Raw genomic sequence first — 55,776 nt, 5'->3', positions numbered from 1 at the left:
CTGGCTTTCGAGGTTCAGCCATGCGGGAAGTCTCCGAGCGAGACGAGACGAAGAGATCGGGCGGCGGGCGGGCGTCTCGGAAAGCCCGCCGTTCGGGTCCGGTTCCCTAGCCAGCCCTTCGGTCATTATACACCTCCGGCAGCGCGCCGCTTGACCCCGCACGGACGCGGGCGTAATCTGGAGTCCTCTCTTAAGCACAAGCGGCCCCAGCCCCGCGCCCGTCAGTCGTGGTTTTTTTATGCCCGCAACGGGTGTATTGCGTCTCACCCCTCTATGGGGGATGAGGAGCAGGGAATATATTGAATACCTGCCCCGGCTCCTTGTGCGCCGAGAGTGAGTCCCCCGCCACTCAATTTGACGGCGGTTCTCTCTGAAGCATAAGGAACCATCATGATCTCTAGCAGCACTCTGATTCCCGTTCCCTTCCGTGGCGCTACCCTGTTCGTCGTCAACCACGAAGGCCAGCCCTTCACCCCCATGAAGCCTATCGTTGAAGGAATGGGGTTGGCTTGGCAAACCCAGCACCGGAAACTCCAAACCAATATCAAACGCTGGGGTATCACCGAAATGGTGATACCTTCCGATGGCGGCGAGCAGGCCGCTACCTGCCTCCCGCTCCGCAAGCTCCCCGGCTGGCTGATGACGATCCACCCCAACAAGGTCAAGCCGGAAATCCGCGAAACGGTCGTCGCCTATCAAAACGAGTGCGATGACGTATTGTGGAAGTACTGGACCGAAGGCGCGGCCCATAACCTCCGCTTCCGCCCCGACAAGACCCGCAAGGCGTTGCCCGGCGGCCTGACCGTCGAGCAGCAAGACGCCGTGAAAGCCCTCATCAAGTCCCGCGTCGATATTTTGGCGCACCGCCATCAGGCCAAGGCGGCGATCACCTGTTGGAGCGCCATCAAAAGCAAGTTCGGCGTGAGCTACAAAGAGGTGCCGGCCGAGTGCTTTGGCGAGGTGCTGTCCCTGGTCGCCCGCTTGCCGCTGGAAGGCGAGCTTTTGAAAGCCGAACGCGGCCCCTACGCTTTCCCCGCCTCGTTCTGGCAAACCGCCCCGCACGAGCGCATCGGCTTTCTGACCTGGCAAGACCTAGTGAACGCGGAAGCCCGCCCCTTGCCCGCGCTCCTGAACCGGCTGACCGACGACGGCAACGACGTGGAAGGGGCGCGCGTCGAATATCTGGCGATGCGGCACATCATGGAGCTGCAACACCTGATCCTCTCGAACGTCGCCCGCGACGTGATGAGCTACCCGAATCGCGGCCTGACCTTCACGCTCCGCTGATCCCCACCCCGCGCCAAGGACGGCGCTTTTCCGTTTTTCAAGCCGCTGAATAGCGGTCCGCCACGCCTCGCGGTCATGCTCCGGCAATGGCCTTCAAAACCCCCTCGCCCGCATCTGCCCGCGCCCGCTGCGTCGCCCTCGACGGAGCCGCGTCCGAGTGGATCGAGCTGATCCCCGCCGGCCCGGACGTGACCGGCGCGGACGGCCGCGCCTGGGTCAACGACGCGCCGGACGCCATCGTCGCGACCTTCGACGAGCGCCACGTCCCGCTGGTCATCGACTGGGAACACGCCACCGAACACCGCGCCCCCAACGGTCTTGACGCGCCCGCCGCCGGCTGGATCGACCGCGTGGAGAACCGGGGCGGCGCGATTTGGGGCCACGCCGACTGGACCGAAAAAGCCGCCGCGCAGATCGCGGCCCGGCAATACCGGTTTCTCTCGCCGGTGTTCCTGTTCGACAAGCAGTCCCGCCGCATCGTCGCGCTCACCTCGGCCGGCCTCACCAACACCCCCAACCTCACCTTGACCGCCCTCAACCGGGAGGAACCCTCCGTGTCGCTATCGCCCGCAATTCTGGCGGCGCTCGGCTTGCCGGCCACCACCACCGACGAAACCGCCGTGGTGACCGCCATCCAAGCGCTGCGAACCGACCTCGCCACCGCGCGCAACCGCGCCGAAACGCCGCCGCTGGATAAGTTTATCCCGCGCGCCGACTACGACGCCGCGCTGGCGCGCGCCAGCAACGCCGAACAGAAGCTTTCGGCCATCGAAACCGAGCGGCGCGACGCCCAGATCAATGAACTGATCGAGCAAGCCTTGAAGGATTCCAAGATCAGCCCCGCCACCAAGGACTACCACACCGCCATGTGCAAAACCGAGGGCGGGATTGAGGCGTTCAAGGACTTTCTCACCAAAGCGTCCCCGTTGTTAGGCCAGAAATCGGCGCTGGACACGAAAAAGCCGGAAGGGACGGGCGCGGCGCTGGGCGAGGCGGAACAAGCGATATGTCGCGCATTGGGCCTGACGCCAGAGCAATACCGTAAATCCAGCGCAGAGGAGTCTGCCTAAGTGGCCGCGTTAACCCAAGATCGCAACACCTTGCGGCGCGATGCCGTGCAGTTTGAATTTCCGGTCGCGGCCAATACGGTGCTGTACGCCGGAAGTATTGGTTGCATCAACAGCTCCGGCTTGGCTGTGCCGGGTGCGGCGACCGCCACGCTAAAGGCCATCGGCCGGATTGAGGAGCGGGCGGATAACACCGGCGGAGCCGCGGGCGCGATCCGCGCGAAGTTCCGACGGGGCTGTTACTGCTTCGCCAACAGCAGCGCCGCCGACCTGATCGCAGTCGCCGACATCGGCGCGACGTGCTACGTCGTCGATGATCAAACCGTCGCCAAAACCAACGACAGCGGCGCGCGCCCTGTCGCGGGAATCATCCGCGACGTAGAACCCAAAGGCGTTTGGGTGGAGTTTTAAAAAATGATTATCAACCGGCAAAACCTAGCCTTTCTGAACATGGGCTTCAAAGCCACCTTCCAGGGCGCTTTCGATACCGCGCCCAGCGTCTGGAACCAGATCGCGATGGAAGTCCCCTCGACCGGCAAGCAAGAAGTCTATGGCTGGCTTGGCAGCACCACCCGCTTTCGCGAGTGGATCGGCGACCGACAGGTGCAAAACTTCTCCGCCAGCGATTGGACGATCAAAAACAAAAAGTTTGAAAACACCATCGGCGTCAAGCGCGAAGACATCGAGGATGACGCCTACGGCCTCTATCGCCCCGTCTTTTCGCAGCCTGGGCATCGACGCCAAAACGCATCCCGACGAGTTGCTGTTCGATCTCTTAAAAAACGGGTTTACCGGCCTTTGCTATGACGGCCAGTATTTCTTCGATGTCGATCATCCGGTGATCGCCGCCGATGGCTCCACCGCCAGCATTTCCAACTTTGGCGGCGGAGCGGGGACCGCGTGGTATTTGTTCGATATATCCAAAGCGGTCAAGCCCATCATCCTGCAAAAGCGCCAAGACTATCGGTTCGTCGCGCTCAATCAGGATACGGACGATAACGCCTTTTGGCGGGATGAGTACATCTACGGCGCGGATGCGCGGCTCAACGTCGGCTATGCGCTCTGGCGGTTGGCCTACGCCAGCAAGCAGGCTCTGGACGTCGCCAGCTACGGCGCCGCGCGCGCGGCCATGATGAGCTTTACCGGCGACGGTGGGCGACCCCTCAACGTCACGCCCAATCTGCTTGTTGTCCCGCCCAGCCTGGAAGCGACGGCGCGGCAACTGCTCAACGCCGAGATCGTCGGCAACAACACCAATATTTACCGCAACACCGCCCAATTGCTGGTGACGCCATGGCTCAACTAATCCGCATTACCGCTAAGCGGCACGGGTTCCGGCGGGCGGGCATGGCTCATCCGACCACACCCACCGAGCATCCGGGCGACCGTTTCACCGCCGAACAGCTCCGGACGTTGAAGGAAGAGCCGATGCTGGTGGTGGAGCTTTTGCCCGATCCGGAACCGAAACCGCCGGGCGGCAAAAAGAGCAAGAACGCGCCATCGGGCAAGAATACAAGCGCCGGCGATCCCTCCGGCGATCCCGGACGGCCAAACGCGCCTGACACTGAAGGGGAAGTAACCGGCGAAACTGGTGAAACCCATGACCTTGCCGACGTAACCGCCTCTCGATCGGGAGAGGGGGTGGGCGAGGCCAACGCGCCGTGATGGCTTGGTTTGTTTGGGTCCAACGCTGGCTGTGCCGGGAGGCAACGCCCCCCGTCCGGCTGCGCTGGACCTTGTTAGTCCCACCCTTCCATTTCCCAACCCGAGGATTTTCCATGAGTACTGTATTGCCCGTTTCTCATTTTCTGCCCGCGTCCGTGCAACCCTTGGACGCCAAGGGCAACCCCGCCGCCGTCGACGGCGTTGCCGTTTGGGAGGCGAGCGATCCCGCCCTGGTGACGCTGGAGGTCGCCATCGACGGCATGAGCGCCAATATCGTCCCGACCGGCGCGCTCGGGCATGTCCAAATCCGCGTGCGGGCCGACGCCCGGATAGGGCCGGACGTGCGCGAGATCAGCGGTTTGCTGGAGATTGATCTGGTCGCGGCCGAAGCTGTCAGCCTGAGCGTCAGCGCCGACGAGCCGATGGAAATCGTGGCCGAGCCTCAGCCGGCCCCTTAAAAACGCGCCATGGCCTACGCCACCCAAGCCGACATCGAGGCCCGCTATCCGGGCGAACTGGCGCAAGCCGGCCCGCGCGATCCGGCCGGGAACCTCGATCCGGCCGCCATTGCTTTGGCGTGCGAGGAGGCGTCGGCCAAGGCGGACGGTTACCTGCGGGTCTCGCCGGCCGGTTTCACCGTGCCGCTCGCGCCTCCCGCACCGGTTTGGCTGACGGATCTGGTGGTCGACATCGCGCTCTATCAAGCGACGCCGACCGCCATCGCCAGTCAGGACGATTTCAAGGACCGCCGCAGGCGCTACGAGGACGCGCTGGCCGCCTTGGCGGGCATCGCCGGCGGCAAGTTGTTACCGCAGACGCCCCCCGCGAATCCGGCGGGCGTACTGCTCGTTTACACGACCGGTAAACCTCGCTTGTTCGGACGGGGCGTCCTGTGAGCGGCGCGGCCATCGAAATCCGGCTCGAAGGTCTGCCCGCGCTAAACTCGCGCGTCAGCCGGCTGCTGGCCGGGCTGAAAAACCCGGAGCCGCTGCTGCGGGAGTTGGCCGCCGAAGGCGAAGCGCAGACGCGGCGGCGGATGGAATTCGAGAAGCGCGGCCCTGATGGAACGCCCTGGCCGGAATGGTCGCCGGGCTATGCCGCAACGCGACACGGCGGCCAATCGCTGTTGGACGCGACCGGCGCGCTCATCCAAAGCATCACTGCCTTCGCCGACCGCCAAACCGCCGGCTGGGGCACGAACGTCATTTACGCCGCCACCCATCAGTTCGGGCGGGGCGGGATTCCGGCCCGGCCTTTCCTGGGCGTGTCGGACGAGGACGAACGAGCGCTTCTGGACATCGCCGAACGCTGGATCGACCGGATGTTGGGGGCGTGACGTGAACCTTTCGGGCGCGCTCGCCACCGTCGCCGCCGGCCTGGCGGCCGAGTTCGCGCCGCTGCGGGTGGAAAGCCACGGCGGGCGCTTCACCGAACGCGAGATCGCCATGTTGCTCGGCAAGGCCCCCTGCATTTTGGCGGCGGCGCTCGGACTGTCCCGCGTGGCCTCGCGCGGCCGGGACCGCTGGGCGGCCGACCTGCGCCTCGGCGCGTATTGCCTGGGCGCGGACACGCCCGCCGAATCCCGAGCCGAACTGGCGATGGACCGGGCGATCCAGATCGTGGACCTGCTGCCTCACCAGCTCTGGGGGCGGACCGACCGCGATTGCCGCCCGCCGGAAATCGAGTCGATCACCGCCGACAACCTCTACACCGGCCACGTCAACAACCTGCGCGTCGCCCTGTGGGCGGTCGCCTGGACTCAAACCTTTTTCTTCGACCACGGAGTATCGCCATGACCGCCACCGTCGACGCCCGCGCCGCCCTACAGCTCAAAGGCGCGATTTACGAGGGAGACATCCTGATCCGCTTCAAGGACGCCAACGGTAACTTCGGCGCGCGGATCGGCCCGATATCCCCGGTCAAGCTCGCCATCAACCCCGGCGAGACCACCGTCAAGACCCGCACCCTCAAGCTGCGCAAGATGTGGGGCCAGCGCGCCGACCCGGTGACCACCGAAGCCGCCGAGCCCAAGGTGGCCTTCGAAACCGACGACGCCAACGCCGAGCTGATCCGCTTGGCGCTGCGCGGGACGGTGGAGGCCGTCAACGAAGCGGCGGCGGCCGACGTGACCGACGAGGCGGTGCCGGTGCCGCGCAAGGGCGACTGGCTCCAGCTCCCGCACCGCAATATCGCCGTCGCCGGCTTCTCGGGCAAGCACGCGGCCGGCGCGGTGCTGGTGGCCGGCACGGATTACGTGCTGCAAGACATCTGGCTGCAATACGGCTTGGTCTGGATTCCGGCGACCAGCACCATCGCACCCAACGAAGCGTGCAAGTGGAGCTACGACGCCGGCGCGGTGACGGGCACCAACCTGATCGGCAACACCGAGGCCCAAGTCACGCTGAACGTCGAAATGTTCGGGACCAATCGGGTGGATCAGTCCTCGATCCATCTGGTCATCCACGAGATCGCCGTAACCAGCGCCACCGAAACCGATTTCGCGGGCAGCGACTACTTCAAGCCGCAGTTTTCCGGGGTGATGAGCACGCCGAACGGCAAGGCGGGTCCGTATGAGATCGAAACGCTGACCTTCGCCGCGCCTTGAGCCCAAAAGAGTGGTCCAGCCCCAAGCAACCGCGCCCGCGCCGCGGCGGGAATCAACGCCCGCCCGTCGCCCCGTTTCAAATTGAAACGCCGCGCCCAAGGAGCCGTTTGAGAGTCGCGTTCGGCGGCCCCGATGGTCTGGCCCTCCATTTTTCCCCCAGACCGCCCCCCCCCCCCCCCCCCGGCCCCCCCCCCCCCCCCCCCCGCCCCCCGCCCCCCCGCGCCCCCCCGCCCCCCCCCCCCCCCCCCCCCCCCCCCCCCCCCCCCCCCCCCCCCCCCCCCCCCCCCCCCCCCCCCCCCCCCCCCCCCCCCCCCCCCCCCCCCCCCCCCCCCCCCCCCCCCCCCCCCCCCCCCCCCCCCCCCCCCCCCCCCCCCCCCCCCCCCCCCCCCCCCCCCCCCCCCCCCCCCCCCCCCCCCCCCCCCCCCCCCCCCCCCCCCCCCCCCCCCCCCCCCCCCGCCCCCCCCCCCCCCCCCACTCCGCCCCCCGAGTTTATAACATGGCGAATCGGAACGAACTGCTGCTCCAACTCATCATCAAGACCGTCGATCTCGCCACGAAGGATATCGAAGGCGTCAACGCCCATGTCAAGAAGCTCCAGGAGCTGCTGTCGGGCAACGAGTTCGCCCGCTCCGCCGAGGGCATGAAGGCGTTCGGCGAGGCGGCGGACGAGAGCACCAAACCGCTGGCGAAGGCGGTCAAGAACACTCTGGCGCTCAGCGCCGCAACAATGGGCATCGCCAGCTATATGGCCGGCAACGCTTACAAGGCCAGCAAGGATTGGGAGTCCGCGCTGGCCGATCTGGCCAAGGTGCTCAACGGCGACAAGGAAAAAGCCAAGGAGTACGGCGACCAACTGAACCAGCTCGCCACCCGCTACGCGCAAAGCGGCCAAGCGCTCGTCGCCTCGATGGCTTATTTCGTGCAGGCGGGTTACGACGCCAAAGAGGCGTTCGATCTAGTCGAGCAGAGCGTCAAGCTGATGATCGCCGGCGAGATAGAGGCCGGCGAAGCATCCGATTACCTCGTATCGATACTTAAAGGATTCAAGGCGCCGGCCGGCGAGGCGGCCTCGACCGTCGATCTGCTCAACGAAGTCAGCAACAAGTACGCCACCAACGTCAAGGAACTGGCTATCGGCATGGCGGGCATTTCCCCCATCGCCAAGCGGATGAACTTCTCGATGGCGGAAACGGCCGGTTTGCTGGTCCCCGTCATCGAAGTCTACCGCTCCGGCTCGGAGGCCGCCGACGCCCTCAAAACCGGATTGCAGCAGCTCACCGCCGACACCGCGCCGGTCAAGGAAGCTTTGGCGAGCATCGGCGTTTCGCAAACCGACCTCAACGGCAAATTGCGTTCGGGCAAGGACATCTTCCTGGATGTCGCCAAGGCCATGGTCGGATTGGACGATGCCACCAAGCAGTATGTCATCGGCCAACTGGTCGGCATCGAACAAGCCGGCCGCATGGCGCAAGTCTTCGATAACCTGAACAGCTATCTCGGCGTCACCGAAACGGCGGCGGCTAGCGCCGGATCGGCGATGAAGGAAATCGAGACGCGGCTCGATACTGCCGAGGCCAAGGGCAAGCGGGCCGAGGAATCGTTCCGGCAACTATCCGTCACGCTCGGCAACACCTTCAAGCCGCAGGTCGCGGGCGTCATCGGCGCGACCGGCGATTTGGCCGCCGCGTTCGATAAAGCGGTCAAGGCCGGCGACCTCGCGCCGCTTTTGAACGCGATCAAGCCGCAGATCGCCGCCGTCGAAAATTTGTTTTCCGCGATGGCCGCCAACCTGGACGACGCGCTGGCGGGCGTCGATTGGCGTCCGCTGACCGATGGCATTAAAGCGTTTTCCGGCGAGTTCGGGCAAGCGGTGGCCGCGCTCACCGAAGGCATGGACCTTTCAACGGTTGAGGGGCTGCGGAACCTGCTGCAAGCGCTCATCGGCCTGATGGGCAATTTCTCGCAGTACGTGGCGGGCGTGGTGGACGGCCTGGAGCCGCTCCTCGACAGTTTGAATGTTCTGTTTAAAACGGTTTCCGACAACAGCCCGACGCTCGCCAATCTGGCCGGACAAATCACCGGCCTCGCCGCGTCCGCCAATCAGGTGTTGCCTGCAATCTCCTCGCTGGGTGGCCTGATTTTCGGCGCGGTGGGGTCGGCGGTGGAACTCACGCTAAAAATCGGCTTGCTCGTCGGCGCGTTGCGGCTCCTCTCCGCCGCCGGCCTGCCAGTCGGCGCGATGCTGGGCGGCCTGCTCTCGCGGTTCCTGGCGCTCAATCCGGCCGTCGCCGGGCTGCTGTCGTCGCTCGCCGGCCTGCCGGGCTTGGTGGCGGGACTGGCCGGGGCGGCGGGCGGGCTGGGGTACGCGCTGGGAACCGTCATCAATAAAACAGTCGAATGGGCGAGCGGCGGGCGCAGCATCGGCACGATGCTCTACGATTTAATCGAGGGCGGCGGCGAGGCCGAACGCGCGATCACCCGGATCGCTTCGGCCGAGGAACTGGCCGCCGCCGCCGCAAAGCGAACCGCCGCTGAATTAAAGGCCAAGCAGGAAGCCGAGCAGCAGGCGGCGGCCGCCTCCGCCCTCAGCGCGAAAGTCCAAGAAGACAAAATTGCCCGCAACGCGCAAGAGGCTGAAACCGCCGAACGGCTCAAGGCAAAGTATGCCGAAATGGGGTTGGTCTGGGACCAACTGACCGGCGAAATCACCCATCAAAACGAATTGAGCGCCGCCCAAAAACGGGCCAACCTGGAACTCGCGCAGGCTCTCGACAAGGTGGGGGTCGAGGCGGGCGTCATGTCGGGCAGGATGACCGCCTCCGGCGAGGAGATGCTGAAATCCCTCAACGGCATCGCGGCCAACACCCAAGCCACCAGCAAGGAAATCAACGCCGCGATTCTGGCGATGATCCCAAAGCTAGAAACTCAAGCAGAACTTGACGCGCTGCGGAAGAAAATCGAGCAACTGGGCAAAGACGGAAAACTGACGGGCGAACAGGTCAGCGCCGCGTTCGCCATGATCGCGGATCGCTCTAGAAACCTCGGCCAAGACGCCGCTTTCGACGCCTTAATAAAGCGGTTGGCTGACGCCCGCGAAGAAACCGAGCGCGGGACTGAATCCATGGATCGCTGGCAAGAGAGGGCGCGCATCCAAACCCAAGCCGCCATCGAACTCGCCAGGGCGAGGGGAGACGAGGCCGAGGCGGCTAGAGAAGTCGCCAAAGCCACACAAGAAGAAGTTCAGTTCTCGCAAGAACGCTTGGAGCAGTTGCGGGCGCAGCGCGACGAGGTTGACGCCAACATCCAGAAACTTTATCAACAAGCGCAAGCCGACGGACAGGTTACCGACGCGGAACGCAAGGTGATCGAAGCGTTAATGGATAAATCCGATGCGCTCGGCGTGAGCATCGCTCACATTGAAAAATATTTACCGCTTCAGGAGCGTGAAGCCCGCCAAGCCGAGATCATGGCCGGCCCCATCGGGCAACTGATCCGGCTTTACGACCAAAAGGCCACCGCCGCCGGACGCGAGACCGAGGCGGTGGAGCGGTCCTACGACGCCAAGTTGCGCGATTTAGACATCGAGCAGAAGCAGGCGCAAGCTAAGGGCGACACCGCGCGCGCGGCCGAGCTGGGCGTCAAGATCGCGCAAGCCGAGATCGAGAAGGCGCAGGCTGTGGCGGACGCCAAAAAAGCGGAACTTCAAACAGAGATCGACCTCCTCGACGCCAAGCGTTTGGCGGTGCTGGTCTCCGAAAAAGACGCCAAGGCCAAAACCGAGGAACTGGCGGCCATCGACGCCAAAATCGCCAAGCTGCGCGACCTCCAGAGCGCCGAGCAGGCCCGCGCCGACAGCGCGAAAGCCGAGGCCGAAACCGCCAAGCGCAACGCCGAGACCCTGCAAGCCCAAGCCGCAGCGGCGGCGGATGCGGAGCGCGAAACCCGGCGAATGGCCACCGTGATCGGCTATGCCGCCCAGAACTTCGGCGAACTGAGCGAAAAGGGCCAAGCCGCGCTGAAGGCGATCAACACCGACCCGATGGCGCGTGCGACGAAGGACGCGGAAAGCTTAAACCGCGCCGTCGGTCAGTTGGCCCAAGGGCTCGATAGCGCAGCGGGCACCGAAATCCAATTCAACCGCAACCTGCAAGCCCTGGTCGAGACCGCCTCCGGTATCGGACCCGAGGCGGATCGAGCGCGGCGCGAGCTGGTGTTCATGGCCGAGCAGGGCGTACGTGGAATTGCTGGCATCACCCGCTCGGGCGAGGAAGCGGTCCGAACGCTCGACGACATCAAAAACACCGCCCTGGAAGCCAAGGACGCGCTTTCGGGGCTGGCCGACGACTACGAAAAGCAAATCCTCCAGATTCAGGGCGACAAGAAGACGCTCGAACAACTGGATTACGAGGACCAGTTGCGCAAGCTGGAAGAATTGCGCCAAAAGTCTGGTCAAGAAGGACAGCGCGAGTTCGAGGAGGCCAAGGCGCGGGCGGAGGAACTGCACCGGCTCAAGCTCCAGCAGATCGAGGCCGAGGAGAGGGCCAAACGCCGCCAGCAGATCGATCAAACCGCCCCGCCGCAGTCGGCCGGCGGATCCTCCCGCGCGCCGGCCAGCGGCGTGACCAACGTCACCAACCACTTTTATATCGACCCGGCGAAGCTCACGTCAGAGGAGTACGTCCGCCGCAACGTCATCCCCGTGCTCGACAAGGTATCGAGGCTAAGACAGTGACCAGCCCGCACCGCTTTTTATCGAACGACCGCAACGCGGCGGCGCTGGCTTCCATCGCGGCCAGCTCGATCCTGCCCGCCGAGGCGACGGCGTTTCCGCTGGCGCGATCCCGCCAAGGCATGGCACGGGCGGTTATCGAGGGCGGCTACACCGGCGCGGACGATACGGCCCTGGACATCGAGATCGTGACCGCCGACGGATCGGGGATGCTTTCCGCGCCAGTTTTCGCCGGCGCGGGCAACGGCGCGATCTCGGAGCTTTCGGGCGCCGGCGTCCCGGCCCAAACCTTCACGTTGCTGCTGGCCAGCACCGGCGTGCCGACCAAGCGCGCGGCGGTGGATTTCTACGGGGTCACATTGGTCGCAAAGACGGAGGGTGCGGCCGGCAACGGCATCGAAATCGCGGTTTCGACCGCCGCTATCAGCGCCGCGCCGACCGTTTACAGTTTCCTCGAAGAGGCCAAAACCGGCACCTCGGAGTTCAAGGGGCCGCAGTGGGATTTCGGCGGCTACCCGCTCACCGCCGACGGCGAGATCGACCCGCGCACCCCGCGCCTCCGATTCGGATCGGACCCACAGGTCTACCGGCAATACAAGACCTTCAAGGACAACGATTGGGCCTACGTTTTGGATCCGCCCATCGTGCGCGACCTGCCGGCCGAAACGCCCGTTTATGCGCTGACCGGCAGTTACGCGGTCACTGTCACTGCCGGCGCGACCATCGAGCCGTACCCCGGCATGGTTACGTTGTTCGACCTGCTCAACGCCATCAAGACCCGCTCGAACCTGGTCGACGTTCTGGGGGTGGTGGTAGAGGATAAAACGCCCGGCGGGATGGCTGCCGACGAGCTGCCGTTGCGCACCGACGCCTACGCACTGCCCGCCGCCTACGCCGGCAACGCCAAATTTCCGGGACTGGGGGCGGTCGATGCCCCGGCCGACGCGCCAACCGAAATCGTCACGATCACCTGCGCCGATACCGATACCCTCGGCGGCGAGCGCTGGGGGTGTCCGGCAGCGTCTCCGGCGCGATGCCGGACTGCGTGACCGGGACCGCGTACCAAAACCCGCGAGGCTACGGCTTCACCGTGCCGCGCGTGCTGCCGCCGCCGGCCGCCGCCGCCACGGGGCGGATCAAGGTCAAGGACATCAGCTTCGCTTACCGGCCGGACGGCGCGCCCGGCGTCGAACTGTGCGTCAAACCGCTGGTTGCCGGCGCGAAAGCCAAGGCCATGACGGTCGAGGTGGTCTACACCCGAAAACCCTCCGCCGATTGTCCCTGCGACGGGGCGCGAATCGACGGCAGACTCAACCCTAAATGCCTCGGCGTCGACGTCGAGGAAGGAGCCAGCATGGCCCTGGACCCACACCTGCAACAAGCGCTGGAAGCGCTCTATGCCTGGCGCGACGGCTTCATGCGCGCCAACACCGCCTTGCCGGCCGGATCGGGCAGCGTCCGCGCCTCGTTTTACGACATGGAGCTGTGCGATCAGATTACCTCCGCCTTCAGCGGAGCGATTCAGGACGCCTACGCGGTCGAAGCCGCCAGGACGGAATGGACCGCACGGCTGGCCCCAGATGCAAACGGACCTCGCCGCGCTCGCCGCGCTCGCCGCGGCGGGGGGACTCGCCACCGCGATGCTTGGGACCGAATATGCCGCCGGGTCGGTCTTCGTGCCCCCGCCGCACCTGTGGACCGGCCACAAATACCGCGTCGTCCAGTCCGCGCAGATCAACCCGAACACTACCACCACGGTCGGCGCGGCCACGCTGCACCAGTATCCGGCTTGGCCGGTGGACGGCTCCACGGTCAGTCTGGCTTGGAAAGACGCCGTGTCAGGGGGGTTTTTGGAATCATCGATCACCATCCAAGACTTCGGCCCGATCGAGGACGGCGATTTGGTCGTCAACACCGACATCGGCGCGATCCGCTCGTCCGTCAACCAGTTCGTCCGCCGCTACCAGGCCGCGATGGACTACGTGCGTGCCCTGGCGGGTCTCATCCCAAAAACTGACGCTGGCACAAAACAGGGAAGCGAGTGCTGGCAGCCGTGCGAAGGCGAGTTTGAGTGGCGGGTCAACGGGCGGGAGTACCTGCCCGCCTGCACCAACGCGCCGTATCAGTCGTGCGTGGAGGTTTTGGACGAGCGGGGCGAAACGCGGATCGTTTCGACCCAGGAATTTGGGTTCATCATCCGCTGCGCCTGCCCCGAACGGCTGTTGCCCGGCGACAAGTTCAGCTTCACTATCGAAAACGACGCCGCCCCACCCAAGACCTATCAGGCGGGCGACACGATCAAAATCCCGATTATCGCCGCCGCCCCGCTCGAGCTGGCCGGCGGCCAGGACGGCGACGACACCTTGACCTGGACGGTGCGCGGGTCGGCGGGCGCGAACTGGCCGACCTACGCCGCGCCCATCGGCTCGGAGCCGCTTTACGACCATGACGGCCTGAAATTTCGCGTCCGGCAAGGGGGGATTTCCTTCGCGCTCGGCGATCAATTTCAGTTCGCGGTGGCCGGCGGAACGTTCCGATGGCGGCGCGACAACGGTGCGTGGAGCGGCGATCTGGCCATCACCGACGATCCCATCCCCTGGCGGACGGGTTGAGCCTCACCTTCAAGCCCGGCCCCGCGCCCGCGTTCGCGGCGGGCGACGCTTGGGCGTTCGATGTGAAGCAGCCCCACGCCCCAAACTCGCCCGGTCGCCGGATCGCGGAGCGTGGCGCTGGACGGGCGAGGGCGCGGACTGGACGGCCGACTTTGCGGCGGACACGGCCATCGCGGCGGTGGCGATCTGGCACGATTGCCCGCCGGGCGCGGCCTTTACCGTTTCCGGGTTGAGCGATGTCGGGGCGGTGCTGTGGATGCGGTCAGCGACCTACCGGCGCGGCCTGGTCGTGCTGGTGTTGGAAGGCCAAGCGGCGGTGGCCGATTGCCGCCGGGTGCGGCTGAGTGTGGCCGCCGCACCGGAGGGCAGCCTCCGCTGGCTCTGGTGCGGCGTGCCGTGGTCACCGGTTTGGCCGCTGGCCAGCGTCACGCTGCGCGAAAGCTGGTTTATGCAACGCGGCCCGCAAACGGCGCGGATGATCGGGCGCGGCGCTGGCGGCGAGATTGCCTGGAGCGTCGAGGGCGACAACTGGCTCAACAGTCAGGACTGGACGGATTTGCTGGCGCTGCTGGAATATTTGAAAAGCCAGCACGATGAGCCCTTCATATTCGTTCCCAACTTCGAAGCGCCCGACGAGGCGCGGCTGACGCGGGTCGGCGCGGACGAAATCGACCTCAGCGACGCCGATGATTTTCAGTGCGACCGCCGTTTGCTGAGCGTGCGGATTCCGCTGGCGGCGGTGCCGCAATGATTAAAGGCCCATCACTCCTTATATACACCAATCCGCCGCTGCGGCTGCTGTCGCTCGGCGACAGCGCGCCCGGATTGAGCTATCCGCTCATCTCGGGGATCGGCGCGATCCGCCGGCCGGCGGACGGTTCGGAAACCGGAAACGCCGCCGTCGAGCTCGATAACGTCGACGGCCAAGCGACCCGCTTGTTTGCCGTTCCGCCGCTGCGCGCCGAATGCGCGCTGTACGGGCCAGACCGTGAAGAATGGTTTCGGGGATCGCTCGCGGGCGTATCGCTCGGCGATTCGGCCGCCTTGTCGTTGGAAGCCTGATCGTGCCGCTACCCCTCTCGGATGCCGTCCCGCTGCGATCGACCGCCGTTTGGCCGAAATTCGCCAAACCTGAACCGTTAAACGTGGTTTACGGACGCTGTACGGCGCCCGTGATTCAGGCGGATCAGAGCCGAAAATTTTGGTTGATCGCCGATCATCCCATCGGCGGCGTCGATGCGGTTTACCTCGACGGCAAGCCCGCGCAACCGTTCACCTTCCACAATACCACCGACGCCACCGGCCACTCGGTCGCCTTGTTAGAGCTGGCCGCGCCGCTTCCGGCCAACGCGGTCCTGACCGTCGCCGCGCGCGGGAAAATCCATCCCGACACCGGCGCGCTGATCGAGAATCCGGCGGACGTGCTGCTCGATATTCTCAAAATGGCGGGCTACGCGCTGGAGGAGGGGACCTCGCGGACTTTAGAACCGATTGCGCCGGGCTGCGCATCGCCGGGATGCTCTCGTCCGGACTGACGATCCGCGCTCAGATCGCCGAAATCGCCGAATCGGTCGGGATGTTGTGGTCGCTGGCCATGCCCGGCATCGCCCGGCGCTGGCCGCCAGATGAGGGGGGTGCGATTGCCGGACCCCTGCACGCGCGCTTCGAGGACTATCAGATCGGCGATGTCAGAGCGGACTGCCGCCACGACACCTTATATACCGCGCTCAAAATCGAATACGACTGGGATTGGTCCAAAAACAGCGCCAGGCGATCGGCCACCCTGCAAGCCGACAGCGCCGCGCTCTATGGCCGACGGGAAACCACGCTCGCGGCCAAATGGCTGACCGACGCCGCATCGGCCGTGGAGCGCGCGACCGCCTGGCTTGAAGCTTACGCCAGACCGCGTTGGACGCTCTCCATGACGGCCGATCTGGAGCCGCGCGTGCCGCCGGGCGGTTGGTTCGCGATCTGGCATCCGCTGTTGCCGGCGGTGGGAAAAATGCGCTCGCTCGATGCGGAATGGGATTTTAAAGCGCAAGTGCAGCGCCTGACCGCCGAGTGTTCCGTCGGACCGCTTCCGGCCGTCACGGTCACCGGCGTCGGCGGACTGTTCGAGCAACCGTCGAGCGGCCTGAGGGTCACTTACGCCGATGGCGTCGCGACCCTGGTAATCGCCGACCCGAACGATGCCCCGATACGCGATGCCGTCGTGACCCTCGGCAGCCAAAAGGGGAAGACCGACCGGACTGGAACCGTCCGCTTAAAAATTTCGCGCGGCACTTATCCGGTCACCGTCGAAGCGAACGGATTTTCGCCTGTGTCGATGGAGATCACGCTGTGAGGCGCTACGGCGATACGACCCCCGTTTTGACGGTTCCCGGCCAAGACGCCGGTCTGAAGCTCACGCTCCAGCCGGCCGTCGAACCGGCCCGGCCTTGCAGGCCCGCACCGGCCGGTCTGGCGTGGTTTTCCGATGCGAGCGCGGATTTCACAGAAATCAGCGAAGCGGCGTACTTGCTGCCAAACGAGCCTATCGGGCCGCTCCTTGCCCTCGCGCGCGTTCTCGGCGAGACCTGCGGCGACGTGAACTGGTCCACGGAGTGGACCCCGGCGGCGGGGACCGGCGGCGCGCCGGAAGCGGTGGGGGTCGGGGCGGATCTGCTGGTGTATCCCACCATCGGCGGCGGGCCGGGCCAGCTCTCGGTGTCGGCTGACTGCGGCGACCAATCCCTGGGGCCGATCCTGCTGACCTTGCTGGCGGCTCCGGGCGGCGGGGCCGATTGCTGCCCGGCTCCGGTGGCCGGAGCCGGGCAGATGGTATGGTCTCCCGGCCGGTTGGTCTATGTTTTTCCCATCGTCGGAAGCCACTTGAACGCCGAAACCGAAAGCGGCGGCATCGAAACCGTTTGGAGCGTCGATTACGTCGGCGACGATCCGGGCGGACTGGCTCTGGTCGGCTCGGTGCTGGCGGGAACGCTGGCGTTGGGAGATATCGACGATGGCGCCCACCAGACCGCTATCACCGTCACCGCCGCGCTGGCTTGGACGTGTCGGGACGGCCCGCACGACGCCGCGCTCACGTGGACGCTGGAGTTCAGCTATCACTGATGAACCGCGATCAAGCCCGGACAGCGGGCCGTCAATTGCTCGGTGACCGGATCGAGAAGGCGTTTAAAACCGTCGGCATCCATCAAACCGTGAAAGGCATCGAGCGGCTTACTGGCTGGGATTGCGGCTGCGCGAAAAGGACGGCGGCGCTGAATGCATGGGACAACAAGCGCCGATCTTGACCCCGCGAGGCGGCGCATGGGTTACAGGCGCGCGGCGTTGCGGCGCAAATCGGTATGACGCGATTCTGACAACCGCCGGTTAAGGGCTGTTACGGCGTGTCGTTTCCTGTCGGGTCGATCTGGCGCAAGAGCGCGCAACAGATTGATTTAATTATGGATGATGCTCACTAGATGCCTTCGGGAGGCAGAAGTCGCAGGTTCAAATCCTGTCACCCCGACCAAATTTCTCCGCTTTTAAAATCCCGGATCTAAAGTGACCCGAGGCCCGCCGCTCAGGCGAGTGCATCGAGCAAGCTGCCCAAGGCGTCATCGCTGGTCTGGATGAGCTTGGCGCCCGCCTGCACCTGATACAAAGCTTGCCGTTGTTCGAGCAAGGCGCGAGTCACATCCCCGGTAGGCGAGATGAGTTGAGAAGCCCCCGGCGACTGCTTGCCGGCCGCCTGACCCTCCCCATCGGATGCGGTCACCGCTTGCTGGGCGATGGCACGGGCGCTGCTATCCATCAGTTTCATGCCTGCTTGGATACTGCTAAAACCGGAATAAAGTACACTGCCGATCATCGTGCGCCCCCGGAAATTAGGAGAAATCAACGAGTAACCTCTGAAATGCCGCCAATATTCGGGCATTATAGGTACACGTTTAATATATCATAATATTTTTAATGTATCAATAATAAAATACTCGTCAATTTTTTAAGCCTGCACTGAGCCGATATGCCCACTACTGAAGTTCATCGAGCAGCCGATCGGTCAGCTCGATCATCTTTGCGATGGCCTCGGCAGGTGCTTCGATGGCGATATCGCCGACTTCCCAATACTCGACACGTGGCTCATAAGTAGGGAAATACGCCTTCAGCATCGGCTCATGTTCGTGGCGGCTCAAGGCGATAATCCGGTCCGCCGCGAGCAAATCGGCGGGATACACCGTCAGCGGCCGACGTGGCGTCTCATCCAGCCGGATTCCCAACGTTCGTAGCGCTTCAAGGGTATAGGGCGATAGCGGTCCCGGATTGCGAAACACGGTGATATCCGGGGCCAAGCCGCGTGAATCGGCCCGCCAGGATAAATCGCGCCGCTGTGCGTGATGATTGAAATACAGCTCGCAGAACCGGCTGCGGTAATAATTACCCGTACATAAAAATATAATTGATTTCAAAATCTTATTTTCTAACCTCGCCGAATTTCACCCTACCGGCTCCATCAGGGCCGGCCCCTGATTGGCGGGTCGATTGACTGCGGAACCCACCGGCCAAAGCCTCATGCGTTCGCCCGGATACGAACGCAACAGCGGCAACACGCGCGCCGCCTCGCGCCCGGTCGGATCCAACCAAGCATCATAATCCAAGGGGTCCAGAATCACCGGCATCCGGTCGTGAATCTCACTGATACGTTCGTTAGCCTGCGTTACCAGGATCGTGCAGGAGTCCACAGCCTCGTCATCTCGCGCCCAGTGCTCCCACAAGCCGGCAAACGCGAAAGGCGCTCCATCGGCCATCCCGATACAATACGGTTGCTTGCGATCTCCCACCTTCCGCCATTCATAGAACCCATCGGCGGGAATCAAGCAACGCCGCTGGCGGAACGCCTGCCGGTACGCCGGTTTTTCCGCCACGGTTTCCGCGCGGGCGTTGATGGTGCTGTACTTCAAGCGCGGTTCCCGCGCCCACGCCGGAATCAGACCCCAACGCAACCACGCCGGCTGTCGGCCGTTTTCGGTGGCGCGGATAGCCAGCACCGTTTGATTCGGCGCCACGTTATAGCGCGGCGCATAATCGGCCGGCAACATCAAGCCAAGCTGCTGGGTCAAAACTTCACCGGAGGCCGCCTGAATGAAACGACCACACATGATAAAGCCCTCCTCGTGATAATGCGTTGACACCTATTCTTCGACCGGCGTAGCGTGCGTCTGTCGTTATTTCTTCAACTCGCTGTCCCGGATACGCTCTCAATGAACCTGGAACGCTGTCTCTGGTGCGGTAACGACCCTCTGTACGTGCGCTACCACGATGAGGAATGGGGCGTTCCAGTCCACGACGACCGCAAACTGTTCGAAATGATCGTGCTGGACGGCGCGCAAGCGGGGTTGAGTTGGCTCACCATCCTGCGCAAACGGGAAAATTACCGCCGAGCGTTTGACCGTTTCGACCCGGAGCTGATCGCTCGCTACGACGAGCCGCGCGTCGCTCGGTTGCTCGCCGATTCCGGTATCGTGCGCAACCGCCTCAAGATCGAAGCGGCCATCAAGAATGCGCGAGCCTACTTGGCGCTGCGGGACCAGCACGGCGCGCTGAGTGACTTTCTCTGGCGCTACGTCGGCGGCGCGCCGCGCCAGAACACTTGGACTGCAATCGCGGAGGTTCCGACCAAGACGGCGGAAGCGGAGGCGATGAGTCGGGATTTGAAACGGCTGGGCTTCGCATTCGTCGGACCGACGATTTGCTACGCTTTCATGCAGGCCGCCGGCATGGTCAACGATCATCTCACCCACTGTTTTCGCCACCGCCAACTGGCACAACCGGGCATAGCGCCGCCCGCCGCCTGAACGCTACGGGTCGGCTGCTGCTCCGATCCGCCCTCACCTTTGCAGGAAATCGCGAATCGCCTGCCAATACTCGCGGTAGCCTCGGACATCGTTATGACCCGCATTCGCGATCATCACCAGATCCTTCGGACCACCCCAAACCTCGAACAGGCGTTGGGAATGCCGCCCGGCAATCACCTCATCGCGCCCGGCCACGATCATCCGCAGCGGCGTGGTGAGCTTCGGCGCCAGCGCGGCCGAATCGTAAAGATCGCCGAGGACCCACCGCACCGGCAAAAACGGATAAAGACCGCGCGCGACTTCGGTGATGCTGTCGAAGGGCGTGACCAGCAGCACGCCGCGCACGGGCCGCTGGCTAGCCAGATAGCTGGCGACCCCACTGCCCAGACTGCGGCCGACAACCACCACGCGACCGCCGTCGATGTTGGGCTGGCGGGTGAAATGGTCGTAAATCGTCAGTGCGTCGGCTAACAAGGCTCGCTGGCTAGGGTTGCCAGCGCTCAGCCCGTAGCCTCGGTAGTTGAGTAGGACCAAATCCCAACCGGTGAATACCGTGCCGAATTCCAGCATCCATGACACTTCCTCGGCGTTGCCGCCGAAGTAGAGCACAAGCGGTCGCGCCGGCCCGTCGCCGCCGGGAAGCTGCCAGCCGTGCAAGCGCACGCCATCGGCGGTCGGCACCGTCACTTCGATGGCTTGCGGATGACGGCTCAGGACGGCTTGTCCCTCGGATGGCCCGAGCGGTCGCGGAAAATAAACTAGCCTCTCACCAGCGGCCAGCAACGCCATCAACATTCCTCCAAGGATCAACCCAACGGTTGCGCCTACGGCCAACGCGCGCCGCATCACCGTAGCTCCGGCCCGCCAAATTCACGCGTTCGCTCAATCTCGACCGCGCTTGGCCGCTTTTTCCGCCGTCTTGGCGTTGAACTTGGCGGCGTCGATCACGCAGCGTTCGTGGGTACCCTGGCAGATCGGATCGACGCCATCATGCGCTTCGACCGCGAATTTAAGCTTTTTGCCGTCTCTCTCCACCAAGCGCACCTTCACCTTCACGGTGAAACCGGTCGGGGTAGCGGCCGTGTGACTGAGATCGACGTGCGTCCCCACCGTCTGTTCGCGCGGCCAATCCAGATGCGGACACAGCGCTTGAATGCACGCCCACTCGATCAAACCGACCATGAAGCCGGTTGCGAACACCTCGGGCATCGCCTGAAACTCCGGCGCTTCCGGGTAGAGATGGGGAACGGTTTTGGTCGGCGGCACCACGAATTCAAACTCACCGGTCAAACCGGGTTGCAAGCTTTCGCGCATGAGTCACGCTCCTCAAGGGTTGATATGAATCCCGGCACGGTCGCGGGCGGCGGAGGTAGGCCAAACCGCTGGGGATAACGCACCGCCAGCAGATACAGCCCTGCCGCCGGCGCGGTCACTCCGGCTTGAGTGCGATCGCGCTGCTCCAGCACTGCTCGCGCCCATTCCACCGGTCGGTCGCCCGCGCCAATCGCCATCAACACGCCGGCGATATTGCGCACCATGTGGTGCAAAAAGGCGTTGGCTTCAACCTCCAGTACGATACCCTCACCCTGCCGTCGCACCGTCAGCGCGCGGATTTCCCGAAACGGATGGCGGGCTTGGCACTCGGCGGCGCGGAACGAGCTGAAATCATGCTCGCCGAGCAAGCATTGTCCCGCGGCGTGCATTCGACCGGCATCGAGCGACCGGTGACACCAGGCCGCCCGGTGCCGCCCCAAGGCGGAACGATGCGGTTGGTTAAAAATCAGGTAGCGGTAACGGCGGGCCAGCGCGGAAAACCGGGCATGAAAATCCTCCGGCACCCCACACGCCCAACTCAGGCTGAGATCCAAAGGCAGATTGGCGTTGCCGCCCAACACCCAAGCCCGCATCGAGCGCACCGCCGCAGTATCGAAATGCACCACTTGGCCGATTCCGTGAACCCCGGCATCGGTCCGACCGGCGCAGACCAGCTTGATCGGATGATCGGCCACCTTGGCCAGCGCCTGTTCCAGACAACCCTGCAAGGTTCTTACCTCCGGTCGTTGCGCCTGCCAGCCCCGGAACGCCGACCCGTCGTATTCAACCCCCAGCGCTACGCGCATCTCCTGCCCCGCTGAAACGAAAGTCCCCCGACCGGGTAGGGCTCGGGGGATTTTCAAGCTCTCCGGCAAGCTCGCTACGCGCCTTTGCCGCCGGCGCCACCGTCCTGATACAAAGCCCGCGCCATGGATTTGTCGCGGTTGTAGATGTCGCCCCGGAAATTGGCCAAACCGTTCTCATCCACCCAAACCGTCCAGTACAGCAGATACACCGGCACCTGTTGGGGTAAGTTGACGATCCGTTGCTTGCCGCTGGTGGCGGCCGCTTTGATCGTCTGCCGGTTCCATTTCGGATCGTGCTTGAGAAGGTACTCGGCCAACTCCACCGGATTGGACAGTCGGATGCAACCAGAGCTGAAGGTACGTTGGTTCTGGCTGAACAATCCGCGCGTTGGGGTGTCGTGCAAGTAGACGTTATACGGATTCGGGAACATGAACTTGATCCCGCCCAGCGCATTGCGGGGACCGGCGTCCTGGCGGAACTGATAGTTGAAATTATTTTCGCTGACCGCTTTCCAATTGACCGCGCCCGGATTGATTTGCTGGCCGGCGCTGTTGTAAATGCGAATGTTCTGCCGCGCCAGAGCCTGGGGATTGCGCTTGAGCTGCGGCAATTTATCCTTTACGGCGATGGAGCGCGGCACATACCATTTCGGACTCATCACCAGATAGGCCATGTTGGCCGTGAAGGTCGGCGTCTGGCGCTCTTCCCGACCCACCACCACCTTGGCTTCCATCACCGGCTTGCCATCTTCAATCACGTTCATCTTGAAGTTGGGAATGTTGACCAGGATGTAGCGCGCGCCAAACTCGTCCGGCAGCCAGCGCCAGCGCTCCAGGTTCAGTTCGACCTGGCGGATTCGCTGGGCGACCGGCACGTTCAACGCCGTCAAGGTCGCCCCGTTGACCGTTCCGGTTTCTCCCAAGCCGTGCCGCTTCTGAAAGCGGCGCACCGCGTCGCTGACCGCCTTGTCGTAGGCCGGGGTTTTGCCGCCATCGCCTTCAGTCAAATCGCCGCTGGCCTGAAGGCGAACCCTCAGATTCCGCACCTGGTTCCCCTGAGAGCCCAGCCCCAACGCACCGCTGACGATAGGCCAACCGCCCGTTTGCTCGACCTTGCGGTAGCGCTGCAACACATCGCGCAATTGCGTGTAGCCCTTCCCTTTCGGCGTCAGATCGCGCAGTGAGTCGGTGATGCCGCCGCTGCTGGAAAGGGCGGTGTTCAATACTTGCGCAAGATCCCGAGAGCGCGGTTTGATCGCCCATTCGGGATCCAGCTTGCGGGGCGCGAACCGGCCGGAGAGCAGATGAGAGGCGTAGCTCAGATACGCGTCGGTAAACAGCAAATCAAATTCCGCCAAGCGCTTGGCGTCCGCCGCGCCACCGCCTTGCTGGAGCGCGGTCTCCAGCTTTTGCAAGGCGTTGCGGCCGTAATCCGAGGAGCGCAGGCCTTCGCTTTCAGCCTCGCCGAGCACCTTGAGCAGTTCGGCCGCCACCGGTAGCGGCCTGCCGTCCGCACCCAGCCAAGCCGTCTGATAGTTGCGTTGCGCGTAAAAGGGAATCAGATACTCCAGTTTGCGCAAGTCGCGGCTTTGCACCGTAACGTGAGTCGGCGGCGGCTCGGCGCGAACCTGCTGGCAAATCTGCAAAGCGACCCGGTTTTGCAATCCGCCGCCATCGCTCGGACACGGCGGCGGCGGCGGCGCGGCGACCGTTTCAGCCTGCGGCGCCTGCTCGGGCTTGATGGCGGGTTCCGGCTCCAGTTCGTCCTGTACCGAACTGACGCTTTGCTCCGCTTGCAGCGTGGCCACGGTGGTGGAAGCACCCGCCACCGCGGCGGGACCGGCGGCCGGTGTATTGACCACCGCAGGGCTGCCGGCGCCGGCGACCTGCGCCGACACCAACATGGAATCAAGCGCGCAAGCGCCTAATAGCGTGGAAACCAATATGGAAAAAACGATCCGTTTTGACATAAAGACGAACACCCTGAGGCTCTGAAACCGCTTATTCGATTGTATCAGCATACCAACAAAGTATCAAAAAAGCCACTAACTTGGGCGTCATAAAACAACAAATTACCCAGCGCTATTATAAGATTAGATCGGCCAAACAGCGAATAATTCAATGCTACCAATGTGATACTTCGCGCAATTCCAGCAGAATTTCGTTCAGGGGCGCACCGCTGCTGTCGACCACGCAAACCAGATTGGCGACACCGCACAGCGATTGGGTCACGCCGCGAATAATCCAGCCGTGCGGCGGCGTCCACCCTTTCATGCCGCTGAACATCGCCAGTTGATCGGCGTTGCCCTGAGCGATCCGCCGGTAATCGCGCGCGAATTGCGCCAGCCGGCCCATGTCGTTGTGGCTCATCAGGCCGTACCCTTCAATCAGGTAACCGTCATCGCGGAAATGGCAAACCACATTGACGCCGTCCAGAGCCAGCAACCGCCGGATCATGCTCATTGCACCGGCTCCTTTCTTTCCAGGATCGCAAACGCGGCTTCGTAATCGGCCGCTTCATTGGCCAACACCACTCCCATGAACGGCGGCAGACTGAATTTGCCGGCCTGCTTGTACTGCTCGCGCTGCAAGCCGCTCACCACCACCGACCAATCGAAGCCGATTAGAGTAAATTGCTGGACCGGATAAAAGCCCACCATGCCGGTGACTTTCTCCCAGCCGCGCGCCTGCATGGTGGCGATGCTCAGGTTGGCCGCGCACATGTGCGCCAGCAGATCGAGCGTGGATTCGTTGATCCGGTCCGCGTGAGCGATGCGGTGTTCCAGCATTTCGCCGCTGCCGCGAAATTCGAAGGCGGCCATCGCGCCTGGCAATTTCATCAAATCATCGAGTGTGGTCATGGACTGCATCTCCTGCTCCCTTTAATGGTCTTGAATCATTCAACTTCAGATCATATCGGAGGGGATGTTGGCCAACGCGTGGCACATGAATCCGACGAGATCGTTGATCGAGCCCTTGCTGTTCTCCAGCAGGCAAAAAACATTGGCCACCACGCAAACCGTGTATTCGGGGCCGTGCACCAGCCAACCGCGCGCCGGCAGCAGACCGCTAAGTGGTTGCAAGGCTTCCACCATGCTGGCTTCCATGTTGACGCTCATGGTGGTGGCGCGACACATGATGGAGGCCATGCGGGCGTGGTTTTCGCTCAACGCGCCTCGGTAGGAAAATCGGTCGCCCCGATAGGCGTATTCGCCGGCGGCAACGACGCCGGGCTTGGCCAGCAGATCGGTCACAATGCTCATCCGGTGCTATCCTCAACTAGTGGCTGGCTTATCATAAACGGAGTAGGTCGCCGAAAGTGTTCGAGCCGTGCGACCTCATTTTAAAAACATAGTCAAAGCATTCACCAAATGCATTGCTTACCGCAACGTATCGACGGACATTCTTTTACCACCCGTGGTTTTTCCCGCAACCCGTGACCTCCACCCAGCCCTCCTCGCCTGACGGAATGGCGGCTCTACCCATCGAAGCGGCGCTGCCGGCCATTATCGCCACCTTGAACGACAGTCCCGCCCTGGTGTTGCAAGCTCCACCGGGCGCGGGAAAAACCACCCGAGTCCCGTTGGCCTTGTTGCACGCACCGTGGTTGGCCGGCAAAAACATTTTGTTGCTGGAGCCACGGCGGCTGGCGGCGCGAGCGGCGGCGGCGCGCATGGCGACCTTACTGAGCGAACCCCTCGGCCAGACCGTCGGTTATCGCACGCGCTTCGACAGCCGGATGTCGCGGCAAACCCGCATCGAGGTGTTGACCGAAGGTATCCTGACTCGCCGCTTGCAGCGCGATCCGGACCTGGACGACGTGGGCTTGGTGATCTTCGATGAATTCCACGAGCGCAGCCTGCACGCCGATCTGGCGCTGGCGCTGTGCCTGGACAGCCAGCGTGGCCTGCGGGAAGACCTGCGCCTGCTGGTGATGTCGGCCACCCTAGACGGCGAAGCGGTCGCCCGGTTGCTGGGAAGCGCGCCGCCCATCACTAGCGAGGGGCGCGCCCATCCGGTGACGTTGCGCTATCTGCCGCGCGATCCCGACGGCCTCGACCTCAACGCCGTGGTTCGGGCCGTGCTGGACGCCTTGGCTCGGGAGTCGGGCGATGTGCTGGTTTTCCTGCCGGGCGGCGGCGAAATTCGCCAGACCCTACGCCGGCTACAAGCGGAATTCACCCCCCTTAGTCTATCTTTGCACCCGCTGTACGGTGATTTGCCCGATGCCGACCAACAGCGCGCGATCCAACCCGATCCGCACGGGCGGCGCAAGATCGTCCTGGCGACCTCAATCGCCGAAACCAGCCTGACCATTGAGGGAATCGGCGCGGTCGTCGATGCCGGCTGGACCCGCGCGCCGCGCTTCGATCCCCGCAGCGGCTTGACCCGCCTGGAAACCGCGCGGGTTTCGGCCGATGCCGCCGAGCAACGGGCCGGACGAGCCGGGCGGCTGGGACCGGGCGTCTGCTATCGGCTGTGGAGCGAGGCCACTCAAACCCGGTTACGACCGCGCCGGGTCGCGGAAATCCTGGAAGCCGATCTGGCCCCGCTAGCGCTCGAACTGGCGCAATGGGGGACGAATGATGCGCTGATGCTGGCTTGGCTCGATCCACCGCCACCCGGCGCGTTGGCCCAGGCGCGAGATCTGCTGACCGAGTTGGCTGCGCTGGATGCGCGGGGCTGCATCACGCCGGTCGGGCGGGAACTGGCCGCCTTACCGACCCATCCGCGACTGGCGCATTTGCTCTGGCGCGGCGTGGCGCTCGGCCTGGGAAAAACCGCCGCCGATCTGGCGGCCTTTTTGGAAGAGCGCGATCCGCTGCGCGGCGAGCATCCCTTTGGCAGCGATATCACGGTGCGGCTAGATGCTTTGAACGCCTTTCGCCAGCACGGTCGCGACGGGGCAAGCCGCTGGGGAGCCGACCCGTCCGCCTGCGCTCGTATCGAACAGGCGGCGCGGCGCTGGCGCCAGTTGCTGAAGCTGGTGGAGGACGATCCAACCGCGCCAGAACCGCTTGCGGTCGGCCTGTTGCTGGCGCTGGCGTATCCCGATCGGGTCGCGAAAAAACGCGACGGCGGCAACGGCCGTTACCGGTTGGCCAACGGCCGCGGCGCGCGGCTGGCGGCGGGCGATCCGCTCGGCAAGCATGATTGGCTGGTCGCGGCGCAGCTGGACGCCGGCACCAGCGAAGGTCGCATCTGGTTGGCCGCGCCGGTCGAACCGACCGATCTGGAAAAGCAGCTTGCCTCCCGCTTGCAAACCTTCGACGAGGTCTATTGGGACGACCGTCAGGCGGCGGTCAGCGCCTGTCGGGAACGGCGGTTGGGCGAGCTGGCGTTGGCCAGCGCGCCGTTGCGCGATCCCGCGCCCGAACGGCTGCGGCGGGCGATGCTGGCGGGCGTGCGCCAACTGGGGCTCGACAGCCTGCCGTGGACCGTCGAAGTGCGAGACTGGCAGGCACGGCTTCTGTCGCTGCGACACTGGTTTCCGCACGACGGCTGGCCCGACTTATCCGACGCATGGCTGAGCGAGCATCTGGCGGACTGGCTGGAACCCTGGCTGGACGGCATCACCCGGCGCGAGCACTTGCAGCGGCTGGATTTGGCGGCGGGGTTAGCTGGTCTGCTCGAACCGAACCAGCGGGCTCGACTGAACGCGCTGGCTCCGACCCACCTGCCAGTGCCCAGCGGCTCCCGAATCCGGCTGCGCTACCAGCCGGGCGAACCGCCGGTGCTAGCGGTGAAGTTGCAGGAGCTGTTCGGGCTGGCCGACACGCCTCGCGTCGCCGAAGGTCGGGTTCCGGCGACTCTGCATCTCCTATCGCCGGCTCAGCGACCGATTCAGGTCACTCAGGACTTGCGCGGTTTCTGGGAGCGCACCTATCCCGAAGTGAAGAAGGAGCTGAAAGGCCGCTATCCCAAACACCCTTGGCCGGACGACCCCTGGACGGCGGTCCCGACCCGACGCGCGCGACCGTTCAAGGGATCTGCTCGGTAAACTGCCCCGGAGCCAGGATGGTGATGCACCCCGGAAGACCGAGAGTACATGCCAGCACGGAGGTGTTGTTCAACGCCGGCAGGTTGCCCAGCATGACCGTCGGCGCTCCCGTTAGCCACGGCGCGGGCGTCAGCGGCGTGCACGGAACCGGCGTCGGCACCCCGAAAGCCGCCGCGGTCGCCGCCACGAAAGCCGGATTGGTCGGCGATATGCACATCCCGAAAGGCATGATGTTGACCATCGGCTTGTTGTCCATGATATTAGCCGCCGGCTGGCTGCCGGTCATCGTCCGGTTTTGCGGTAATACGACCAGCGTACTGATCCCCGGCGGCACAGCGAACATGCATTTCAACACGGCGCCGTTACAAACGTGCATGGACATCACTCACCTCCGCGCATTGACTGCCAGAATACCTCGGCAAACTATAGAGCACAGCGGCTTCGAGCACCGGAGATCCACGCCATGTATCTCGCCCTCAAACACCTGCACATCACCGCCGTCGTTTTGAGTTTCGGCCTGTTCGCACTGCGTGGGCTCTGGATGCTGGTCGACTCGCCGCAACGACAACGGCGTTGGGTTCGAATCGTACCTCACGCGATCGACACCGTGCTGCTGGCGAGCGCTCTCGGGCTGGTCGCGATCCTTCACCAATATCCGTTCGTGCAGGGCTGGCTGACCGCCAAGGTTTTGGGATTGATCGCCTACATCATGCTGGGCAGCATCGCCCTGAAGCGCGGCGCCACCAAAGCCGTTCGCGCCACGGCCTTGGTCGCCGCCTCGCTCGTCTTTGGCTATATCGTCAGCGTCGCCTTGACACGCTCGCCGCTGGGCGTTGGGTCGTGGTGATGAGGCGCTCAGTCCCGAGGCCAGCTCCGGTAGCGTTTTTCAAACTCGGCAGCCATGTGTTCCCCTTCGGCTAATTGTTGCGGGGTCAGGCGCCCGGCGAGCCGGTCGCGGTTCGAGCGCGCCTTGAGATTTTGATGCTTCGCCGCCAGCGCGCACCACGCATAGGCAGCCACCAGATCCTGAGGCATCCCCCGCCCGCTGGCATACAGGATGCTGAGGTTGTTCTGCGCCATGGTATGCCCCTGGTAGGCGGCCAGCCGGTACCAGTACGCGGCGGCCACATCGCTTTGCACCACTCCGGTGCCATCTTCATACAGCACGCCCAGATTGAACTGGGCTTCAATCTGATCCTGGATCGCCGCCTGCCGGTACCAGCGCGCGGCTTCCTCCATGTTTCGCTCGACCCCTAGCCCATTGGCGAACAGCACCGCCAAGTTGAACTGGGCCTTGGCGTGGCCCTGTTCGGCGGCCCGCTCGTACCAACGGGCCGCCTGCCGGTAATCTCGTTCCACGCCCAGGCCGCCGTCATACAAGACGCCCAGATTGAATTGCGCCTCAGTCTGACCCTGTTCGGCCGGTAGCCGCCATTCCGTCAGCGCGGTCAGATAGTCCCCTCTGGCAAAGGCCAGCATCCCCGCCAGATAATCCGCCCGGCCCGACGGCGCCACACCGAGCAACAGCAAAAAGACCAGCGCCTTGAACCACATCGGCAACGGAAATCCCCGGTTTCGGAAGCGATACCCGTCAAGAAAAACCAAGCAAGGCGGCTTTAAGAAAAGGCGGTCCGGCCAGCAGCGCCGGCCGGGCCGCTACCGCGCCTTGAATCAGTCCTTGAACAGCAAGCCCAACGCATTCTCCCGCGCCAAGCGATTGGTTTGCGCGAAACAGTCCCCTCCCCAGTCGGCCAGCGCGCGCCCGTCTTCCATCATGCGATAACCGACAAAGCTCAATACCGCAAACTGACTGTCGGCGAATTCGCTCGCGCTTTGCGCATCGGTCGTCATCAGCGCGATCTTAGTCTGCGCCAATCCTAAATCCACATAAGCTCTCAGGCTATCCAGGCGTAGCTCGACCCACTTCTCAAACTGCCCGACCAGCGCTTGATTGGTTCGCACCAGCGCGGCGACGAGCGGTTTCATCGGTTCAAAACTCGTGCTAGGCATGTCGTTCATGCTGTCCTCCCGCTATCGTGATCATGTGGAAAACCCAGACATTATACTCCCAATCAGGCCGATGCTGCATCGCCACAAAATCTCTCAATAACCATTATTTATTTGTACCGAATCGATATAATGACCGCAGGTTCGACCGGTGTGATGCAACGCCTCGCACCGCCCGCTTCGCACAACACAGGAATAACTACAATGCCTATCGGTACGACCATCACTGAATTCATTATCGAAGAACAACGGTTGATCAAGGGCGTTTCCGGCGACTTCACCGCGCTGGTCAACGATGTCGTCATCGCCTGCAAGGCCATTTCCAGCGCCGTGCGCTACGGCAGCCTGGTCGGGGTGTTGGGCACCGCCGACACCGACAACATTCAAGGCGAAACCCAGAAAAAACTGGATGTCATTTCCAACAATCTCTTCATCAAACGCAATGAATGGGCCGGTCACGTCGCCGCCTTGGCGTCGGAAGAAATGAGCGACGTCTATCACCTGCCCCCTCAATATCCACGCGGGAAGTATCTGCTGGTCTTCGATCCATTGGACGGCTCCTCCAACACTGACGTCAACGGCGCGGTCGGCACCATCTTTTCCATCCTTCGCCGTTCCAAGGACGCTCAAGGCGAACCCAACGAGGATGATTTTCTACAGCCCGGCGACCGCCAGGTGTGCGCCGGTTACGCATTGTACGGACCCTCGTCGATGATGGTGCTGACCACCGGACACGGCGTCAACGGTTTCACGCTGGACCAGCGCATCGGCGAATACATCCTGACCAATCCCAACATGAAGATTCCCGAGCAAACCAAGGATTTCTCGATCAACGCGGCTTATACCCGCTTCTGGGATCCGCCGGTGCGCCGTTATATCGACGAATGTCTGGCCGGCAAGGAAGGCCCCCGCGGCAAGGACTTCAACATGCGCTGGGCCGGGGCGATGATCGCCGATGTCCACCGGGTTCTGTGTCAGGGTGGCGTGTTCCTGTATCCGACCGACCGCAAGCTGCGGGCCAAGAACCAAGAGGGCAAGCTGCGCCTGATGTATGAGGCCAATCCGATGAGCTTCATCGTGGAACAAGCCGGTGGCTCGGCCTCCACCGGCACCCAGCGCATTATGGAATTGCAGCCCACCAGCCTGCACCAGCGCTGCCCGGTCATCTTGGGTTCCAAGAATGAAGTCGAGCGAATCGTGTCTTATCATCTCGAAGCGCAGTAAGCTCACTTTCATACTGTTTCGTTTTCGCTGCTAATAGACCCCCAACGCTTTTAAGACTTGAACTAAACACTATCAGCCGATCAGGCGCGATGCGCGGGATGTGTATTCTTGTCGCATCGCCTTTTTCCTAACCCGCCGTCGCAACCCCGCAATCCGCCGGCGCGTCCAACACATGCGAGCAAAACCAACGCCTTAGCGCCATCCGTTGGTCTTGGTTCTACTGATCCATAGAAATCAAATACTTGTTGAATTAACTTAGGCTCACGAGTTACTATTCTTTAGAATTTCACTGCTACACCCGTGAGAAGATTCTCCATGGAATTGAAACCTGTCCGTAACGAACCGCTCGCCGCCAAAATTCAGCGCATCGATGATTTGGCCGAAAAGCTGGTTTACATCAAATGGAGTCGCGAGTTTTTCGTGCTGTTACAGCGCGCGACCCAGGAATTGCTCGCCCTGGCCCGGCCGCGGCCCGAGTACCAAAAGCTCGTCTTGTTGGCCGCGCGACTTGAAGAACAGATCGGTGAGTGCCTCGACAAGGGTGAGTTGCCCAAGGGCGCGCAACGAGAACGGTTGATCGCCGTGGTCGATGCGCTCTGCCGGTCGCTACCGGCGATCGAGGGCGACGCTCCGGCGCAGAACGCCGAACCGGGTCCCAACCAGCTGGCTGAAGGCTTCACCACCCCCTTATTTTCCAAGTGGGAAAAAGAAGAGGAATGGCTGCCGTTGACGGGCAACACGCAAACGGCGGCTTTGGAGGCCACCGTTTGGTTGATGGCGCCCGAATCCATGAGCGAACTGGCGCGCAAGCTCGAACAACGCGGCGGCTTTCAGGTCCGGCTGTGCGCCGGCCTGGCCGAAGTCCGGCAGATGCTGGCCGAATCCCAGCAACCCCTCGCGTTGGTCATCGACCTGGATTTCTCGACCGACAACCAAGCCATCCTGCAACAAATCAGCGCCCTGCGACAACTGCTGCCCTCGGATGCGCCGATCCTGTTCCTGGCCGACCGCGGCGATATCACCGCCCGGCTTGAAGCGGTGGAGGCGGGCGGGTCTGGCTATTTCATCAAGCCGGTGGACGTGCCGATGCTGGTGGAAACGCTGGACGAACGGCTCCTGGGCCGGTCCAGCCACCGCATTCTGATCGTCGATGACACCCTGCCGTCCGCCCGCGAGATGGCCCGCTGGCTGGAAAGCCGTAACATGGTGACCCAAGTGCTGGCTCAGCCGCTGCAAATCCTGCAAGCGCTGCGCAACTTCCATCCCAGCTTGTTGGTCATGAGCCTCGATTTGAAGGAAACCGACGGCTTGATGCTGGCGCAAGCCACCCAGCAACACGAGCAGTTTCGGGAAACGCCCCTGATTCTGCTGTCGGCGCAACCCGACATCGCCCAGCGTTTGACCGTCGCCGGTTTGAGCGGCGAAGTGTTGCTCGGCAAGCCTTTGAACCAGGAACTGTTGTTCGCGGCCGTCACCAAACGGCTGCGTCAGGGGCGCGGCCTGTATCGCAAGTTCAGCCAGCTCAGCAATCGGGATACCGTGAGCGGCTTGTACAACCGCCCGTATTTTCTCACTCGCTTGGATCGCGTTCTGGTCGCCACCACCGCCAACACCCAACCGGTGGCGGTCATGCTCGTGACCTTGAACAACCTGCGCGCCATCGAGAGCCTGGACGCGGCGGCGGCCGACGAGATCATCGAACACGCGGCCAAGCGCCTGCAAGCCACCTTGGGCATCGATCCGATCGCGGCCCGGTTCGGCGATGCCATCTTCACGGTGCTGTTGGGCTTTACCAGTCAGGAAGCGCTGATCGCCAGCGCCCGCGCCGTGCAAGCGAGCCTGGAAACCGATCCTTACCGGCTTCACAACGGCGACTTTCAACTGCGCATCAGCATCGGCATCAGCATCGCCGATCCGGCCAAACCGGAGGCCGCCCTGCTGATCCAGCAAGCCGACCTGGCCTGCGGGATGGCGCGGGACAGCAAGGATACCCGCATCCACGTTCACCACACCCACGCCACCGATCAGGAGGCGGACAACCCGCGCCAGCGCAAGCTGTTGGAAGAAGTTCGCGAGGCCGTGCAGCAGCAGCGGATGAACCTGCTGTTTCAGCCCATCGTCAGCCTGCGCGGCGACACCACGGAACGCTACGAAGTCCTGCTGCGGATGCGCAACCGCGACGGCTGGGAGCTGCTGCCGGAAACCATTTTCGGCTTGGTCAAGCGCCACCGTATCGGCATGGTGCTCGACCGCTGGGTCATCGCCCATTCGATTCGCTTGTTGCGCGACCGCCGGGCGCACGGGCGCGCGGCGATCCTGTTCATCAACATCTCTCCCACGATCCTGCAAGATGAGGAGCTGTTCAACTGGCTGCAAAGCGGTTTGCTCAAAACCGAGGTTCCGGCCTCCAGCCTGGTGTTCGAACTGGCCGAAACCACCGCCGAGGTCAACCGACAGACGCTGCTGCCGTTTCTGCGGCGTCTCAAGGAGCTGGGGTGCGGCCTTTCCCTGGATCACTTCAGCGGTCACGAACGGGCGCAAGCGCTCGTGCAGGCGTTAAAGATCGATTACGTGAAGCTGGACGGCCGCTACGCGCAGGATTTGCACAACGACAAAGCCCGCCAGCAAGAGCTGGCCGCGTTGGCTCGCAAGCTCGCCACCCAAGGCGTGACCACCATCCTTACCGGCATTGAGGACAACACCACGCTGCCGGTGTTGTGGTCATGCGGCATCGATTACGTCCAGGGCTTCCTGTTGCAGCGACCCCATACCGACATGAGCTTCGATTTCGAGCGGGTCGTGCTGTAAGCGGTGATGCGCGTCGACCCGGCCACGGGCTTGCTGGACGCGGCCCGGTTTCTGCCTTCGCCCAACTGCGACGACCGACCGGAGGGCGCAGCGGTCGAGTTGCTCGTCGTTCACGGGATCAGTCTGCCGCCCGGCGTCTTCGGCGGCCCCTGGATCGACGCCTTGTTCGCCAACGCGCTCGATCCGGCCGCTCATCCCTATTTTCAGACCATCGCGGACTTGCGGGTATCGACGCATCTGCTGATCCGTCGCACCGGCGAGTTGGTGCAATACGTCCCGTTCCACCGCCGGGCCTGGCACGCGGGCGAGTCGTCCTACGCCGGCCGCGGCCGCTGCAACGATTTCAGCGTCGGCATCGAATTGGAAGGGACCGACGACCTCCCCTACGAAGACCGCCAATACCGTCGGTTGGCGGCGGTGATTGCGGCGCTGCGGCTGGCCTATCCCACCCTTCAGCCGGATCGCTTGGCGGGGCATTCCGACATCGCGCCGGGCCGCAAGACCGATCCGGGTCCCGCGTTTGACTGGAACCGCCTGCATCGGCTGTTGGGCGAGAACACCGTCAGTTGATGGCGGCCGAATCGTAGCGGTGGTGGTCAGCCCAGTCGGAGTTGCTATCCGCCAAATCGGGCTGTTCTGGCGCCGACGGCTCTGGAGTAACGGGGTCGGTCGAGACGGGTACGGACTCCGGCTTCATTTCGCTGGCCAATAAAGCGGCGACCTGGTCCGCCCACAGCACCACCAATTCGGCCGCGGGTCGGTCCTCGCACAGATGGCAGCCCTGACCCGCCCACAACGCCATGAAATCGGTCTTGCCCCGCTCGGCGGCGACTTGACCCAGTTCCTGGGTGAGAAACCATTGCAGCGGAAAGCCCGGTAGCTCATGCTCGTGCGCCCGCAGTTCGCTGACCAGCCGGTTGCGCAGCACCCGCCCGCAGCGACCGGTGAAAACCCGGCTCAAGGTCGTGGCGATCTCGTTACCTTGGCTCAACAACGCCTTATAGGCGGGATGGGCGCCACTTTCCGGGCAGGCCAGAAAGGCGGTCCCCATTTGCACGCCGACGGCGCCCAGCATCCGCGCGGCGGCGATGCCACGTCCGTCCATGATGCCGCCGGCCGCGATGATGGGAACTCGGACGTGCTTGGCCAACAACGGCACCAAGGACAAGGTGCCGACCAACCCTTGCTCGGGCTGGCCGATGAATGTTCCGCGATGGCCGCCCGCCTCGGCGCCTTGGGCGACGATGAAATCCACGCCGCTTTCTTCCAGGACGATCGCCTCCAGCAGATGGGTTGCGGTGCCCAGAATCGCGAGGCCGGCATCCCGCGCCAGATCCAGGCAAGCGGCGTCCGGCACACCGAAAATCAAGCTCAACGCCGGAATCTTCTCTTCCAGCACGACCTCCAGTTGTCCGAGGAAATCCGGTGGATTGGGCGGCGCGGCCGTTTCCACAGGCAATCCCAGTTCGGCGCGATACGGGGCCAACAACTGGCGGGCGCGGGCGATGCGCTTCTCATCGACTCTAGCCGGCGGGCTAGCGGCCAAACTGACCGCGAACGGCCGGTCGGTCAGCGCCCGTACCTCGGCGATAGCCTTCCGCAATTGCTCCGGTTGCAGACAGCTGCCCGACAGCGCCCCGAGGCCGCCAGCCTCAGACACCGCCGCCGCCAGCCGCGGCGTGCCAGGACCGCCGGTCATGGGCGCTTGGAGGATCGGATAACGAATATCGAGGCGCTCGGTCAGCGCGGTGTTCGGCCAGTTCATGTTGGTTTGGAACTCGATAGTGGCAGTATTGCTGCGGAATAAACGGCTGAAAAGGTCGAGCGCGTGGCGCGCTCTTTAGTTGCTCCAACGGCGGGAGGCATTACGGAATGGGTTGGATCGCGGCGGCGGCCGACAGTACTTTTTTGAGGGTAGCAGGCTTCTCCCATCCAGCGCAACCCAACGGCCGATGCCCGCGCTGGCCTTGATCAGAGACGCTCAAGCCGCGCGCTCAGCGAACGTCCGGCGCGCGGAAGGATGGGCCATTTGACCATCCGGCTCTTCAGCCGCTTCAGTCCGGCTCAAAATCGCCATTGAAGGCCGCAGCGAACGTCCCAGCGTCCGCTGGCTTTCCGACCGCCTCCCCCAGCAGCCGACGCACGATAAACCCCGCCAGCATGATGCCGAATAGAGCGGGCAGGTAGGAGATCGTGCCGTTCACCGCGCGCGGCCGCCCCAGCGCCTCACCCGCAACGGGTTGATGGCCTAAAGGCCGCCGGCGCGGTTCGTCGCTGTAGATCACCGGGTAGTCGAGCGTCGCGCCCGCTTGCCGCAGGCGGCGGCGCAGCTCGCGCGCCAGCGGACAAACCTGGGTCTGTTCCAATCGCGCCAGCCGCACTCGGCTTACCTCCAAACAATTGCCCGCACCGAGGGCCGAAATCACTGGCACGCCCTGATGCTGGCACGCCGCCACCAGCGCCGCCTTGCAAGCGATGCTGTCGATACAGTCGGCGACGAAATCGTAGCGTCCCACCCTAACCAACCCCTCGGCGGCCTCCGGCCGCAAAAACTCAGCGATCAGCTTCAGCTCCAGAGTGGGGTCGATATCCCGCAAGCGGGCCGCCATCAATTCGACTTTCGGCTGGCCGAGGGTGGAATGCAAGGCCAGCAACTGCCGGTTGAGATTGGATGGCGCTACGGCGTCGTAATCCAGCAAGCTCAAGTGACCGATACCAGCGCGGCCCAAGGCTTCGGCCGCATGACCGCCGACCCCGCCCAAGCCGGCGACCAGCACGCGGGCGGCCCGCAGCCGTTCCAACCCCTCGACCCCGATCAGAATTTCAGTGCGGGCGTGCGGGTGAGCCATCGACGATTCCGAACAACCGGCGGGCGTTGGCGCTGGTGGCGGCGGCGATTTTCACCGGATCGACTCCGCGCAGTTCGGCCACGCACGCCAGCACCTCGGTTAAAAAAGCCGGTTCGTTGCGCGCGCCGCGATGGCCGCTCGGTGGCTGGTCGGGCGCATCGGTTTCCAGCATGAAGCCATCCAGCGGCAGGTAGCGGATCAAACCGCGCAGTCGGTTGGCGCGCGGATAGGTCAGCGGTCCGCCGAAGCCGAGCAGGATGCCCAGATCCAGCAAGCGGCGAGCCTGTTCCCGGCTACCGGAAAAACTGTGCACCACGCCGCGCACCCCCGGAAAACGCCGGATGAATTTGATGACCTGGTCGACCGCGTGGCGGGCGTGGATGATCGCCGGCAAATCATGGCGCCGCGCCAGCCGCAACTGATCGCTAAAGTAATCGGCCTGACGGGCGGGATCGAGGTCGGGCAGGTAATAGTCCAGACCGCACTCACCCACCGCTATCGGACGCTCTCGCGCCAGCCAGTCGGCCAGATCGTCGAGATGCTCCTGACGGTGTTCCGCGAGATAAGCGGGGTGCAGACCGTAGCTGGCGTATACCTCGGGATAACAGGCCGCGACGGTCTTGAGCTTCGGCCACAATCGAGCGCTGACCGCCGCCAACACTTGCGCGTTCACGCCGGCGGCGCGCGCCCGTTCGAAGGCCTCGGCGCGGTCGGGATCGAAACGGACATCGTCGAAATGATTGTGGCTGTCGATCAACGCCAGCATCGGTCGCACGCTCAGGCGATCACGATGTGCACGTTGGCGGCGCGCCCGAAGATCGAGGACGGCGTGATCCCGAACATATTGCGAAAGGCCCGGCTGAAATGCGAGGAATCGGCGAAACCCGCGCTCAAGGCCGCATCGGTCAAGGTCTCTCCCCGGACGATTCGGGCCGCCACCTCTCGCATCCGCCGCCACTGCCGGAAGCGCCGGATCGGCACGCCAACTTCGTCCTTGAACAAATGTACCAAGCGCGTGGGCGACAGACTCACGCAATCGGCGAGCTCGCTCAAGGATTGGCTGCGGTTCAAATCCTCTTTCATCAGCTCGATGACCCGCTGAATTCGGCTGTCCAACGGCTGGTGTTGGCCGGGGTCCGGTGCCGGAACCCAGCAATCGAGCACGCCACGGATCGTAGCGGCATCTGGCTGTTGGCGCCAGACCTCGTCCAGCGCGGCCAACACGGTGGCTTCCTCCTTCAAACCGTACAGGCATTGCCATTCGCCATCCGACATTGCGTCCTTGAGGGCCACATAATCGTCGCTTTCCGGCTCGACGAACAGGATCGCCAAGATGGCCCCGCCCACTCGAATTTCATGAAGGCAGCCTGGAGGCACCAGCACGCTGCGGCCTTCGCGCCAAAGATTGCCCTCACTTTCCAGAACCTGAAACGGCCGGTCGATCCCCACGCACAAGGCGGCGGCGCCCAGCCGATGTTCGGCGATGTCCGGCAGGTATCCCATGAAAAAAGCGCGATGCTGCCAAATATAAAGCTTGCTCAAGGGTTTGCCTTCTGAATACGCTTACTGGAGCACGAACCATCAAATGAACAGCAGAATTTTTAAAGTGTAGTGCGCGCGCGCGCGCCTGACCAGTTTATCCGCCAGGCTTCGCGCGACTAGTGGGACCGTTTGCGGTGATTTTCTAGCGGCGCCTTAGTCTTACGCACCGAGAGGTCGTTGAAGATGGCGATGTAATGGCTGATCTGATTTTCGGTGTCGCGCAACGCGGTGATCCTCAACCACTCGGGATAGAGTTCGCCGTTCTTGCGACGGTTGATGATTTCCCCCTGCCAGTGTCCTTGCCGCCCCAGCGACTCCCACATCACCCGAAAAAAATTCCGATCGTGGCGCCCCGAGGCTAGCACCCGTGGATTGTGTCCCCGTATCTCGTCCAGAGGGTAGCCGGTCATCTCGGTAAAGGCGCGGTTGACCGTCAGGATATGATTCTGCCGGTCGCTGATCAGAATGCCCTCGGCGCGCTGTTCGCCGACGGCGGCCAGCGTCGGTTCCTGCTGGACCGGCCGCGGCTCGGTCACTTGCTGGACCAGGACGACCCGAGCGCGACAGCCGCCCCAATCGATGAGGTGAGACGTGGTGTGGACATCGATCACCGTGCCATCCTGTCGGCGGTGCTTCCAGAACCCCGACCAATCCCGGCTTTTCCTGGTCCGGGCTATATGGTCGAGCAAGCGCCCGACATCCGCCTTGGGACGGATATCAGCGATGCTCATGTCCAGAAATTCCTCGCGGCTGTAACCGTATTGACCGACAGCGGCATCGTTTACCGCCAGAAACCGCAAAGTCGCCACATCGTAGACCCACATCGGAACCGGATGCGCCTCGAACAGCGTCCGGTAGCAAGCCTCGCCGTCCCGCAAGGCGTCCTCCGCGCGCTGGCGCCGTTCTTCCCGGTCCAGATTGTCGAGGGCAAAGGAGACATCGGCCGCCATGCTGTCCAGCAATTCGATCAGCTCGGGGTCGAAGAACTCCGGCTCGGACGCATAGAGGCTGAACGCGCCGATAACCGCGCCCGCGCGCTTTAGCGGAAAGGCGGCGCACGAACGCACGCCGGTGGTCGCCACCAGGATTTGCCAATCGGTTTCTTCGTTCCGATTTTGGAGCAGATCGTTGTCGAGCCAGCGCGCGCCGTTACTTAAAACCATGCGCGCCGGCTGGTAGGGCAACGCGGAGCCTTCCTGAATCGGCTCTCCTAGCGACACCAACCGACCGCGCAACTCGCCGAAAGCCGCCGCCACTCGAAGTTGGTGGGTCGCCGAGTCCAGCAGGCCGATCCAGGCCCCTTTGAGTTCGCCGCATTTCACCGCGATCCGGCAGACTTCCTCGTACAACTGATCCGCGGTATGGTCTTGGCGGAGAATGATTTGGTTGGTCAAGCTCAGCGCCGCATAGAAACGGCTGATCCGGGCCAGGCGCCGCTCGATGCGTTTGCGGGGAGTGATATCGTCGATCACCACAATGAAGTAATTCGGCCGATTTTCGGCGGTCCGTAGCAGCGACACCGTAAGGTTGACCCAAACGATGGTCCCGCTCTGGTGCAGATAGCGCTTTTCCATCGAATAGGTTTGGATCTGGCCCGTCAGCAGCTGCTCGGACACCCAAATATCTTTTTCCAGATCATCGGGATGGGTGATTTCCTGAAAGGTTTTTTGCAGCAGCTCCTCACGTGAGTACCCCAAGAGCGCACACAGGCAATCGTTCACCAGCAACCAACGCCCTTCGGGCGCGACGTGGGCCATGCCGACCGCCGCCTGTTCGAAGGTGGCGCGAAAACGCAGTTCCTGGGCAGCCAGCACGGCTTCGGTCTGCTTGCGTTGGGAAATATCCCGAACGACCGATTGGAAATAGCGCTGGCCTTGATCGCTGATGGGGCGTGCGCTGATTTCCACCGGAAACGGAGTACCATCCTGGCGCGAATGCAATCTTTCGAAAATGGCGCCACCGGTTTGGGCGACGTGGCGGTAATCCTCGGTCAATGCTTCTTGGCAATCTGGATAGCGCAGCTCTCGAACGTGACGGCCGCGCAATTGTTCGGGCGTGCGACCGTAGTAGTCCCGAACGCGGTCGTTGACTTCGATGATGGTGCCGTCCTCATCCAAGAGCACGACCACATCCAGGGATTGCCGCAGCAAGACTTCGAAACGATGGCATAACGCGGCCCGCTCCAGATCGCCGCGCAAGCGTTCCACCAAAAACCGCGTCTTGGTGCCGCGCCACCAAAACAGGATGCCCGTCGTGCCGGCGACCAGCGCGAACAACAGCATGAAGCTGAACCACGCCAACAACCGCGCATCGATCGCCGCTTGGCCAAAATGACGGGCGACCTCATGCTCATGATAAGCCAGCACGCCCGGTATGACGGTTACCACGACCAACAACAAGAATAAAAGGGCCGGTAGCCAGTCGGTGCGCGCGGAGCGTTCAAAGCGGGCTTCAAAGTGTTTTTCGCTTTCCGGCGACCGGAGCAAACAATACAACAGCAGGGCCGTCACAACGACAAAGGTCCAGTCCTTGAGCGTTTGCAGACGCGCGCTGGCCGCCGGATCGAGGCTCAACCAGAGGATCAGTTGATCGGCGCCGACCACCCAGATCGCCGCAATCATCAGGTACAAAACAGCCAGAAAGAACGAATGTTTCATGAAAGCTGAAATCGCTTTAAATCGGAAGCCTATCGGTTAATTTAACTGTAAATAATAGGGCTATAGAGCTTTAGCGGAAATAGCGAGCGCCATGACAGCGATCAAACAGACTTTTTCAAGCCGTTCAAATTACAGTATAGGTCAAGTCCGACGGACAGCGGGGATCGGGCGGATCGGGCGGCTCTTGCACGTCGGCCATCGCAACCCGGATGGGAAGACTAATGTTTTATAAAGCGATTTTCTTTTTCAAGCGAGGTTCTCATGCGACGCGATGACGTCTTTCCTATCGTGGCTGCGCTCGGCATCACCGGTTTGCTGGGTTGGGGATTGGTGTATTTCGTCAATCACTGGTGGGGGCGACTGCCCAAAGCCGTGGCTCTGATCGTCTTCATTTTGCTGGCGGTTATGGTGATCGGTTATCCCATCTATGCCCTGGCGCGCTGGTCGGACCGCTATCTGGCGCGGGTGCGGGAAGCCAAGGCGCGCGGCGAACGGATCGAGTAAGCGCTCGATCACCACCCGAACGCGAGTGCCGATCTTCATGTTGGCAACCTTAAAAAACTGGCTGCGCCGCCGACGGCTGGCGCGCGCCCGCATTCCCGACGCCCAGTGGCGGGCGACAGTTGCCGGCTTGCCGTTGCTGGCGGGTTTGAGTTCGATAGAGCTGGAACGGCTGCGCGAGCTAGCGAGCCTGTTTCTGGCTGAGAAAGCGCTGGAACCCGCCGGCGGACTGACGCTCTCGCCGGAAATGGGGCCGCTCATCGCCGCTCAAGCCTGCCTGCCGATCCTCAATTTGGGGCTGGAGTATTACCGGGGCTGGCGGTCGGTCATCCTTTATCCCGAAGGGTTTCTCGCCCGTCATGAATATACCGATCCGCTCGGCTTGGTCCACAGCGTCCACCGCCCGCTGATCGGCGAAGCCTGGGAACGCGGCCCGGTGATTCTGTCCTGGGCCGACATCGCCGACACCCGCGACGAACCGGGACTGAACGTGGTCGTTCACGAAATGGCCCACAAGCTGGATATGTTAAACGGGGAGGTCAACGGTTTGCCGCCGCTGCACCGAAACATGGCGGTGGAGGACTGGAGCCGCGCCTTCAACGCCGCTTATCGGCGGCTGTGCCGGGAAGTGGACCGAGGCCAACCGACCGTGCTGGACCCCTACGCGGCCGAAAGCCCCGGCGAATTTTTCGCCCTGATCAGCGAAGCCTTCTTCGAAACGCCGGTGCTGGTCAGTGAAATTTACCCCGCTGTTTATCAGCAGCTCCAAGCCTTTTACCGACAAGACCCGCTCACGCGGCTGCCGGATCGCGGAAACCAGCGGCTCGCGCTCACGCTGGCGGACTCAGCCCTTGCGAACGAATGAAAGCTGAGGGCCAGACTTTTTGAGCGGAAGCGTTTCACTACCAAAAATCGTCCAGCCGAGCCGGCTCCCAGTCCGCGCTGCGCACCCGCCAGTCATTGCGGCCATAGCGGACCAATTCCAGCTCGAAGCGGTACAGATCGGCATCCAATCCCACCAACGCGCCGGCGTCCTGCACGGGCTTGCCGGCCATGGCCGCCACCACGCTCGCCAACGCCCGTTCTGATTCGGGAAATTCGATGTGGCGAACTCGGGTGAACAGATGGATGGATTGCTGGCGCAGAACATACAGCCGGATCAGGTTTTCGACCGCCTTGCGGTCGAGCCCGCGCGGGTCGGCATAATCCTCCGCGATCAAGGCTCGCAGATCGCGGACGTTGCGCTCCTCGGCGGCGGTGACCGCGGCGGCGATCAGCGCCCGGACTTCGGTTTCGGGCGAAGGTGGGCGCGAGCAAGCCACCAACAGCAACACCAGGGCAAGCTCAAGCCACGGGCGCAAGGTTATTCGCTTCGGCAACCGGGGCGTCATGCGCCGACCCTCCACACCCGATTACAATGGGCGGCCGATCTGTCCATTCTCTTTACTCCCCGCGGGAAGCGCCGATGAATTATCAATTTGAAGTGCTCGATAAATCCATTTGCTACAGCGGCTTTTTCCGCATGGAAAAATACCGGCTGCGCCACGAACTGTTCGCCGGCGGCTGGAGCGGCGAAATGAGCCGCGAGTGTCTGGAGCGCGGCCACGCCGTCGCGGTGCTGCTCTATGACCCTGGCACCGATCAGGTAGTCCTGCTAGAGCAATTCCGAATCGGGGCGCTAGATTACCCGGTCGGCCCGTGGCTTTTGGAAATCGTCGCCGGCATCATGGACGATCCCGCCGAAACCGCCGAGGAGGTAGCCCGGCGCGAAACCTTGGAGGAAGCCGGCTGCGTGCCGCTGGAACTGGCGCCGATCTGCCGTTATCTGGTCAGTCCGGGCGGCACCTCGGAGAGCATCACCCTGTTTTGCGGCCGGGTCGATGCCGCAAGCGTCACCAGCGGCGTACACGGGCTCGCCTCCGAGCACGAAGATATTCGGGTGCGAGTCGTGTCTCGCGCCGAAGCGCTGGATTTGTTGCGGGCCGGACGCATCAACTCCGCCGCTCCGATCATCGCCCTGCAATGGCTCGAACTGAATCGGTCGAAGCTGCTGGAACGTTGGGGCAACGGCGCGGTTTAAACGCCCAACCAGCGCAAATCGGGATCGGCTTGCGAGCGGTTCCAGACCTCGCGAAACAGCTCCAGCAATTCCTTCATGCGCTCGCTTGGTTGCGGCTCATAAACGCCTGCCAGGCGGCGCGGATCGCTGAAACGCAGCAGCGCCCGCTCATCGGCGATCATGAAGGCTTGCCCCAATTCCGGCCGGTCCGGTAATTCGTGCCGGTTCGGGGTGCGCAGGACCAGCGCGGACGTCAGCCGTTCGCCCAGCCGCACCAAGCCCGGACAGCCGTTGCGCCAGTCCCGCGCGGGTGGCAGCACCAGTTGCAGGCGCACTTTAGGCTGGTTGACCACACAGGTTCGTATGGCGGAAAGCACTTCGGTATCGTTGTAGAGTTCCGGCCTTAGCAGCGGTGTGTACAGATACAAGGTGCGCCGCATTCCATCGAGCAAATCCAACACGGCGCGGCGGCTGTCGTCCACCCCGTCGAGCGTCGTTATCGTCAAGCGTTGGTTAGCGTCCGCCATCACCGTCACCTCGCGTTCGGAAAGGCCGGATCATAGTTTACGCGCCTGGGCGGCGGCATTGCCGGTATAGCTGGCCGGCGTCAACGCCAGCAGCCGCTGTTTGGCCTCATCGGGAATAGCCAGATCGGCGATGAACGCCCGCAACGTCTCCCGCTCGATCCGCTGACCCCGAGTGAGCGCCTTGAGCTGTTCGTAGGGCTGCTCCAGACCGTAGCGGCGCATTACGGTCTGGATCGGCTCGGCCAGCACTTCCCAATTCGCCTCCAGATCAGCCTCCAGCGCCGCCGCGTTCGCTTCCAGCTTGCCGATGCCCTTCAAACAGGACTGATAAGCCACCAGCGAATGCGCCAGCCCGACGCCAAGGCTGCGCAGCACGGTCGAGTCGGTCAGATCGCGCTGCCAGCGCGAAATCGGCAGCTTGGCCGCCAGATGATCGAGCAAAGCATTGGCGAGGCCGAGGTTACCCTCCGCATTCTCAAAATCGATGGGATTGACCTTATGCGGCATGGTCGAGGAGCCCACTTCACCGGCCACGGTTTTTTGCCGGAAATAGCCGATGGCGATATAGCTCCAGACGTCCCGGCAGAAATCCAGCAGCACGGTGTTGGCGCGCATCAGCGCGTGGAAAAATTCCGCCATGTAATCGTGCGGCTCGATCTGAACGGTGTAGGGATTCCAGTCCAGCCCCAGATCCTCGGTGACGAAACGCCGGGCGAAATCTTCCCAGTCCACGTCTGGATAAGCTGACAAATGGGCGTTGTAATTGCCGACCGCACCGTTGAGCTTGCCCAGCAACGGCACCGTCGCCAGTTGCGCCCGCTGCCGCTTCAACCGATAGGCGACATTGGCCATTTCCTTGCCGAGCGTGGTCGGTGAAGCCGGCTGGCCGTGGGTGCGCGCCAACATCGGCCGATCGGCCTGTTGCTGGGCCAGCCCGGTGATGGCGTCGAGCAAGCCATCCAGTTGCGGCAACAGAATTTGGCGGCGTCCCTCGCGCAGCATCAGCGCGTAGGCCAGATTGTTGATGTCTTCAGAGGTACAAGCGAAATGGATGAACTCGCTGACCGCTTCCAGTTCGGCGTTGCCGGCGATTTTCTCCTTGAGAAAATATTCGATGGCTTTCACGTCGTGGTTGGTGCTGCGTTCGATAGCCTTGACCCGTTGGGCGTCGGCGGAACCGAAGTTTTCCAGCAACCCTTCAAGCGCCTGAATGGCGCCTGCGCTCAACGGTGGCACTTCCGGGATCTCAGGATGGCGGGCCAAGGCTTGCAACCAGCGCACCTCCACCAGCACCCGGTGGCGGATCAAGCCGTACTCACTGAAAATCGGCCTTAGCTCGGCGGTCTTGTCGGCATAGCGACCGTCGATGGGTGAAAGCGCGGTCAGGGCGGTGAGTTCCATGAAATAATCCTGCATGTGGGTTACGGCACGGCGTCTTGAAATCGTTGGTCGCCCTTATTCTAGCGTCTATCGTACCGCCCGAAACATTACCGCGCCCAAGATGATCGCTCCGCCAAACAGCGCCAGCGGTCCCGGCGTTTCGCCCAGCAGCAGGAACACCCAAACCGGATTCAGCACCGGCTCGATCATCGGAATCAGAATGCCCTCGACCGCCCGCACATGGCGCAAAGCCAGCGAGTACATCACGTAGGGCAACCCCAGTTGCACCGCTCCAAGCAGCAATAAGCCAACCCAGCTACTGGCGTCCGGCAGCGACTGAAACATGAAGGGCAAGCCGATCAAACCGGCTAAAAGATTGCCCAACACCAAGGCTGAAATCGGCGATTCTTCGCGGTGACGACGCAAAAACAGCGTCAGCCAAGCGAAACAGAAACCGCTGGCCAGCGCCACCCCGTTGCCGAGATAACCTTCCAAACTCAGTTCATCGCCGAAGAACAACAGCATTCCGACCACGATCATCGCCAGACTCAGCCAGTCGCGGCGGCTGGCTCGTTCGCCCAGAAACCACGGACTGAACAGAATGACGTAAAACGGCGCGGTGTATTGCAACAGGATGGCATTGGCGGCGGTGGTCAGCTTGTTGGCGACGACGAACAAGACCACCGTGCCGGCGTAGGCCAGCGCCGCGCCGATCTGCTCGAACGAACCGGTAAAGCGCAACGCCTTGCGAAAGATGAACCCGATGACCGCCGCGCCGATCAGGCTGCGCATCCCGGCGATGGCCAGCGGATTCCAGTCGACCCATTTGATCAGCAGGCCACCCAAACTCCACAGCAGCGCCGTCGCCAGCAGCATCAACACAGCGCGGCGATGGGCGGGATCGATGGCAATGTCGGTTGCGGCGACCTGTGGATCGGGCGCCGTGCTCATCCGCCGCCCAGATAAGCATTGCGAACTTCGGGATTGGCCAACAAGGCCTCGGCGCGGTCTTCCAGGACGATCCGGCCGACTTCCATCACATAGCCCCGATGCGCCAGTTTCAACGCGGCGCGGGCGTTCTGCTCGACCAGCACGATGGTCACACCGGCTTCGTTGATTTCCCACAGGGTCTGAAAGATCGCCTTCACCAGCAGCGGCGCGAGGCCGAGGCTGGGTTCGTCGAGCAACAAAATCCGTGGGTTGGCCATCAGCGCGCGGCCGATGGCCAGCATTTGCTGCTCGCCGCCGCTCAACGTTCCAGCCAGTTGGTCGCTCCGCTGCGCCAGCACTGGAAATAGATCGTGAATCCAGCGCAAGGTCTTGGCGACTTGCGTCTTGTCGGTTCGACTGAAAGCGCCAAGATTGAGGTTTTCCCGAACGGTGAGCGTCCCGAACACGCGCCGGCCTTCCGGCGACTGCGCGATGCCCATGGCCACCAGCCGATGGGCGGGCAATTGGTGGATCGGTCGCGACTCGAAGCGGATTTCCCCCTGCGCCGGTCGCAGCAAACCGCTGATGGCGCGCAGGGTGGTCGTCTTACCCGCCCCATTCGCCCCGAGAATGGTGACGATTTCGCCTTGTCGGACGTGCAGGTTGATGCCGTGCAACGCTTGAACGTTGCCGTAGCGAACGTAGAGATTTTCGGCTTCGAGGAGCATGGCGGCTTCAATCGGATCGCGTCGGTTTATGAACGCAGGCGGATCTTGTCTTAGCCTTCTTTCAACTGTTGTATTTCAACTGATGACAGCTTGGTGATGGCGCCGATCTGATCCGTGGAAAAGTTTAGCGCCAGCAGTTCGCGCGCAACTTGCAAGGCCTTACGGCGCTCGCCTTGCTTCATACCCTTTTCCATGCCCTTTTCCATACCCTTTTCCATGCCCTTTTCCATGCCCTTTTCCATGCCTTTTTGATAGCTTGGCAGACGTTCGAGGTCGATCTGTAGCATGTCGTAAGCCTCCTGGATATTGACGCCGAGGCAGCGGTTGTCGGCCAAAACCTCCAGCATTTGCAGATACTCCCGCAAGCGTCCTTCATCCTGCCCCGCCAGCGATCGCAATTTGGTCAGCAGGCGCACCACGACATCTTGGGGGTCGTCGCCACCGAAGTCGCCCAGTACCGCCAGCACCAGCGCGTCCGGGCTTTGACTATCGTACAGCGTGCGGTAGTCGATGTCCCGCATGTCGAGCATTTCGTAACGATAATGCAATTGCGGGCTTTCCAAACCCGCCGCCATGGCCAAACGCCCGGCCCCGATATACACCAAGCATTGATGAACCCGCTTGCCGGGATAGGCTAATTGAATGTCGGCCAAGTAGCGCAGCATCCGCGCCGGCATCTGGTCGTCGTTGGTGTTTTGGATTTCCAAATGCAGGATGAATGGCTCGCCTTGAACCGGAGTGACTCTCGCCACCAGATCGGAGCGACGGTCTTCAATGCGCTGTTCTTCGGTCGACAGCAGTTCGGCGTCCACCAGTTCCAGTTTGAACAGGTAGACGGCCATATCCAACAAGAGGCGCTTGAGGATACTTTTGGAGATGATGTCTTTCTGGCCCATCAGGAGCCTTCAGCCATCCAACAGACAGGAGGTGGCCGTTTCATTCCTCCATTTTAGGAAAGAGAGAGCCGCAAGTCACTGCGGACTCCCTCTTGCTAAACCGTCAGCCCATAGCCAGCAGCAGCGCGTTCAAGCGCTTGACGAAACTGGCCGGGTCTTCCAGCTGCCCGCCTTCCGCCAGTACCGCTTGTTCGAACAGCAAGTGAGTGAGATCGTTAAAGCGACCGGCATCGGCCTCGCCTTGCAAGCGTCCGACCAAGGGATGCTGGGGGTTCAACTCCAGATAAGGCTTGCTCATCGGCACGTTTTGGCCGGCGTCGCGCAACATCCGCTCCAGGTGCGCGCTGAGGGCGTATTCGTCCACCACCAGACAGGCCGGTGAATCGGTCAGACGAGTCGAAACCCGCACTTCCTTGACCTGATCGCCCAGCACCTCCTTGACCTTCGCCAGCAAGTCCTTGTACTGGTCCTCGGCCTGTTTCTGCTCCTGCTTTTCTTCTTCGGAGGCGATCTTGTCCAGATCCAGCGCGCCCTTGGCGACCGATTGGAAATGCTTGCCCTCGAACTCGTTGAGGTGCGACATCAGCCATTCGTCCACCCGGTCGGTCATCAGCAACACTTCCAGCCCTTTCTTGCGGAAAATTTCCAGGTGAGGGCTGTTTTTGGCGGCGGCGAAGCTTTCGGCGGAAATGTAGTAAAGCTTGTCTTGGCCGTCTTTCATCCGGCCGAGGTAATCGCTCAACGACACCGTTTGCTCGGCGCTGTCGGTATGGGTCGAGGCGAAGCGGAACAGTTTGGCGATCTGTTCGCGGTTGCCGTAATCCTCCGCCGGACCTTCCTTGAGTGCCCGCCCGAATTCCTTCCAAAATTTGGCGTACTTTTCTTTATCGTTCTGCGCTAGATCTTCCAGCAGGCCGAGCACTTTCTTAACCGAACCGGCGCGGATGCCATCCACGACTTTACTGTTTTGCAGGATTTCGCGGGAAATGTTCAGCGGCAGGTCATTGGAGTCGATCACGCCGCGAACGAAGCGCAGATAGCGTGGCATCAGATGTTCGGCGTCGTCCATGATGAATACGCGCTGTACGTACAGCTTGACGCCGTGGCGCTGATCGCGATCCCATAAATCGAACGGCGCGCGGGCCGGAAGGTACAGCAGCGAGGTGTATTCCAGCTTGCCTTCGACCCGGTTGTGGGTCCAGGCCAACGGGTCTTCAAAGTCGTGGCCGACGTGCTTGTAGAATTCCTTGTATTCCTCCTCCGTGATGTCGTGCTTGGGTCGCGCCCACAGCGCCGCCGCCTGATTGATGCGCTCGTCCTCAATGGTCGGCGGAGCGTCCTTATCTTCGCCCGGCTTCTCCACCGGCATGATCACCGGCAAGGTGATGTGGTCGGAATATTTGGTGATGATCGAGCGCAGCTGCCACTCATTGAGCAATTCAGTCTCGTCCTCGCGTAGGTGCAGGGTGACTTCGGTGCCGCGCGCCGGCTTGTCGATATTTTCCAGCGTGTACTCGCCCTCACCGGTGGACTCCCACAGCACACCGTGCTCCGCGCCCAAACCGGCGCGGCGGGTGCGCAGCGTCACCTTGTCGGCGACGATGAAGCTGGAATAGAAACCGACGCCGAACTGGCCGATCAGGTTGGCGTCCTTGGCTTGATCGCCGGTCAGCTTTTGCATGAATTGGCGGGTGCCGGAGCGGGCGATGGTGCCGATGTTGTCGATGACTTCCTGCCGGTCCATGCCGATGCCATTGTCGGCGACGGTGATGGTGCGGGCATCTTTATCGAAGCTGACCCGGATTTTCAGCTCCGGATCGTTTTCGTACAGCGCGCCATCGGTCAGGGCCTCAAACCGCAGCTTGTCGCAGGCATCCGAGGCATTGGAGATAAGTTCGCGGAGGAACACTTCCTTGTGGGAATACAGGGAATGGGCGACCAAGCGCAGCAACTGCTGCACCTCGGCCTGAAAACCAAGGGTTTCCTTGTGAGCTTCGACGGTCATGAGGGATGGACTCCTGGATGAAATTCACGAATTTGGAGGCCGATATAAGGGCGGATCGTGGGATTTCAAGGCGGCGAATTTTCCAACCGAGAGAGTTCGGTTAAGCTGTTTGCGCCGCCGTTGCTTATCAGGACATCCACCATGCCCCAAGCTCGTCCCAAAATTCCTTTTAACGTCGATGATTATCTAGCATGGGAGGAGCACGCCCCCATAAAGCACGAATATCTGGCCGGTGAGATTTTCGCGATGGTGGGCGCGACCGATGCTCATGTCACTATCACACTGAATTTAGCTACCTTGCTTCGCGCCTATCCGCGGGGCAAGCCCTGGCGATCGGGTGGAGCTGTCAAGCTTGGAGTTTAGCGCCCCTATCGAAGCACTTTACGAAGATGTGGCGCTGCCGGAAATGACCGATGAGCCTTGGCGCTTGTCAAAAGATAGCGCGGATTGAACGGAGCTATTCCCTACTCGACCGCCACGCCTTCATGCCGCAACAGCCAGCGTTTGATCCCCGGCAGCTCACCCTCGACCTCGCCCGCATAGCCGCCCAACCCCTGTCGGCTCACCACCCGATGGCAGGGAATCAGAATCGGTATCGGATTGCTCCGACACGCCCCACCGATGGCGCGAGGGGCAGTATCCAGTTGCCGCGCCAGTTCGCCATAGCTCAGTACGGTGCCTGCGGGAATCGTCTTCAACCCCCTCCACACTCGCTGTTGAAACGCTGTCCCAGCCGGGGCCAGCGGTACATTGAACGAGGCCAGCGAATCATGAAAATAGGCGATCAACTGTGCTACCACGGCTTCGGTCGCCGCATCCGCCGGCGGCTGTTCGGCGGTGCCGGCCGGCAGATAATCCAGCGCGCTCACCGCCTTATCGCTCATGCGAACACCGATGCAACCCAGCGGGGTCGCAATGATCGCCTGATAACCAGCGCTCCCGTTCATGTTCAACCCTCGCGTGGAACGTAGCTCAACCAATCGCCGCTGGCGTCTCCATAAACGATGAAATACGGATTCAACAACGCCTCTTTCGTGTTGTAGCGCAACGGCTGACCGGTTTCCATCGACACCACCTGTCCACCCGCGACTTCGACGATGGCTTGAGCGGCGGCGGTATCCCACTCCGAGGTCGGGCCGAAGCGCGGGTACACGTCCGCCGATCCTTCCGCTACCTGGCAGAACTTGAGCGAACTACCGATGGTGACCAGTTCATGCGCCCCCAGCTTGACGGCGAATTTTTGTAGCTTCGGTCCGCCGTGCGACTTGCTACCCACGACCCTGACCGGCCTGTCAGCCTGTAACGGTGTTACCGAAATCGGTTGCGGCGGCTGATCCGGCTCCTGGCGAAACGCGCCACAACCGCGCGCGGCGAAATAACAGACGCCGGTCACCGGCACCCGCACCACGCCGAAGACCGGTTCATGATCTTCAATCAATGCGATATTGACGGTGAATTGCCCGTTGCGCTGGACGAATTCCTTGGTGCCGTCCAACGGGTCCACCAGCCAATAGCGCCGCCAAGTCGAACGCTCGGCGAAAGACACAGCCGCCGACTCCTCGGACAAAACGGGAACGTCCGGCGTCAACCGCTCCAAACCGGCCAGGATCGCGCGGTGCGCGGCCAAGTCAGCGTCGGTCAGCGGACTGTGATCGTCCTTGGTGGTGACTTCAAACGCCGTGGCGTAGATTTTCAGAATCCGCTCACTGGCCTCCGCCGCTAGCGCCCGGACCGGAGCAAGCCAGTTCGCCCATTGATCGCGCATCGTTTTTCTCCCGCCAAAACACAAAGGGCGATCTCAATGGATCGCCCCGTTCAGTGCGACTCCCGACGCGGGATCAGGAGAGTTTTTCCTTGATGCGGGCCGCCTTGCCTTCCAAACCGCGCAGGTAATACAGCTTGGCGCGGCGCACGTCGCCCCGCCGCTTGACCGTGATGTCGGCGATGGCGGGACTATAGGACTGGAACACCCGCTCCACGCCTTCGCCGTGGGAAATCTTGCGCACGGTAAAGGCGGAATTCAGACCGCGGTTGCGCTTGGCGATGACGATCCCCTCGAACGCCTGCAAGCGCTCGCGGTTGCCCTCCTTCACCTTAACCCGCACCACCACGGTATCACCGGGACCGAAGTCCGGGATTTCACGGTTCATCTGTTCTTTTTCAAACGCTTCGACCAATTTGCTCATGACACGACACTCCACGTTGCTCCGTGAGATCCCCGGCCAAACCGGCATTCTCCGCTTTTTCTCGATAGTCCTGAATAAACTCATCCAACAAGGCTTGATCGCCGTCGGCCAGCGAGCGCAAGGTCAACAGTTCCGGCCGGCGCAGCCAGGTCCGCCCCAAGGACTCGCGCCGCCGCCAGCGCGCGATGGCGGCGTGATCGCCGCTCAACAGCACGGCTGGCACCCGCCGCCCGTCGATGAGTTCGGGGCGGGTATAGTGCGGACAATCCAGCAAGCCATCCATGAACGAATCCTGTTCGGCGGACTCATTGTCGTTCAACGCGCCCGGCAGCAAGCGGGCCACGGCGTCGATCACCACCAAGGCCGCCAGCTCGCCGCCGCTCAGCACGTAATCGCCGATGGACCATTCTTCGTCTACCTCGGCCTCGATCAAGCGCTCGTCGATGCCCTCGTAACGCCCGGCCAACAGGATCAGCCGCCCTTCTTCAGCCAGTTCCCGCACGCTGTCCTGATTGAGCGGACGGCCTTGCGGGCTCAAATAAACCGTCCTGCCGCGCGGTTCCGTCGCTTGGCGCGCCCGCCGCAGGGTATCGCGCAGCGGTTGAACCTTCATCACCATCCCCGGCCCGCCGCCATAAGGCCGGTCGTCCACCGTGCGATGGCGGTCGCGCGCATCATCGCGCGGGTTCCAGGTCGCCACCGTCAACAAGCCACGCTCGACGGCCCGGCCGGTGACGCCAAAGCGGAGCAGCGTTTCAACCATCTCGGGAAACAGCGTCACTACATCCACGCGCACGACGGCGTCCCTCGCTGCATCCTGGCTCCTCGCGGAACAGAATCAGGTTGAAAACACACTCAAAAATCCGGGTCCCAATCCACCCGCAGCAAGCGTCGGTCGAGATCGATCTCGGCGATCACCGTATCCCGGATGAAGGGTACCAACCGTTCCCGGTCGCCTCGCACCACCAGCACATCGTTGGCGCCGGTGGCGAACAGGGAAGCCACCGTTCCCAGCTCCACGCCGTCTAGCGTCAGCACCCGCAATCCTTCCAAATCCGCCCAGTAACACTCGCCCGGCCCCGGTGGCGGCAACTGCGAGTGTCGCACGGCGATCTCGCATTGAATCAAAGTCGTCGCTCGATCCCGGTCGTCGCAACCGACGAATTTCAGCACCACCCCCGCGCCGTGGGCGCGGCCCGCTTCGATTTCGAACGGCCGCCATTCATCGTGCTGCCGCAAAAACACCGGGTTGTAGCGGACGATGCCGTCACGCGGATCGGTATGCGAAAACACCCGCACCCATCCCTGGATACCAAACAGGCCGGACACCCGGCCCAGAATCACCCAATCCGACATCGCGGCGCGGCCGGATTCAGGGCCAATCCGTTATTGCGCCACCTGCTTGCGGGCTTCCGCGATCAGGCTGACCACTCGCTCGGACGGCTTCGCGCCGTTGCCCAACCAGTACTGCACCCGCTCCTGATTCAGGCTCAGCCGGACATCCTGACCGCTGGCGATAGGGTTAAAAAATCCCAGGCGTTCGATATAGCGACCGTCGCGCCGGTTGCGGCTGTCGGTCACGACCACGGTGTAGAAGGGGCGCTTCTTGGCGCCGCCGCGAGACAGGCGGATGGTAACCATGCGCTGGCTGATACCTCTTGCGAATTCCGATACGAAAAAGCTGCCCGATCAGGCAGCCGGATGAAGCGGGGGATAGTAACTGAAATTCCGTTGCTTTGAAACCGATTGCTAAAAGTCGGCAACGGCCTTTAAGGCTTCAGCGGCGGCAAACCGCCCATCGGCAGCTTGCCCTGCAAGCCGCGCAACATCTTCATCAAGCCGCCGCCCTTCATCTTTTTCATCATCTTCCGCGCCTGATCGAACTGCTTGAGCAGTCGGTTGACATCCTGAATCTGGTTGCCGGAGCCGGCGGCGATCCGGCGCTTGCGCGAACCTTTGATGATATCCGGGAAACGGCGCTCCTGCGGGGTCATCGAGTTGATGATCGCCACCAACCGCTTTACTTCCTTGTCGGCGGCCTGATCCTTGAGCGCCGCCGGGGCGGCGTTGAAGCCCGGCATCTTGTCCAGCAGGCTGGCGATGCCACCCATCTTCAGCATCTGTTCCATCTGCTCGCGGAAATCCTCTAGGTCGAAACCCTTGCCTTTCTGAACCTTTTGCGCCAGCTTGAGCGCCTTTTCCTTATCGACTTTTTGCTCCATCTCCTCGACCAGGCTCAGCACGTCGCCCTTACCGAGAATCCGGGACGCCACCCGTTCGGGATAGAACGGTTCCAGCGCGGCGGTCTTTTCGCCGACGCCGAGGAATTTGATCGGTTTGCCGGTGATCTGGCGGATCGACAAGGCCGCCCCGCCGCGCGCGTCGCCGTCGGTTTTGGTCAGCACCACGCCGGTCAGCGGCAGCGTGTTGTCAAAGGCTTGGGCGGTGTTGGCGGCGTCCTGACCGGTCATGCTGTCGACCACGAACAGGGTTTCGATCGGATCGAGCACGGCGTGCAAGCGCTGGATTTCCGCCATCATGTCCTCATCGATATGCAGCCGGCCGGCGGTATCGACGATCAGCACCTCCACGGCATGAAGCCGGGCGTGCTCCAGCGCCTTGCGGGCGATGGCCTCCGGCGCTTGGTCGGCTTGGCTGGGAAAGAATTCCGCGCCGACCTCCCCGGCCAATTTGCGCAACTGCTCGATGGCGGCGGGCCGATACACGTCGCAACTGACCACCAGCACCTTCTTGCGCTGGCGCTCCTTCAGCCAACGGGCCAGCTTGGCGACGCTGGTGGTCTTGCCCGAACCTTGCAGTCCGGCCATCAGCACCACCGCCGGCGGCTGAACGCGCAAGTTCAATTCGGCGTTGGCCTCGCCCATCACGCCGATCAATTCCTCGTGCACGATCTTGATGAGGACCTGACCGGGCGTCAGGCTTAGCAAGACTTCCTCGCCGACAGCTCGCTCGCGCACCCGGTTGATGAACTCCCGCACCACCGGCAGCGCCACGTCCGCCTCCAGCAGCGCCATGCGGACCTCGCGCAAGGCGTCCTTGATATTATCCTCGGTCAGGCGGCCCTGGCCGCGCAGGTTCTTGACGGTCCGTAACAAGCGTTCGCTGAGATTTTCGAACATGCGGGATCAACCTTGGGTACTATCGAAAAGATTGGATTATAGGGGAATTGGCCGGGCCGGCGCATACCGTGGATGCCGGCGCCCTTCAAGGCCCGCTCATTTCATGCCATCATGACGCCGTGACTTATCCATCGCGGCCCACAGTATGAACGCGATCATCGGCGGCTTGGCCGTCCTGCTTTATCTCTTGGCCGGCGCTTGGCTGGCCGTGCGGCTGGCGAACGCGGGAGCCGCCGCGGCGTCCGCGAGCGGCCCTCTGGCGCTCGGCTGGGGCGCGGTGTTGTTGCACGCCAGTATTCTATCGCAAACCGTCTTCGAACCCGCCGGCCTGAATCTGGGCTTCTTCAACGCGCTGTCGTTCACCGGCTGGCTGATCGATCTGCTGTTGCTGGCGGTCGCCGCGGTTCGCCCCGTGGA

At 62.8% G+C, this 55,776-nt stretch carries 60 protein-coding genes and 2 pseudogenes (1 of these 62 cut by a window edge); 30 read left to right on the top strand and 32 right to left on the bottom strand.

Going from position 1 to position 55,776, the window contains the following annotated elements; genetic code table 11:
- Window positions 1-390: 390 nt before the first annotated feature.
- The 19 genes and pseudogenes from IPK09_00585 to IPK09_00495 all read left to right on the top strand — a co-directional run bounded on the left by IPK09_00585 (window position 391) and on the right by IPK09_00495 (window position 17,258).
- Window positions 391-1,011 (top strand): annotated as a pseudogene (locus tag IPK09_00585) (phage antirepressor N-terminal domain-containing protein).
- A 362-nt stretch (window positions 1,012-1,373) separates the two neighbouring features.
- Window positions 1,374-2,357: a hypothetical protein gene (locus IPK09_00580; GenBank protein MBK7982110.1), complete on the top strand. Its 984-nt coding sequence runs from the start codon at window positions 1,374-1,376 to the stop codon at window positions 2,355-2,357.
- Window positions 2,358-2,765 carry a hypothetical protein gene (locus IPK09_00575; protein MBK7982109.1) on the top strand — a complete coding sequence of 136 codons (408 nt, stop codon included), beginning with the start codon at window positions 2,358-2,360 and terminating at the stop codon, window positions 2,763-2,765.
- Between the two features lie 3 nt (window positions 2,766-2,768).
- Window positions 2,769-3,660, top strand: a pseudogene (locus tag IPK09_00570) (Mu-like prophage major head subunit gpT family protein).
- The gene (locus IPK09_00565; protein MBK7982108.1) at window positions 3,648-4,019 is read left to right on the top strand and encodes a hypothetical protein; all 372 of its coding nucleotides are present in this window, start codon (window positions 3,648-3,650) and stop codon (window positions 4,017-4,019) included. Before IPK09_00570 ends, IPK09_00565 begins: the two are co-directional and overlap by 13 nt.
- Window positions 4,020-4,132: 113 nt before the next feature.
- Window positions 4,133-4,477, top strand: coding sequence for a hypothetical protein (locus IPK09_00560; GenBank protein ID MBK7982107.1), 345 nt, complete (start codon window positions 4,133-4,135; stop codon window positions 4,475-4,477).
- A 9-nt stretch (window positions 4,478-4,486) separates the two neighbouring features.
- A complete protein-coding gene (locus IPK09_00555) occupies window positions 4,487-4,915 on the top strand; it encodes a DUF1320 family protein (GenBank protein ID MBK7982106.1) in 429 nt (142 codons plus the stop codon).
- Window positions 4,912-5,355 carry a phage virion morphogenesis protein gene (locus IPK09_00550; GenBank protein MBK7982105.1) on the top strand — a complete coding sequence of 148 codons (444 nt, stop codon included), beginning with the start codon at window positions 4,912-4,914 and terminating at the stop codon, window positions 5,353-5,355. The genes IPK09_00555 and IPK09_00550 overlap by 4 nt, the downstream gene beginning before the upstream one ends.
- A gap of 1 nt (window position 5,356) precedes the next feature.
- Window positions 5,357-5,815 carry a hypothetical protein gene (locus IPK09_00545; GenBank protein MBK7982104.1) on the top strand — a complete coding sequence of 153 codons (459 nt, stop codon included), beginning with the start codon at window positions 5,357-5,359 and terminating at the stop codon, window positions 5,813-5,815.
- A complete protein-coding gene (locus IPK09_00540) occupies window positions 5,812-6,624 on the top strand; it encodes a hypothetical protein (GenBank protein ID MBK7982103.1) in 813 nt (270 codons plus the stop codon). The genes IPK09_00545 and IPK09_00540 overlap by 4 nt, the downstream gene beginning before the upstream one ends.
- 496 nt (window positions 6,625-7,120) lie before the next feature.
- A complete protein-coding gene (locus IPK09_00535) occupies window positions 7,121-11,356 on the top strand; it encodes a phage tail tape measure protein (GenBank protein ID MBK7982102.1) in 4,236 nt (1,411 codons plus the stop codon).
- Window positions 11,353-12,402 carry a hypothetical protein gene (locus tag IPK09_00530; protein ID MBK7982101.1) on the top strand — a complete coding sequence of 350 codons (1,050 nt, stop codon included), beginning with the start codon at window positions 11,353-11,355 and terminating at the stop codon, window positions 12,400-12,402. Before IPK09_00535 ends, IPK09_00530 begins: the two co-directional genes overlap by 4 nt.
- A gap of 531 nt (window positions 12,403-12,933) precedes the next feature.
- A complete protein-coding gene (locus IPK09_00525) occupies window positions 12,934-13,965 on the top strand; it encodes a hypothetical protein (GenBank protein MBK7982100.1) in 1,032 nt (343 codons plus the stop codon).
- Window positions 13,966-14,014: 49 nt separating this feature from the next.
- Entirely contained in the window at window positions 14,015-14,716 is a 702-nt protein-coding gene (locus IPK09_00520) for a hypothetical protein (GenBank protein ID MBK7982099.1), read from the top strand.
- On the top strand, window positions 14,713-15,027 hold the full coding sequence (locus tag IPK09_00515; protein MBK7982098.1) for a hypothetical protein: 315 nt from the start codon (window positions 14,713-14,715) through the stop codon (window positions 15,025-15,027). The genes IPK09_00520 and IPK09_00515 overlap by 4 nt, the downstream gene beginning before the upstream one ends.
- A gap of 2 nt (window positions 15,028-15,029) precedes the next feature.
- Entirely contained in the window at window positions 15,030-15,500 is a 471-nt protein-coding gene (locus IPK09_00510; GenBank protein ID MBK7982097.1) for a hypothetical protein, read from the top strand.
- A complete protein-coding gene (locus IPK09_00505) occupies window positions 15,482-16,309 on the top strand; it encodes a carboxypeptidase regulatory-like domain-containing protein (protein MBK7982096.1) in 828 nt (275 codons plus the stop codon). Before IPK09_00510 ends, IPK09_00505 begins: the two co-directional genes overlap by 19 nt.
- Entirely contained in the window at window positions 16,306-17,076 is a 771-nt protein-coding gene (locus IPK09_00500) for a hypothetical protein (protein MBK7982095.1), read from the top strand. Before IPK09_00505 ends, IPK09_00500 begins: the two co-directional genes overlap by 4 nt.
- Window positions 17,076-17,258, top strand: coding sequence for a hypothetical protein (locus IPK09_00495; protein ID MBK7982094.1), 183 nt, complete (start codon window positions 17,076-17,078; stop codon window positions 17,256-17,258). Before IPK09_00500 ends, IPK09_00495 begins: the two co-directional genes overlap by 1 nt.
- A 272-nt stretch (window positions 17,259-17,530) precedes the next feature.
- Here IPK09_00495 and IPK09_00490 read toward each other — a convergent pair whose 3' ends face one another.
- The 3 genes from IPK09_00490 to IPK09_00480 all read right to left on the bottom strand — a co-directional run bounded on the left by IPK09_00490 (window position 17,531) and on the right by IPK09_00480 (window position 19,103).
- Window positions 17,531-17,770: a hypothetical protein gene (locus IPK09_00490; protein MBK7982093.1), complete on the bottom strand. Its 240-nt coding sequence runs from the start codon at window positions 17,768-17,770 to the stop codon at window positions 17,531-17,533.
- A 208-nt stretch (window positions 17,771-17,978) separates the two neighbouring features.
- Complete coding sequence (locus tag IPK09_00485; protein MBK7982092.1) at window positions 17,979-18,413, bottom strand: low molecular weight phosphatase family protein; 435 nt, start codon at window positions 18,411-18,413, stop codon at window positions 17,979-17,981.
- 27 nt (window positions 18,414-18,440) lie between these two features.
- On the bottom strand, window positions 18,441-19,103 hold the full coding sequence (locus tag IPK09_00480) for an SOS response-associated peptidase (GenBank protein ID MBK7982091.1): 663 nt from the start codon (window positions 19,101-19,103) through the stop codon (window positions 18,441-18,443).
- Window positions 19,104-19,205: 102 nt separating this feature from the next.
- On the opposite strand from IPK09_00480, the gene IPK09_00475 reads away from it, so the two are divergent.
- On the top strand, window positions 19,206-19,799 hold the full coding sequence (locus tag IPK09_00475; GenBank protein MBK7982090.1) for a DNA-3-methyladenine glycosylase I: 594 nt from the start codon (window positions 19,206-19,208) through the stop codon (window positions 19,797-19,799).
- A 33-nt stretch (window positions 19,800-19,832) separates the two neighbouring features.
- On the opposite strand, the gene IPK09_00470 is transcribed toward IPK09_00475, so the two are convergent.
- The 7 genes from IPK09_00470 to IPK09_00440 form a co-directional block, all read right to left on the bottom strand.
- Complete coding sequence (locus IPK09_00470) at window positions 19,833-20,645, bottom strand: alpha/beta hydrolase (protein ID MBK7982089.1); 813 nt, start codon at window positions 20,643-20,645, stop codon at window positions 19,833-19,835.
- A 36-nt stretch (window positions 20,646-20,681) separates the two neighbouring features.
- A complete protein-coding gene (locus IPK09_00465; protein MBK7982088.1) occupies window positions 20,682-21,113 on the bottom strand; it encodes a thioesterase family protein in 432 nt (143 codons plus the stop codon).
- Window positions 21,086-21,919, bottom strand: a complete 834-nt coding sequence (gene truA, locus IPK09_00460) for a tRNA pseudouridine(38-40) synthase TruA (protein ID MBK7982087.1) — start codon at window positions 21,917-21,919, stop codon at window positions 21,086-21,088. Before truA ends, IPK09_00465 begins: the two co-directional genes overlap by 28 nt.
- A 74-nt stretch (window positions 21,920-21,993) precedes the next feature.
- Complete coding sequence (locus IPK09_00455; protein ID MBK7982086.1) at window positions 21,994-23,823, bottom strand: L,D-transpeptidase family protein; 1,830 nt, start codon at window positions 23,821-23,823, stop codon at window positions 21,994-21,996.
- A gap of 220 nt (window positions 23,824-24,043) precedes the next feature.
- Window positions 24,044-24,376, bottom strand: coding sequence for a DUF2173 family protein (locus tag IPK09_00450; GenBank protein ID MBK7982085.1), 333 nt, complete (start codon window positions 24,374-24,376; stop codon window positions 24,044-24,046).
- Window positions 24,377-24,378: 2 nt separating this feature from the next.
- Window positions 24,379-24,759: a DUF2173 family protein gene (locus IPK09_00445; protein ID MBK7982084.1), complete on the bottom strand. Its 381-nt coding sequence runs from the start codon at window positions 24,757-24,759 to the stop codon at window positions 24,379-24,381.
- Window positions 24,760-24,825: 66 nt separating this feature from the next.
- Window positions 24,826-25,182 carry a DUF2173 family protein gene (locus tag IPK09_00440; protein ID MBK7982083.1) on the bottom strand — a complete coding sequence of 119 codons (357 nt, stop codon included), beginning with the start codon at window positions 25,180-25,182 and terminating at the stop codon, window positions 24,826-24,828.
- 206 nt (window positions 25,183-25,388) lie between these two features.
- Between IPK09_00440 and hrpB the strand changes: the two genes are divergently transcribed.
- Window positions 25,389-27,920, top strand: a complete 2,532-nt coding sequence (gene hrpB / locus IPK09_00435) for an ATP-dependent helicase HrpB (protein ID MBK7982082.1) — start codon at window positions 25,389-25,391, stop codon at window positions 27,918-27,920.
- Here the strand turns inward: hrpB and IPK09_00430 are convergent.
- Window positions 27,901-28,302: a DUF4280 domain-containing protein gene (locus IPK09_00430; GenBank protein MBK7982081.1), complete on the bottom strand. Its 402-nt coding sequence runs from the start codon at window positions 28,300-28,302 to the stop codon at window positions 27,901-27,903. The genes hrpB and IPK09_00430 overlap by 20 nt on opposite strands.
- An 81-nt stretch (window positions 28,303-28,383) precedes the next feature.
- Here IPK09_00430 and IPK09_00425 point away from each other — a divergent pair, with 81 nt between their 5' ends.
- The gene (locus IPK09_00425; protein MBK7982080.1) at window positions 28,384-28,767 is read left to right on the top strand and encodes a SirB2 family protein; all 384 of its coding nucleotides are present in this window, start codon (window positions 28,384-28,386) and stop codon (window positions 28,765-28,767) included.
- Between the two features lie 8 nt (window positions 28,768-28,775).
- On the opposite strand, the gene IPK09_00420 is transcribed toward IPK09_00425, so the two are convergent.
- Together IPK09_00420 and IPK09_00415 are read right to left on the bottom strand one after the other, a co-directional pair.
- Window positions 28,776-29,480, bottom strand: a complete 705-nt coding sequence (locus IPK09_00420) for a sel1 repeat family protein (GenBank protein MBK7982079.1) — start codon at window positions 29,478-29,480, stop codon at window positions 28,776-28,778.
- 111 nt (window positions 29,481-29,591) lie between these two features.
- Window positions 29,592-29,939: a phasin family protein gene (locus IPK09_00415; GenBank protein ID MBK7982078.1), complete on the bottom strand. Its 348-nt coding sequence runs from the start codon at window positions 29,937-29,939 to the stop codon at window positions 29,592-29,594.
- A gap of 192 nt (window positions 29,940-30,131) precedes the next feature.
- Here IPK09_00415 and IPK09_00410 point away from each other — a divergent pair, with 192 nt between their 5' ends.
- The 3 genes from IPK09_00410 (at window position 30,132) to ampD (ending at window position 34,529) form a co-directional block, all read left to right on the top strand.
- Entirely contained in the window at window positions 30,132-31,151 is a 1,020-nt protein-coding gene (locus tag IPK09_00410) for a class 1 fructose-bisphosphatase (GenBank protein ID MBK7982077.1), read from the top strand.
- A gap of 315 nt (window positions 31,152-31,466) precedes the next feature.
- Window positions 31,467-33,959 (top strand): EAL domain-containing protein, encoded by a 2,493-nt coding sequence (locus IPK09_00405; GenBank protein MBK7982076.1) that lies wholly within the window; start codon window positions 31,467-31,469, stop codon window positions 33,957-33,959.
- A 6-nt stretch (window positions 33,960-33,965) separates the two neighbouring features.
- Window positions 33,966-34,529: a 1,6-anhydro-N-acetylmuramyl-L-alanine amidase AmpD gene (ampD, locus tag IPK09_00400; GenBank protein MBK7982075.1), complete on the top strand. Its 564-nt coding sequence runs from the start codon at window positions 33,966-33,968 to the stop codon at window positions 34,527-34,529.
- Here ampD and IPK09_00395 read toward each other — a convergent pair.
- The 5 genes from IPK09_00395 to IPK09_00375 all read right to left on the bottom strand — a co-directional run bounded on the left by IPK09_00395 (window position 34,522) and on the right by IPK09_00375 (window position 41,007).
- On the bottom strand, window positions 34,522-35,724 hold the full coding sequence (locus IPK09_00395) for a nitronate monooxygenase (GenBank protein ID MBK7982074.1): 1,203 nt from the start codon (window positions 35,722-35,724) through the stop codon (window positions 34,522-34,524). The two genes, ampD and IPK09_00395, sit on opposite strands and share 8 nt — an antisense overlap.
- A 289-nt stretch (window positions 35,725-36,013) precedes the next feature.
- Entirely contained in the window at window positions 36,014-36,808 is a 795-nt protein-coding gene (locus tag IPK09_00390) for a ThiF family adenylyltransferase (GenBank protein MBK7982073.1), read from the bottom strand.
- A complete protein-coding gene (locus IPK09_00385; GenBank protein MBK7982072.1) occupies window positions 36,783-37,571 on the bottom strand; it encodes a TatD family hydrolase in 789 nt (262 codons plus the stop codon). Before IPK09_00385 ends, IPK09_00390 begins: the two co-directional genes overlap by 26 nt.
- A gap of 14 nt (window positions 37,572-37,585) precedes the next feature.
- The gene (locus IPK09_00380; protein ID MBK7982071.1) at window positions 37,586-38,350 is read right to left on the bottom strand and encodes a helix-turn-helix transcriptional regulator; all 765 of its coding nucleotides are present in this window, start codon (window positions 38,348-38,350) and stop codon (window positions 37,586-37,588) included.
- Window positions 38,351-38,466: 116 nt separating this feature from the next.
- Window positions 38,467-41,007 (bottom strand): PAS domain S-box protein, encoded by a 2,541-nt coding sequence (locus IPK09_00375; GenBank protein MBK7982070.1) that lies wholly within the window; start codon window positions 41,005-41,007, stop codon window positions 38,467-38,469.
- A gap of 261 nt (window positions 41,008-41,268) precedes the next feature.
- Between IPK09_00375 and IPK09_00370 the strand changes: the two genes are divergently transcribed.
- Both IPK09_00370 and IPK09_00365 read left to right on the top strand, forming a co-directional pair.
- Window positions 41,269-41,511 carry a hypothetical protein gene (locus tag IPK09_00370; GenBank protein ID MBK7982069.1) on the top strand — a complete coding sequence of 81 codons (243 nt, stop codon included), beginning with the start codon at window positions 41,269-41,271 and terminating at the stop codon, window positions 41,509-41,511.
- Between the two features lie 37 nt (window positions 41,512-41,548).
- Window positions 41,549-42,373 carry a zinc-dependent peptidase gene (locus IPK09_00365; GenBank protein ID MBK7982068.1) on the top strand — a complete coding sequence of 275 codons (825 nt, stop codon included), beginning with the start codon at window positions 41,549-41,551 and terminating at the stop codon, window positions 42,371-42,373.
- 37 nt (window positions 42,374-42,410) lie between these two features.
- On the opposite strand, the gene IPK09_00360 is transcribed toward IPK09_00365, so the two are convergent.
- On the bottom strand, window positions 42,411-42,899 hold the full coding sequence (locus IPK09_00360; protein MBK7982067.1) for a hypothetical protein: 489 nt from the start codon (window positions 42,897-42,899) through the stop codon (window positions 42,411-42,413).
- Between the two features lie 74 nt (window positions 42,900-42,973).
- Between IPK09_00360 and IPK09_00355 the strand changes: the two genes are divergently transcribed.
- Window positions 42,974-43,588, top strand: a complete 615-nt coding sequence (locus IPK09_00355) for an NUDIX domain-containing protein (protein MBK7982066.1) — start codon at window positions 42,974-42,976, stop codon at window positions 43,586-43,588.
- Here the strand turns inward: IPK09_00355 and IPK09_00350 are convergent.
- The 6 genes from IPK09_00350 to htpG all read right to left on the bottom strand — a co-directional run bounded on the left by IPK09_00350 (window position 43,585) and on the right by htpG (window position 50,033).
- Complete coding sequence (locus IPK09_00350) at window positions 43,585-44,094, bottom strand: hypothetical protein (GenBank protein MBK7982065.1); 510 nt, start codon at window positions 44,092-44,094, stop codon at window positions 43,585-43,587. The genes IPK09_00355 and IPK09_00350 overlap by 4 nt on opposite strands.
- 30 nt (window positions 44,095-44,124) lie before the next feature.
- Window positions 44,125-45,495, bottom strand: a complete 1,371-nt coding sequence (gene purB / locus IPK09_00345; protein MBK7982064.1) for an adenylosuccinate lyase — start codon at window positions 45,493-45,495, stop codon at window positions 44,125-44,127.
- 66 nt (window positions 45,496-45,561) lie between these two features.
- On the bottom strand, window positions 45,562-46,425 hold the full coding sequence (locus IPK09_00340; GenBank protein MBK7982063.1) for a DMT family transporter: 864 nt from the start codon (window positions 46,423-46,425) through the stop codon (window positions 45,562-45,564).
- A complete protein-coding gene (locus tag IPK09_00335) occupies window positions 46,422-47,132 on the bottom strand; it encodes an ABC transporter ATP-binding protein (GenBank protein ID MBK7982062.1) in 711 nt (236 codons plus the stop codon). Before IPK09_00335 ends, IPK09_00340 begins: the two co-directional genes overlap by 4 nt.
- A 50-nt stretch (window positions 47,133-47,182) precedes the next feature.
- Window positions 47,183-48,028: a hypothetical protein gene (locus IPK09_00330; protein ID MBK7982061.1), complete on the bottom strand. Its 846-nt coding sequence runs from the start codon at window positions 48,026-48,028 to the stop codon at window positions 47,183-47,185.
- 103 nt (window positions 48,029-48,131) lie between these two features.
- Complete coding sequence (gene htpG / locus IPK09_00325) at window positions 48,132-50,033, bottom strand: molecular chaperone HtpG (GenBank protein MBK7982060.1); 1,902 nt, start codon at window positions 50,031-50,033, stop codon at window positions 48,132-48,134.
- Between the two features lie 141 nt (window positions 50,034-50,174).
- On the opposite strand from htpG, the gene IPK09_00320 reads away from it, so the two are divergent.
- On the top strand, window positions 50,175-50,396 hold the full coding sequence (locus tag IPK09_00320; protein MBK7982059.1) for a Uma2 family endonuclease: 222 nt from the start codon (window positions 50,175-50,177) through the stop codon (window positions 50,394-50,396).
- 101 nt (window positions 50,397-50,497) lie between these two features.
- Here the strand turns inward: IPK09_00320 and IPK09_00315 are convergent, their stop codons facing one another.
- From IPK09_00315 to ffh, 7 genes are all read right to left on the bottom strand, one after another.
- Complete coding sequence (locus IPK09_00315; protein MBK7982058.1) at window positions 50,498-50,980, bottom strand: methylated-DNA--[protein]-cysteine S-methyltransferase; 483 nt, start codon at window positions 50,978-50,980, stop codon at window positions 50,498-50,500.
- Window positions 50,981-50,982: 2 nt separating this feature from the next.
- Entirely contained in the window at window positions 50,983-51,798 is an 816-nt protein-coding gene (gene cysQ, locus IPK09_00310) for a 3'(2'),5'-bisphosphate nucleotidase CysQ (GenBank protein MBK7982057.1), read from the bottom strand.
- 73 nt (window positions 51,799-51,871) lie between these two features.
- Window positions 51,872-52,219, bottom strand: coding sequence for a 50S ribosomal protein L19 (rplS, locus tag IPK09_00305; GenBank protein ID MBK7982056.1), 348 nt, complete (start codon window positions 52,217-52,219; stop codon window positions 51,872-51,874).
- Window positions 52,194-53,015 carry a tRNA (guanosine(37)-N1)-methyltransferase TrmD gene (gene trmD, locus IPK09_00300; protein MBK7982055.1) on the bottom strand — a complete coding sequence of 274 codons (822 nt, stop codon included), beginning with the start codon at window positions 53,013-53,015 and terminating at the stop codon, window positions 52,194-52,196. The genes rplS and trmD overlap by 26 nt, the downstream gene beginning before the upstream one ends.
- A 59-nt stretch (window positions 53,016-53,074) precedes the next feature.
- Entirely contained in the window at window positions 53,075-53,575 is a 501-nt protein-coding gene (rimM, locus tag IPK09_00295; GenBank protein MBK7982054.1) for a ribosome maturation factor RimM, read from the bottom strand.
- A 30-nt stretch (window positions 53,576-53,605) separates the two neighbouring features.
- Window positions 53,606-53,860 carry a 30S ribosomal protein S16 gene (gene rpsP, locus IPK09_00290; GenBank protein ID MBK7982053.1) on the bottom strand — a complete coding sequence of 85 codons (255 nt, stop codon included), beginning with the start codon at window positions 53,858-53,860 and terminating at the stop codon, window positions 53,606-53,608.
- Window positions 53,861-53,988: 128 nt separating this feature from the next.
- Window positions 53,989-55,359, bottom strand: a complete 1,371-nt coding sequence (ffh, locus tag IPK09_00285) for a signal recognition particle protein (protein MBK7982052.1) — start codon at window positions 55,357-55,359, stop codon at window positions 53,989-53,991.
- 145 nt (window positions 55,360-55,504) lie between these two features.
- Here ffh and ccsA point away from each other — a divergent pair, with 145 nt between their 5' ends.
- Window positions 55,505-55,776 carry the start of a cytochrome c biogenesis protein CcsA gene (ccsA, locus tag IPK09_00280; GenBank protein MBK7982051.1) on the top strand. 535 nt of this gene lie beyond the right edge of the window, so 272 of the gene's 807 nt are visible here — the first part of the coding sequence; it begins with the start codon at window positions 55,505-55,507; the stop codon falls past the right edge of the window.

The sequence above is a fragment of the Candidatus Competibacteraceae bacterium genome (assembly GCA_016713505.1).
GTDB lineage: Bacteria > Pseudomonadota > Gammaproteobacteria > Competibacterales > Competibacteraceae > Competibacter_A.
Note: the sequence above shows the minus strand (reverse complement) of the source record. Positions and strands in the feature narration are given on the sequence as shown.

Coding starts and splice junctions, on each gene's coding strand:
- IPK09_00580 (MBK7982110.1), top strand. CDS start 1,374: ATGGCCTTCAAAACCCCCTCGCCCGCATCTGCCCGCGCCCGCTGCGTC.
- IPK09_00565 (MBK7982108.1), top strand. CDS start 3,648: ATGGCTCAACTAATCCGCATTACCGCTAAGCGGCACGGGTTCCGGCGG.
- IPK09_00560 (MBK7982107.1), top strand. CDS start 4,133: ATGAGTACTGTATTGCCCGTTTCTCATTTTCTGCCCGCGTCCGTGCAA.
- IPK09_00555 (MBK7982106.1), top strand. CDS start 4,487: ATGGCCTACGCCACCCAAGCCGACATCGAGGCCCGCTATCCGGGCGAA.
- IPK09_00540 (MBK7982103.1), top strand. CDS start 5,812: ATGACCGCCACCGTCGACGCCCGCGCCGCCCTACAGCTCAAAGGCGCG.
- IPK09_00535 (MBK7982102.1), top strand. CDS start 7,121: ATGGCGAATCGGAACGAACTGCTGCTCCAACTCATCATCAAGACCGTC.
- IPK09_00525 (MBK7982100.1), top strand. CDS start 12,934: ATGCAAACGGACCTCGCCGCGCTCGCCGCGCTCGCCGCGGCGGGGGGA.
- IPK09_00515 (MBK7982098.1), top strand. CDS start 14,713: ATGATTAAAGGCCCATCACTCCTTATATACACCAATCCGCCGCTGCGG.
- IPK09_00505 (MBK7982096.1), top strand. CDS start 15,482: ATGCTCTCGTCCGGACTGACGATCCGCGCTCAGATCGCCGAAATCGCC.
- IPK09_00495 (MBK7982094.1), top strand. CDS start 17,076: ATGAACCGCGATCAAGCCCGGACAGCGGGCCGTCAATTGCTCGGTGAC.
- IPK09_00490 (MBK7982093.1), bottom strand. CDS start 17,770: ATGAAACTGATGGATAGCAGCGCCCGTGCCATCGCCCAGCAAGCGGTG.
- IPK09_00480 (MBK7982091.1), bottom strand. CDS start 19,103: ATGTGTGGTCGTTTCATTCAGGCGGCCTCCGGTGAAGTTTTGACCCAG.
- IPK09_00475 (MBK7982090.1), top strand. CDS start 19,206: ATGAACCTGGAACGCTGTCTCTGGTGCGGTAACGACCCTCTGTACGTG.
- IPK09_00470 (MBK7982089.1), bottom strand. CDS start 20,645: ATGCGGCGCGCGTTGGCCGTAGGCGCAACCGTTGGGTTGATCCTTGGA.
- IPK09_00465 (MBK7982088.1), bottom strand. CDS start 21,113: ATGCGCGAAAGCTTGCAACCCGGTTTGACCGGTGAGTTTGAATTCGTG.
- truA (MBK7982087.1), bottom strand. CDS start 21,919: ATGCGCGTAGCGCTGGGGGTTGAATACGACGGGTCGGCGTTCCGGGGC.
- IPK09_00455 (MBK7982086.1), bottom strand. CDS start 23,823: ATGTTGGTGTCGGCGCAGGTCGCCGGCGCCGGCAGCCCTGCGGTGGTC.
- IPK09_00450 (MBK7982085.1), bottom strand. CDS start 24,376: ATGATCCGGCGGTTGCTGGCTCTGGACGGCGTCAATGTGGTTTGCCAT.
- IPK09_00445 (MBK7982084.1), bottom strand. CDS start 24,759: ATGAAATTGCCAGGCGCGATGGCCGCCTTCGAATTTCGCGGCAGCGGC.
- IPK09_00440 (MBK7982083.1), bottom strand. CDS start 25,182: ATGAGCATTGTGACCGATCTGCTGGCCAAGCCCGGCGTCGTTGCCGCC.
- hrpB (MBK7982082.1), top strand. CDS start 25,389: ATGGCGGCTCTACCCATCGAAGCGGCGCTGCCGGCCATTATCGCCACC.
- IPK09_00430 (MBK7982081.1), bottom strand. CDS start 28,302: ATGTCCATGCACGTTTGTAACGGCGCCGTGTTGAAATGCATGTTCGCT.
- IPK09_00425 (MBK7982080.1), top strand. CDS start 28,384: ATGTATCTCGCCCTCAAACACCTGCACATCACCGCCGTCGTTTTGAGT.
- IPK09_00415 (MBK7982078.1), bottom strand. CDS start 29,939: ATGAACGACATGCCTAGCACGAGTTTTGAACCGATGAAACCGCTCGTC.
- IPK09_00410 (MBK7982077.1), top strand. CDS start 30,132: ATGCCTATCGGTACGACCATCACTGAATTCATTATCGAAGAACAACGG.
- IPK09_00405 (MBK7982076.1), top strand. CDS start 31,467: ATGGAATTGAAACCTGTCCGTAACGAACCGCTCGCCGCCAAAATTCAG.
- ampD (MBK7982075.1), top strand. CDS start 33,966: ATGCGCGTCGACCCGGCCACGGGCTTGCTGGACGCGGCCCGGTTTCTG.
- IPK09_00395 (MBK7982074.1), bottom strand. CDS start 35,724: ATGAACTGGCCGAACACCGCGCTGACCGAGCGCCTCGATATTCGTTAT.
- IPK09_00390 (MBK7982073.1), bottom strand. CDS start 36,808: ATGGCTCACCCGCACGCCCGCACTGAAATTCTGATCGGGGTCGAGGGG.
- IPK09_00375 (MBK7982070.1), bottom strand. CDS start 41,007: ATGAAACATTCGTTCTTTCTGGCTGTTTTGTACCTGATGATTGCGGCG.
- IPK09_00370 (MBK7982069.1), top strand. CDS start 41,269: ATGCGACGCGATGACGTCTTTCCTATCGTGGCTGCGCTCGGCATCACC.
- IPK09_00365 (MBK7982068.1), top strand. CDS start 41,549: ATGTTGGCAACCTTAAAAAACTGGCTGCGCCGCCGACGGCTGGCGCGC.
- IPK09_00360 (MBK7982067.1), bottom strand. CDS start 42,899: ATGACGCCCCGGTTGCCGAAGCGAATAACCTTGCGCCCGTGGCTTGAG.
- IPK09_00355 (MBK7982066.1), top strand. CDS start 42,974: ATGAATTATCAATTTGAAGTGCTCGATAAATCCATTTGCTACAGCGGC.
- IPK09_00350 (MBK7982065.1), bottom strand. CDS start 44,094: ATGGCGGACGCTAACCAACGCTTGACGATAACGACGCTCGACGGGGTG.
- purB (MBK7982064.1), bottom strand. CDS start 45,495: ATGGAACTCACCGCCCTGACCGCGCTTTCACCCATCGACGGTCGCTAT.
- IPK09_00340 (MBK7982063.1), bottom strand. CDS start 46,425: ATGAGCACGGCGCCCGATCCACAGGTCGCCGCAACCGACATTGCCATC.
- IPK09_00335 (MBK7982062.1), bottom strand. CDS start 47,132: ATGCTCCTCGAAGCCGAAAATCTCTACGTTCGCTACGGCAACGTTCAA.
- IPK09_00330 (MBK7982061.1), bottom strand. CDS start 48,028: ATGGGCCAGAAAGACATCATCTCCAAAAGTATCCTCAAGCGCCTCTTG.
- htpG (MBK7982060.1), bottom strand. CDS start 50,033: ATGACCGTCGAAGCTCACAAGGAAACCCTTGGTTTTCAGGCCGAGGTG.
- IPK09_00320 (MBK7982059.1), top strand. CDS start 50,175: ATGCCCCAAGCTCGTCCCAAAATTCCTTTTAACGTCGATGATTATCTA.
- IPK09_00315 (MBK7982058.1), bottom strand. CDS start 50,980: ATGAACGGGAGCGCTGGTTATCAGGCGATCATTGCGACCCCGCTGGGT.
- cysQ (MBK7982057.1), bottom strand. CDS start 51,798: ATGCGCGATCAATGGGCGAACTGGCTTGCTCCGGTCCGGGCGCTAGCG.
- rplS (MBK7982056.1), bottom strand. CDS start 52,219: ATGAGCAAATTGGTCGAAGCGTTTGAAAAAGAACAGATGAACCGTGAA.
- rimM (MBK7982054.1), bottom strand. CDS start 53,575: ATGTCGGATTGGGTGATTCTGGGCCGGGTGTCCGGCCTGTTTGGTATC.
- rpsP (MBK7982053.1), bottom strand. CDS start 53,860: ATGGTTACCATCCGCCTGTCTCGCGGCGGCGCCAAGAAGCGCCCCTTC.
- ffh (MBK7982052.1), bottom strand. CDS start 55,359: ATGTTCGAAAATCTCAGCGAACGCTTGTTACGGACCGTCAAGAACCTG.